This is a genomic window from Laspinema olomoucense D3b (assembly GCF_025370785.1).
GTDB lineage: Bacteria > Cyanobacteriota > Cyanobacteriia > Cyanobacteriales > Laspinemataceae > Laspinema > Laspinema olomoucense.
This window is the reverse complement of sequence record NZ_JAMXFA010000006.1, coordinates 94,924-152,594: the sequence shown is the minus strand read 5'-3', so window position 1 is coordinate 152,594 and position 57,671 is coordinate 94,924. Positions and strand designations below refer to the sequence as shown.

Sequence of the window (57,671 nt, the reverse complement as noted above, 5' to 3'; positions counted from 1 at the left end):
TCCACTTCCGTAAAATCTCCCCAAACAACAGAATTACCGGGCAAACAAAAGGCTATTAGCGAGGAATGGCAAGGCTTCGTGACCGGCAAATGGGGTAAAGAAATTGACGTTCGGGATTTCATTCAAAAGAATTACAAACCCTATTCGGGAGATGAGACATTCTTAGCGGAGGCGACAGAACGCACCACTACCCTCTGGAAGAAAGTCACCGAACTGATGCAAGAAGAACGGCGCAAGGGTGTGTTAGATGCGGAGACCAAGATTCCGGCATCGATCACAGCTTACGGTCCGGGCTACATCGATCGCGACTTAGAACGGATTGTCGGCCTGCAAACCGATAAACCCCTCAAACGCGCAATCATGCCTTATGGAGGGATTCGCATCGTCAAAGCGGGGTTAGAAGCCTACGGGTATAAACTCGACCCGGAAACCGAAAAAATCTTCACCCAGTATCGTAAAACCCATAATGACGGTGTATTCGATGGCTATACCCGGGAAATGCGGGCTGCGCGACATTCGGGGATCATCACCGGATTGCCCGATGCTTATGGACGGGGACGAATTATTGGGGACTATCGGCGCGTCGCACTTTATGGCGTCAATCGCCTGATTGCTGACAAGAAACATCAGCTAGAATCCTTAGAGTTTGATGCGATCACGGAACCCGTGATCCAACTGCGCGAAGAAGTCAACGAACAAATTCGCGCCTTGCAAGAACTCAAAGAAATGGGTGCAGGGTATGGATTTGACGTGGGACGACCCGCGAACACTGCTTTAGAAGCAGTCCAATGGACTTATTTAGCCTATCTTGCCGCAGTTAAAGAGCAGAATGGTGCTGCCATGTCCCTGGGACGGGTGTCTACCTTCTTGGATATCTACTTTGAGCGTGACCTGAAAAACGGTACTCTCACCGAAACAGACGCCCAAGAAATCATCGATGATTTCGTCATGAAGCTGCGGATGGTGCGCTTCCTGCGGACCCCGGATTACAACCAACTGTTTTCGGGCGATCCCACTTGGGTGACGGAATGTATCGGGGGGATGAGTGAAGATGGACGTCCTCTGGTCACCCGCACTAGCTTCCGCTTCCTCCATACCTTATATAACCTAGGTGCGGCCCCGGAACCTAACTTAACTATTCTGTGGTCCGAACGGTTACCGGAAAACTTCAAACGCTATTGTGCGAAAGTTTCCATCGACACCTGTTCCACCCAGTATGAGAACGATGACTTAATGCGGCCCAATTATGGCGACGATTACGGCATTGCCTGCTGCGTCAGCGCCATGCGAATTGGCAAACAAATGCAGTTCTTCGGGGCACGGGCCAACCTTGCGAAAGCCTTGCTGTACGCCATTAATGGGGGTAAAGATGAAAGTTCAGGGGAACAAATAGGACCGGAATTTGCCCCAGTGATGGGAGACGATTTGGATTACGAGGATGTGGTGGCGAAATTCGATCGCTTCCTAGATTGGTTGGCAAAACTCTATGTCAACACCTTGAATGTGATCCATTATATGCATGATAAATATTGCTATGAGCGGATTGAAGCCGCTTTGCACGATCGCGATATTTATCGAACCCTAGCTTGTGGCGTTGCCGGACTTTCCGTGGTGGCAGACTCGCTCTCGGCGATTAAATATGCCAAAGTCAAAGCCCTTCGCAATGATCAAGGTTTAATCGTGGATTACCAGATTGAAGGCGAGTATCCCAAGTATGGGAACAACGACGATCGCGTCGATGAAATTGCCGCTGCTCTGGTGGAAAACTTCATGAACAAGATCCGCAAGCATAAAACCTATCGGAATGCGGTTCCCACCCAGTCTGTCCTCACCATTACCTCGAACGTGGTTTATGGTAAAAAAACTGGGAATACCCCCGATGGACGGAAAGCTGGGGAACCCTTTGCACCAGGTGCGAACCCGATGCATGGACGGGATACCAAAGGGGCGATCGCAGCCTTATCTTCCGTGGCTAAACTGCCCTATCAACACGCTCAAGATGGGATTTCCTACACCTTCTCCATCGTTCCGAAAGCATTAGGAAAAACCGAAGGCGATCGGCTTACCAACCTCGTAGGAATTTTAGATGGATTCTTCCACGATCAAGGGCATCACATTAACATCAACGTCCTCGATCGCGAAACCCTGATTGATGCGATGGATCACCCGGAAAAATATCCCCAACTCACCATTCGGGTCTCAGGTTATGCGGTCAACTTCATTAAGTTAACCCGCGAACAACAGTTAGACGTGATTAACCGCACCTTCCACGAACGCATCTAATCCTTTCAACAACTACAAAGGTGGGCCTTTAGCTCACCTTTGTAGTTTGTATGATGTCCAAATGAATATTCAGCCTTCCCTTTATTTTCCCTCTTTAAAATGCTAGATAAAACAGCCAATCCCACCGCTACCTCTCCCGCCGTTCGAGCCTTTCAAGCCGTCGGTGCCATCCATTCCGTCGAAAGCTGTGGAACCGTGGATGGTCCAGGCATTCGGTTTGTAATTTTCACCCAAGGCTGTCCTCTACGCTGTCTGTACTGCCATAATCCTGATTGCCGACATATCGAAGAAGGGAAAGTCGTCAGTGTGGATGAACTCATCGAAGAAGTGCAAAAATATCGCTCCTATATGCGCTTTTCCGGAGGAGGAGTGACAGTGACTGGGGGCGAACCCTTGATGCAGCCCGAATTCGTGCGGGAAATCTTCCGGCGTTGCAAAGAATTAGACATTCATACGGTTTTGGATACCTCGGGTTATGTCCAATTAAATGCCGCTAAACCCGTCTTGGACTATGTAGATTTAGTTTTACTGGATATTAAATCTTATAATCGGGCGCTGTATGAAAAAGTGACCAAGGTTTCTCTGGAACCCACCCTAAAATTTGCTGAATATCTCAAGGAGATTAATAAACCGGCTTGGATTCGGTTTGTTTTAGTTCCCCACCTCACGGATAACCGGGAGAATGTGGAAGGACTCGCCCAATTTGTGTCCACTTTAACTAATGTGGAAAAAGTGGAAGTGTTGCCCTTTCATCAAATGGGAGAATATAAGTGGGAACAGTTGGGGTATGAGTATGAATTAAAAAATACTCAACCCCCCACACCGGAAGAAATTGAAGCGGTGATGGAAATTTTTAGAAGTTATGGGTTGCCGGTGCAGTAAAGGGGGAGGAGGTTGGGACCGCAGAAGTTGAGGCACCGGGGTTCAAGATAAAAGTTAGGGCAATCAGCAGCAAGGTAGAAGTAGAAACCCGGCTTCGGGTTATCGAATGCTGTCCTGATGCCCTAGGACGCCGGTGCAGTCTAGAAAAGACCAACTGAGTTTTTTACAACCTATTACCCTACCCCAGAAACGGGCAAAAACGGGGTTTCGGGTGGGAAATAGAAAACAGGACCGATGCCCTAGGTGGGAGAAAGTTAAGGTAGATAACAGGCGATCGCCTGAATATTCAAGGTTTTCTGACAAAACGGGTCCGTCTCACTTGCGCGCCTCCCCAGGTTGCCGACAGCGGGCGAATTGAAGAGGTGATCGCCCCCTAAAGTATCCCAACCCACTGACAAACATCAGCCTATTTCGTTAAGGTGGAAAGGATAAAACTCTATGCCTGACGCCATTGACAACGAAGTAACTGCACAATTCTAAAAGGATTGTTACTTTTTCCCGAAATAGCGAACAGGAGTGGGTAGGCTAGGCTTAAGTAACTCTAAGCTTTTTTACTCAAAAAGATAGGGTCGCATCTGGAATAATGTCCATTTAGAAGATTATATTTAAGGAACATCAAGCGATGCAAAAGCCAATCGCAACCAACCCAGACCAAAACCAGGGCAGCGTCTCTAAACAAGACGTCTTGCGTTATGAACGTCAACCCCTGGATGCCATTTTTAAACCCAAAAATGTTGCCGTAATCGGTGCAACCGATCGCCTCGGTAGTGTGGGACGAACCATTTTATCTAATTTAATTGCCAGTCCCTTTGGTGGGGCAGTCTTTCCCGTCAATCCCAAGCGGGACAACGTGCTGGGGATCAAAGCCTATCCCAGCATTTCCGCTGTACCCGACCCCGTAGACTTGGCAATCATCGTCACCCCCGCCCCCACAGTCCCGGGGATCATTCGCGAATGCGTCGCGGTAGGCATTCCTGGGGCGATTATCATCTCCGCCGGATTCAAAGAAATTGGCCCTGCCGGAATCGAACTCGAACAGCAAATTCTCGCCGAAGCCCGTCGCGGTAAAATGCAGATTATCGGACCCAACTGCCTTGGGGTGATGAGTCCCCTCACCGGACTCAATGCCACCTTTGCCACCAAAATGGCTAAACCGGGGAATGTGGGCTTTATCAGCCAAAGTGGGGCATTGTGTACTGCCATTCTCGATTGGAGTTTGCGGGAAAATGTCGGCTTTAGTGCTTTTATGTCCATTGGTTCCATGCTGGATGTGGGTTGGGGGGATTTAATCTATTACCTCGGGGACGACCCCAACACCCAAAGCATCGTCATCTACATGGAATCCATAGGAAATGCGCGATCGTTCCTCTCTGCCGCCCGAGAAGTAGCCCTCAGCAAACCGATCATTGTCATCAAAGTTGGACATACCGAAGCTGCTGCCAAAGCTGCCGCCTCTCATACTGGCACCTTAACCGGCAGTGACGAAGTGCTTGACGCCGCCTTCCGACGCACTGGCGTCTTGCGCGTCAACAATATCTCCTACGTTTTCTATATGTCCGAGGTACTCGCCAAACAACCGCGCCCCAAAGGACCCCATTTAACCATCCTCACTAATGCCGGAGGTCCCGGGGTGATTGCCACAGACGCCTTGATTACCGAAGGGGGACAACTCACCGAACTCGCCCCAGAAACCATTTCAGAACTGGATGAATTTTTACCCACCCACTGGAGTCGCAGCAACCCGATCGACATTTTAGGGGATGCCGAACCGAATCGCTATGCTCAAACTTTAGAGAAGGCGGCAAAAGACCCAAATAGTGATGGATTGTTGGTCATTTTGACCCCGCAAGCGATGACGGACCCCACGGAAACCGCCAAACAACTGGCACCCTACGCCAAAATCAAAGATAAACCGATTTTGGCAAGCTGGATGGGCGGAGAAGATGTCCTAGAAGGGGCGAATTTTCTTAATCAAGCCAATATCCCTACCTTTCCCTATCCGGATACAGCGGCGCGGTTGTTTAATTATATGTGGCGCTATAGCTACAACCTCCGGGGGTTGTACGAAACGCCGGTACTTCCCAAGGATGATGACCACAACACGCCCGATCGCGCCTTAGTCGAGAAAATCATTACCCAGGCGCGGAAAGAGGGACGCAACCTGTTGACGGAGTTTGAATCGAAACAGGTATTCGCCGCCTATGGTATTCCCACAGTGGAAACTCACATTGCCACCAGTGAAGCCGAAGCAGTCGCTTATGCCAATCAAATCGGCTATCCCATCGTCCTCAAACTGTATTCTGAAACAATTACCCATAAAACCGATGTCGGCGGTGTGAAGCTCAATTTAGGCAGTCCTGAAGCCGTGGGAAATGCTTATCGGGCGATCGAAACTTCGGTGAGTGAAAAAGCTGGGGCGGAATATTTCCAAGGGGTAACCGTCCAGCCGATGATTAAGTTAGACGGGTATGAGTTAATCGTTGGTAGCAGTATCGACCCGCAATTTGGTCCGGTTTTACTCTTTGGAACCGGGGGACAGTTGGTGGAAGTGTTTAAAGATCGAGCCCTGGGTTTACCGCCCTTGAATACCACCCTGGCAAGGCGGATGATGGAACAGACCAAAATATACAAAGCCTTGCAAGGGATTCGGGGACGGGACCCGGTGGATATCGGGGCGATCGAGCAATTGATGGTGAGATTTAGTCAGCTAATCGTCGAACAACCTTGGATTAAAGAGACGGATATTAATCCTTTGCTGGTATCTCCCGAACAGATTATCGCCTTGGATGCCCGGGTGGTCCTACACGACCCCGATAGCAATCCCGATGAGTTACCTCGTCCAGCGATTCGGCCTTATCCGACCCAGTATATTACAATGTGGTCGATGAAGAATGGCACGCCGGTGAGAATTCGTCCGATTCGTCCGGAAGATGAACCGTTGGTGGTTAAGTTCCATGAGTCTTTGAGCGATCGCTCAGTCTATTTCCGGTACTTCCACCTCCTGAAACTCAGTCGCCGGATCTCTCACGAACGGTTAGCGCGGATTTGCTTTATCGATTACGATCGCGAAATGGCACTGGTGGCTGATTACCGAGATCCTGCAACAGGAGAACATCAAATCCTCGGATTCGGTCGTCTCAGCAAGTTGCACGGTTCCAATGAAGGGGAATTTGGATTACTGATTGCCGACCCCTATCAAGGGTTAGGGTTAGGAACAAAACTGCTGCAACAGTTGATTGAAGTGGGACGAAGTGAGAAGCTGGTCCGGATTACCGCTGATATTCTGCCGGATAATGGTGCGATGCAGCACTTATCTCAGAAAGTGGGTTTCCGCTTGAAACGGCAGGAAGATGTCATTCGGGCGGAGATGGAGTTGTAATCGAGTAGAGTGGGTGCGATCGGGAAACTGAGCGCACCCGTTCTCACCCTTCTGGGGGCTTTTCCTGAAAAAAGCCCCGACGATACCGCTTAAAACGGGTCTTAACTCTGACTCTGAGGAGGCTTATCAGGATTCGATAAGTCTTGGATGACTTGTCGAACTTGCTCAATGTCTAATTGTAAGGCCAACGCAATTTGTTGTACAGTCAAACCCATTTCCAATAGATTAGGGACCGATTCGAGCTTACCTTCCACCTTACCTTTGAGCTTGCCTTTTTCCTCCGCTTTCGCGGCGACTTCTTGGAAATACCGCGTCTGTTTCAACTCGTCTAATCCAAACATGGCTTCAATCTCCTGAGTTGTCAAATCCGTGAGCTTATAGACCATGATGGTCTCTATTAATCCTACTACTTTTTGCTTGAGTCCTTCATCCACAAGCTGCTGCTTTGCCTGCTGGATTAATTGGTGTGCTTTGTCGATCGCCGTTTGACGTTCTTCAACCACTAAGGTTACCATTCCCAATCCCAAGGAGGGAGTCGGAGGGTCTTCTAGTTCATCCAGATAAACTTGAACTAATAGTGGGGTCTCTTCCGGACAGTCGCCTTTCAGAAATCGTTGATATTGGCGAGGGACTCCGGGGTCGCAACTGCGGGATGCAAAGATTGCCACTGCTTGAAAATCTTGCAGCGGTTGATATTGACCCAAATACACGAAAATTTCCCCCAGAAACCGCCAGTAAAAATCATCTTTCTTTTGAAACTGCACCTCTAGAAAATAAATCAATCGCTCATTGTCTCCCTCGGGCGGTAACAACACCCCATCGAATCGACGGGATAATTCTTTGATTTCCCGCGATGTAAACTCATATCCTTGACCTTTTTCGCCCGCTTCCCCCATCAGTTCAAAGACTAGACTGGGAAAAGTTTGAAAAAGTTGATAAAAAATTGTATCTGTTCTCACAGGCAGATATTTTAGCTAAAACTATTTTCCATCCTATTATATTGTTTTTAACGAGATATTTAACATACTAAAACTAAATAGGCGCAAGAAAATATTGCTACTTACACTAGAAGAATCGGTTATTGTGTAATATCCTACACAGACAGTTAATGGTGTTTTTGTTTGTTGGATAAAACCCCGAGGGAAACCCAATTTATGCAAAAGAAACCCAAATTTAACGACCAGTTGTCAAATTCCGCGACCCAAATTATCCAAAAGTTAGAGGCAACTCGGCGGAAATCATCGGGAATTGTCATCAATTGTCAATCGTCTTGGAGAAAGAGTAGCGATCGCCAGGGCGTGAATCTGGTACTGTTTTAGGACAAGCAATGAGGTAATAGTGCTGGGGTGTCAATCCCTCAGACAACAACCCCAAGCCAAACCCTATAGAGAACGAAACAACCAGGAGAACTATGGCGGCATTAACAGGACGAGATCTACTCAGCGTTGCTGATCTGAGCATTGAAGAACTGCATCACCTGCTGGATCTCGCGACGCAGATGAAAGCCGGAACCCTCACCCCCCGATGCGAAAAAGTGCTGGGGTTGCTGTTTTCCAAAGCCTCAACCCGGACTCGGGTCAGCTTTACCGTGGCAATGTACCAACTTGGGGGTCAAGTCATTGACTTAAATCCCAATGTCACCCAGGTAAGTCGGGGGGAACCCTTACCGGACACTGCCCGGGTATTAGACCGATATTTGGATGTTGTTGCAATTCGGACCTTTGATCAGGCGGACCTAGAAACCTTTGCCCACTATGCCGAAATGCCGGTGATTAATGCCTTGAGCGATCGCGAACATCCCTGTCAAGCCTTAGCCGATATTATGACCGTTGGGGAATGTTTCGGACAACTCGAAGATGTCACCCTCACCTATCTAGGGGATGGCAATAATGTCGCCCACTCCCTCCTCCTCGCTGGCGCAATGGTAGGGATGAACATCCGCATCGCCACCCCGGCACAATTTGAACCGGCTACCGAAATTGTCGAACAAGCCCAGAAAATCGCCAAAGGGAAAAGTGAAATCTTAATCACCCATGACCCCATCCAGGCGGTGAAAGGTGCACAAGTGCTCTATACCGACGTTTGGGCGAGTATGGGACAAGAGGAAGAAGCCAGAACCCGGATTCCGCTATTTCAGCCTTACCAGGTGAATGAAGACTTGTTTAATCATGCCGATGGAAGTGCGATTATTTTACACTGCTTACCGGCTCATCGTGGGGAAGAAATTACCGATGGGGCGATCGAAGGGGCGGCATCCAGAGTTTGGGATCAAGCCGAAAATCGAATGCACGCCCAAAAAGCGCTACTGGCAAGCGTACTCGGGGCAATTTAGGAGGGAAAAGCCCGACACCCATGCAGGGTGCGGCGTTTGCGGACAAAGCCCGCCTGCGCGGGCTAAGAAACAAGCATGATCGCCAGTTTCATCATGGGTTCTGTCACCAGTTTGGTCCCGGCGTTAACGATGGAAGACTTGGGGTTACGCCTAATGTTCATTACTGCCAGCGTTAGCAGCTTGTGGGTGATTGCCTTATTTGTAACCCAACCAGAAACAGAAGCAACCCTCAATGAATTCTATCGCCAGGTTCGTCCCGGTGGACCCGCTTGGACAAAGCAACGCGCCCGTAACGGATTAAAACCCGCCCAGAATTTGAGTCTCGATTTGCAGCGAGTGGCAGCAGGGATTTTACAGCGGTTTGGGTTTTTGTTAACCACGGAAGGGTTTTTACTCGGGCAACCTGCGATCGGGTGGATTTCCCTAATTGTTGGGGTTGGGGGATGGATGTGGTTACGGCAACTGAATAAGTCTAATGCATTACTGATGGCTAGACCCGGAAGCGATCGCGATTAGTCCCCCACAAAAGGTGAGGATTCCTCCCCCGCCACTTGTCTGGCAATCCGCTAACAAATCGTGAGATAATAATCAAAGTCACCCCTGAGTCCAAAAGGGTGCAGCCTGCTCAACCCTCATGCCCCCAGTTCCACCGTCCTACCTTCTACCCCAATGATGTCACTAATCCGATCGCAAATTCTTCCGTTCTTCATTTTCCTCGTCTTTTTAGTCGCATTAGTTGCCGTGAGTGCGCGGATTTTCTTACCTGCCGATATGATGGCCCCCGCACCCATCGAAGAACAAGTGCAACCCGCCGATCGCCTCTCCAGTATCTCCTTCCCAAAGGTTGCTGAACTGCCTCCTTCCCTGTCCCATTTGATTAAAGGGTTACCTGAAGATACGCTGTTTTTCAATCAAGAGAGTTAGAGGAATTTGCACATTAAACCTGCAACTCGGGAACTGATTCCGGGATATTACCTGCGCGTGGGTTTATCCCGCGATCGCTACTTATTGGTAAAGTTCTTGAGGTTAACTTATCAGGAACTTTACCCAGACCATGACTTTTCCCATTTAGCCAAAACTGTTAACCAATATTTTGCCGAGGAAACGCCATTATGGTGGGTGGAATATCCCGGTAATTCTGAACCCGTGGGTTGTTTGTGGTTAGGAAATGCAGTGGATCAAGTCAAAGGCGATCGGCACGCTCATATTTTTGTCCTCTATGTAGCACCAGAACACCGCCGCCGAGGAGTGGGTTCCGCATTAATGGAATATGCCGAAAATTGGGCCCGAGAACGAGGCGATCGCCAGATGGGTTTACAAGTCTTCCTCAATAATCCCCCCGCTTTAAATCTCTATCAAAAATTAGGCTATCAAAGTCATTCCGTCTGGATGCTTAAATCTTTAGAATAATGAAACCGCTCAAATTATCATCCAAAATCAGTCCAGGTTTAATCCTGGCTCATTCAGGTTTATTCCCAGCCGATTCAATCCGATTTCTACATACTCATATTCTCGTTCAATACTAATTGATTTTCTTTCTAATCGCTGAGAAACCGCTGCTGTGGTAAAGGTTCCAGCAAATAAATCTAATACAACATCCCCTGGATTGCTACTCGCTTTAATAATTCGTTCGAGTAGGGCTTCCGGCTTTTGCGTCGGATGTTTTCGATATTCCGGCATTTTATATCTCACTCGTGGAATATACCAGACATTTCCAGGAACTTTCGTTGTACAATAAAGAGCTGGTTTGCTTTTTCGATAATCTATCAGTTTTCGGACTGCACCCGTTTTCGCTTCCACCCGAATTTCATCGCCATTAAATGTATAATTGTGAGGATTTTTAACAGCAAATAGAATCGGTTCATACAATGAGCCAAAGTATTTTTTGGCTTGCATTCCCGAACTATCATAATGCCAAACAATTCGAGATAAAATAGTTAATCTGTTTTGAAGATAAATATCCAAATAAGGCATATACTGGGTAGCAGACATCAAATATAATGTCCCGGTGGTTGTGAGCTTGCGAAAACATAATTCTAACCATTGATAGCACCAGTCTAAATAAACCTCATCGCAATTCCACTGCTCTTTTTTGCCATTAAAAATTTTGCCGATATTATAGGGAGGGTCGGCAAAAATTAAATTAATGCTGTTATCTTCAATCCCGGTTTCTAAGGCTTCGGTCACATCTCCCCAAATCACCTGATGTCCGGGGATTTCAAATACTTTCATTCAAGTTTTACCCCCTGATTTGAAGGCTTGAAGCATGGGAAAACGGCACTGCATTATCCTCCCCAGTTAATCCTATTTCCCATACCATGCCTGCAATCCCTGGCGATGAACTTCTTGCCAGGGGATATCCTGCGATCGCGCAATGGTGGCACAATCCTCATACTCCGGTTGCACATTAGTAATGGTTCCTTGACTATCCGTGGCAACCTTCACCCGCACTTCCCCAAATGGGGTGGAAACAGTATGGAGTTCCCGATGCAAAATCGATCGCTGTTGGGTCGAAATCCGAATCCCCAGGGTAGGTGTCTCCCGAAATATTACCGCTTCACAGGCTTTTTGTTGTTCGGGATGACAAATCACCGTCAGCAAGATGCCGGTTCGGGATTTTTTCATGGCGATCGCCTCCGTAAAGGCATCCAACGCACCTGCCCCAAATAATCGCTCTAAGGTATAGGCGATCGCCTGGGGATTGGCATCATCAATTTGAGTTTCTAAGACTGTAATGGTTTCCGTAACCGTAGAGTCTGGCGGATTAGTCGTTAACTCCCCCACCCACAGGCGCAGAATATTGGGAATCGGCAAATCCCGAGAACCTGCACCTAATCCGATTTGGTGAATCGTCATCGGAGGCGGATTCCCAAAGGCAGTGGCGAGGGTAACCGCGATCGCTGCACCAGTTGGGGTGACTAACTCTTGGGCAATCCCATTACTATAAACCGGCACCTGGCGCGATTGGAATAACGACAGGACCGCAGGCACTGGCACTGGCAATCTACCATGTGCTGCCCATACTGTACCCCCTCCCGTGGGTAAGGGTGAACAATACAATTCCTCAATTCCTAACCAATCTAATCCCAAGCAAGTCCCGACAATATCCACGATCGCATCGGTTGCACCCACTTCATGAAAATGCACCTGTTCCGGCGCAATCCCATGAACCGCCCCCTCGGCAACGGCTAAAGTCCGAAATACTTGCAAACTCCAGGTTTCAGCCCGTTTGGGTAACTGTGCCCCTTTAATCAGGGCCTCGATTTCCGGTAAGTGGCGCGTCGGGTGATGACTGTGATGATGTTTGTGTTCATGCTCATGCTCATGTTCGTGATGATGATGCTCATGCTCATGTTCGTGATGATGATGAGGGGGGCGATCGCCCGAATCTGGATTAGACTGAGCAACAGTCTCAACCAAATCAACATGAATTTTCATCGCCTGCTGGGTGTTGCGCTGTACCCATTCTTGCCTGAGTTGGTATTCCGGACCAATACCGAGGCAGTCGAGTTGCTCCCTGAGATAGTCAAACGGAACCCCAGCGCTCACCAGTGCGCCAAGGAACATATCACCAGCAATGCCGGTGGGACATTGAAGATAGGCAATTTTTTTCATCAATCCGCACAATAAAGAGTCAGGAGCCTAGATTGTTCGCGAAATTGTCCTTTGTCATTGGTCACTGGTCCTTGGTCACTGGTCACTGGTCATTGGTCACTGGTCATTGGTCACTGGTCCCTTGACAAATGACAAATGACAAATGACAAACGACAAATGACAAACGACAAATGACTAATTCATAGGCAATCCAGTTCAAGTTAATTTTCACATTTCAATTCACCGATTATGGCCACTCTATACGAAATTCATCCAGAAACCCCCCAAGTTCGCAAAATTGAAGAAGTGGTGGATGCACTGCACAAGGGTGCAGTGATGCTCTACCCCACGGATACGGTTTATGCGATCGGCTGTGATATTACCGTTAAAGGCGCGATCGAACGAGTTAGGCAGATCAAGCGACTCTCGAATGATAAGCCGTTAACCTTTCTGTGTCCTTCATTATCCAATATTGCGGCCTACGCCACCGTCACCGATTCAGCCTATCGCATTATCAAGCGCCTGATTCCGGGACCTTACACCTTTTTGCTTCCGGCAACGAAACTGGTACCGAAGCTGGTGATGGACCCCAAACGGAAAACCACGGGTATCCGGGTTCCAGATAATCGGGTGTGCTTAGATTTACTCGATGCACTGGGAAACCCGATTATTTCGACTTCCGCGCCTCTACCGAGTGATTTTAAACACCTGGGTTTCATCGGTAAGGCGGAGTTATTTGACGAAGTGGAAAAGCTGGTAGATGTGATTATTGATACTGGAGAAGAGCCGGGGTATCAAGTCTCGACCATTCTGGATTTAACGGACAACGAACCGGCGATCATTCGGGAGGGTTTAGGGGCTGAACTGGTTGCTAATGCGATTTGAACGTCTGCCTCGCACCCTGTAAGGGTGGAAGATCATCGGACAAAGCCCGCCTGCGCTGGCTAAAAGCCTCCTCGCACCCTGAAGGGTGGAGCTATACGGACAAAGCCCGCCTGCGCGGGCTAAAAGCCGCCTCGCACCCTGAAGGGTGGAGCTATACGGACAAAGCCCGCCTGCGCGGGCTAAGAAAACTTGAATTCTTAACCTGTCTGCGATCGCAGACAGGTTTGTTTTAGCACCCCACCACGGACGCCCTCATACCCAATCCGATTGTAAAAAACTTATTTTACTCTTCAGCCTGCGGAGGCAGGCTTCGTCCGTAGAGCCAGACCCTTCAGGGTGCAGGTTTTTTAGCACCTTACCCTTAACCATCCCAACGGGTGATCTTTTGAACATTGCTAACCATTGGCTCCGGATGAGCCCCGTTCCCAAACGAAGAGGATCACTGAGATTTTATATCCAAGTTTTAAATGATACCCATGTGCCAGTTGTCAATGCGGAGTAGGTGGAGTCAACCACTTTCTGCACTGTCCACTCCCAAATCCTCAGCCATTGGCCGATCGCAACCGGAAAAGAACAGACAGTCGTGCATCCTGTCCCGTTGCAGCAGTATGCCGGTTTAGAAAGAGGGATCTTCTCCCCACCAAAGTCCGCTGAATCTTGGGACAGTCTAAATGTAGACAGCGCAGGGAGCAAAGCAAGAGGCTCAACCGACAAGCGACCCTCTCCTCCTCTCCCCTAATGTCTGCGGTTCTTTAGTCCGGTGCGTTACCCGAGGCAAAACTCATGAACGTTAAACTAGCCAACTCGTCCAATTCCCGGAAAAACGATGCTCAAGTTCCTGCTACTCCTCAAATGACCGCAGGCACTCCTTCCGTGGAGAGCCAATCAGGAGACACCCCCGAAGAACCCATCCTGATACTGGGAATGGACACGGAACAGTTGAGTGAGCAAATCCTCGATGAACTCAGCCAAAAGCTGAAAAGCGGCTCGAAAAGCGCCCAAGAAGTGGCCCGACGGATTGCCAAAGAAGTAGAACGGATTTGCCGCAAAAGCAATCGGATTCAAAATTCTGGTGAGGTGCGCTCCTGGCAGATTACTCTAGCTCGCCATCGCTTACAAAAGTCTCTCCATTACTACAAGCTTGGTTCTCGTCAAGGTCGGGTGGACCTCCATGCTCAACTTAGCTCGATGGTTTACCGTCACGTTGCTCACCTGCACTCTCGCCTGAGTTTCCAAGCGCGATACACCTTAATCGAAGATTTCTTGCAAGGGTTCTATATCGAGGTGCTGCGTGCCTTCCGTCGCGAACATGAAATGCCCCTAACCTACACCCCTCGGACTCAGTTAGAACTGGCAGAGTATATGGCCTTTACGGAACATTACGCCAAGCGTCGGATTACTCTCCCGGGTCGCTACAATCAACAACTGATTGTACTGCGTGCTCAAGGGTTCGCCCAAGGTCAACCTCCTGAAACTCTGGTGGATATCGAACAGGCGATCGAGTTTCCCAAGGGTGAAGATGCTGAGGTTCAAAGTCGCTCTTATGCAGCGCAGCAGGTTCGGGAAAAAATGATTGCCGAGATGGTGGACCCAGCCGAGGCAGTGTTGCGCGATCGCGTGATTGCTGAGTTGATTCAATATCTGGAGTCTCAAGGTCAATCGGACTGTATCGATTACTTAGTTCTGAAGCTGCAAGATTTAGCCGCTCCGGAAATCGACGAAATCCTCGGTCTGAGTGCACGTCAGCGGGATTACCTGCAACAACGCTTCAAGTATCATGTCGAAAAGTTCGCTCGCTCTGGACATTGGAAACTGGTCCATCAATGGCTCGGTGCAGACTTGGATCAAAATCTGGGAATGCCGTTGCAGCAGTGGGATAATTTCCTGGGGGAACTCTCCGAAGAACAGCAGCAGCTTTTAACCCTGAAGCGCTCTGGAGCCAGTGACACGGAAATCGCCCAAGAGATTAAATGCACTCCCAAACAGGTCCAAAAGCGTTGGTCAGCACTTCTGGAAAAGGCTTGGCAATCTCGTAATACTGAATCTCAGGAGAAGTAATTCCCTGTGCTAATCACTACTAGGTTCCCGGGTCATCGGTCTGTGTTCACGAGCGATCGCTCAATCCACAGGTGGGGGACCGGCAGACACCCTCCGACTGCCGCCTCTGTTTTCCCCCCCTTCCAGATTTCTGGATCCCGTTGTTGGTTCGATTGGGATCCGGTCCCTCGACTCCGAGGGCATATTCCCTGGATAACCAAGCCCCTGGCTTGGTTATTTTTGTGCCGTTCTCCAGGTCTGTGTAAGCTCTAGTGCCGATGTGTAAAAATAAGTAGCCAGTCTAATCAAGCTCCTTGAACCCTTGAAATTTCCATACAAATGGTTTGGCGCTCGTTCGGTTGAAGTAATCGATAAACTTAAGGATTTGTTCAGATAGGTCATAGGTCGACGTGAATTCACCGCGTTTTAAAAGGCGACGGGCCAAGATACTGAACCAACATTCAATCTGGTTTAACCAGGAGGTGTGTTTGGGCAAATACACAAAACGAATTCCATGGGTTGGGTCGCTTAAAAAAGCTGAACGAGTTTTCATCGATTTCAAAATTCCTTTTTTCCCTTTAACACCTAAGTCGATATCTATCTGACAACGAGAGGCTACTAACTTAACCAGAGATTCACTCATATGCGTATTGAGTTGGTCAACAATAAAAATCCACCCGGCTTCGGGATCCGTATCAATTGTCTTAGTAATATGGTTGACAAAATCTATTTCAGTACGAGTCGGACCAATAGAGGGTTCTATAACTTGTCCCTTAAAGATATCCCAATTGGCTATTAAACTTAGAGTTCCATGTCGGATGTACTCGAACTCTATCCGTTTTACTTCTCCAGGAATCATCGATTGAGTCGGGTAAGCTCTTTCTAATGCTTGAATTCCCGTCATTTCATCGGTACTAATCAAATGCACACCGTTTTCGGCTAATTCTGATGCGTTATTGTGTAATTCACAAATATTTTTTACCTGGTTTTGAAATGCTTCCCTATCTTTAGGGGCTGTATTTAGCCAGTATCGAGAGCGGTGAGGTTGAAGATCAGCCTCCTTTTAAAAACCGACCCACACTATAGCGGGAAATTTCTTTGACTATTCCTCTTTTAACGACTTCTTCTGCCAATTCTTGGTGAGTCCATTCATTGATTGGCCGCTGACTTTGTGAGGGATGTTCACAGGCCACTGCCACAATTTGGACAATATTATCTACCGTAAATGTGGCGGGCTTACCGGAACGAGGTTGATCACTTAAAATATCTACAATCAGTTGAATTAATTTTTTATCGCTAGTTGCGGAGGTTTCGGCTTCCGCTAGAGTAGCTGAGGCATCAGCCCATCGGGAGCGCCACATCCGCACTTGATTCCGGTTCATTTCCAACCGATTGGAGATTTCGGTATTATTGACTCCATCAGCGGCCAACAAGACTAACTTGGCCCTTTCTACTAACCGATGGGGATTAGTTGCCTTGCGCGATATTTGTTCTAGTAACTGATGCTGCCTGTCCGATACTGTACAGACTTTAGCTTTTGGAGTAGGCATGATTGATTACGTCCAGATAGAAGCGTGAGGCGAGGGCCCTGATAGGGGTCCCTCTGCCTCTTCATCTCATTATAGCTGATTATCTTCTTTTGCACACCTGCACTAGGTACAGCGGGAAGACAACCGGGTTTCTTGCGTAAAGTTATGCCCATTCGCCACAAATTAGGGCCAGAAACCCACTTTCTTCTCCCGTGAATTTATACTGATGGGAAATCTCTAAGGGTTTTCCAACAAATAAATTCTTCAAATGGGATGCGATCACACTTAACAAGGCTCTTTTAGCCCGCCTTCGCGGGCTACCCTTCGGGAAGCCGCTAGCGCGTCTACGTTCGTGTAGCCTCCGGGCTGGACGCTGCGGGTTTTTTGGGTATTTTATTTTTTGGAGTTCCCTAAGCGGGCTGCTGCGGGTTGAATATTTCCCCTTTCATCAATCACCCCTTGTTAATTATGGATTGTTCATAGCCCTGATTCAATTTAGATTTAATCATTTTTTAACTTTTGTCGTGATGACTGGATTGAGACTGTTAAAATATGTAAAGAAAATTCTCGCACTCGTCAAGATCGACTTCTAAATTCCAAACGTTCGATGCGAGTGCTACGGGTTGAGGACTCTATCGCCCTTCCCTTCCGATCGCGGACCCTTGATGCCGACGTCGAGATGAACGACCGAAGGTGACGTTTTGCCGTCAACCCTGGCCTTTTCAGGGTGTGTTGATCTTCAACCCGAACACTCGCAAATTTATGAGGTAGTTATGACGCTCTCTGTCTCTGAACAGTCTATTTCAACTCAGCCCGCTGCACAGAACAAAGCGGCGCTAGGTCGTGTGTTTCAGTCGATCAACCCTGATAGTTGCCCGACTGCTTATAATTTTCATCTCCATACCGTCTGTTCTGATGGCAAGTTACGCCCAGAAGAAGTTATGGAACAAGCTATCCGCATTGGTCTCAAAGGGCTGGCGATTACGGATCATCACAGTGTGGGAGGTTACTACGCTGCCCAACGCTGGTTGGATGAATGGTGGCTCGACCACTCCAATTTATATCAAAGCGACAGAACCGTTGCTGAACTGCCTCAACCCCCCCAACTCTGGACCGGGGTCGAAATTAATGCCTGTCTCCTGGATGCGGAGGTTCATATTTTGGCCTATGCCTTTAATCCAGAACATCCTCGGATGCAACCCTATCTGGAAGGTCACACGGTCAAAGGTCCTGCTTATCAAGCCTCTGAAGTGATTCATGCCATTCAAGCTGCGGGAGGATTGGCGGTTTTGGCTCACCCGGCGCGGTATGCCAAGCGATCGCCCGAGGACCTGATTCCGGAGGCCGCTTATTTGGGCATTGATGGTATCGAAACCTATTATGCCTACAACAACCCTAACCCCTGGAAACCCAGTCCCAAGCAAACCGCCAAAGTTCATGAGTTAGGTGCCACTTATGGCTTATTCCATACCTGTGGCACCGACACCCACGGCTCTAATTTACTGTTACGTCTGTGATCCAAACATGGCAGGACCCAGGCAGAGGAACCTCATTTTCTCTGCCTCAGAACCCACCGGCTAGGACGACAACGGTCATTGTCCCCAAACTCATCAAAATCATTAACGCGGCCATCATTAAGACTTGCCCGAGAGGTGAGGAAATTTTTGCAACTTTCATAAGTTTTAGGTCTTTTTTCTTATTGTTTGTTGAAGTAGTGGGTCAAACCTTAGCAAAAATTTTCTGCAAAATGAGAAATTATGACCAATTTTTAAACAAATGTAACTTTTCTTAATCATTTGCCGATCGCGGATGGTGATTCCCTGGGTTGAAGTCAATCACCCGCAACGAGCCTTATCCCCTTATTCTGTAAGACCATGTTCAAGGGCATAACGCACTAACTCAGTCCGGCTGTTGGTGCCGGTTTTGCTAAATAAGCGGCTGACATATTTTTCAACGTTGCGAACGCTGGTATCGAGATTTCGGGCGATTTCCTTGTTCATCAGTCCCTTAGCCACTAAATCCAAAACACTTTGTTCGCGAGGGGTGAGGTCAATTTTGATGGGGGGTGGGGTTTGGGCAATGGAATGACGACCCGATAACATGGACTTAATTTCCCCAATTTCTCGGGCTAAGGAAGCTAAATCCGGGGCTTCTCCCTCTCCACTGGCAGCGGCGCGACGATCTAACAAGTTGCGGACGATCGCCACTAATTCATCGGGGTCAAACGGTTTGGAGAGGTAGGCATCACAACCGGCTTGATAGCCTTGGATGCGATCGCCCGTCATCCCTCTAGCGGTTAAAAAAACCACTGGCATCACTTTAAACCGAGGGTCTTCTCTCATCCGTTTGAGAAATTCAAATCCATCGACTTGAGGCATCATCAAGTCCGTAATCACTAAATCTGGATGTTGCTGTTGCAGCAAATCCCATCCATCATTGGCATTACTCGCCACCTGAACGGAAAACCCTTCATCTTCCAGATAGGCTTGCACTGCTTCCCGTAATCCGGGTTCATCATCGACAAGGAGGAGTTGAGCTGACATCCTGAAATCTCCTAAAGGGGTTACTGCTTTTAACTTTAGCGAAATTTGGGGTCACATTGGCGGTGAGGGTTATGATTGTGGGGTTTTAGTCGGGTGAGGATAGGGTTTGGGAGGGAATAACCGCAGCAAGTCGGGAGGTTGAACTGATGGGGAAGAACCACACCCAGTCGTGAGGTTGAATTTAGGAATTGTCTTCGAGTTCTATGCCTCCGGATGGAGGGCATTAGCAAAGGTATAGGGAATAATCTCTGTCGGGTTAGTACCGGCGTTTACCAATCTTTGCGATCGAGAGCGTACATTATGAATAGAGAAGAACGGTCTTACGATATCATCGGATTTGGAGATGAAGTACCCGGGGTTTTAGCGATGGTAGCAGCAGCCAGAGAGTATCGCCGTCAGACCCAAAAATATCCTAAGATGCTGTTAATGTCTAAGGCAAATGCCGGGGAAGGGATTGGCGGACATTTAATCCGAGGGAAATTATCTTATCTCGATCGCTCACAAGTGGATCGCCCCCTTCAAACTTCCCTGAATCTCGATACATTTGGTGCCCCTTCTGCCCTGTATCAGGAGTTTTTAAAACGGGCGGGGGTGGTGCAAATTGCTCTTGACCCTCAAAAGGGCGATCGCGCTTTGAAAGAGATGCTCCGGGAAGCCGGGGTGGCAATTCTCAGTGAGGTCAAAATCGCATCCGTGGTTAAATCCGGTCAAAATTTGACCAGTATTCTCACCAGTCGCGGTGAAACTTATACAGCCCAACAATTTATTGATTCTACCGTAAATGCGGAACTCGCACAAGCGGCAGGAGCGAAAAAGTCTCAAGGATTCGGGACCTTTGGATTACCAGATTCTGAACTGCCGGTGACGTTGGTGTTTGAAACGGAAGGTTTGAGCATTCAGCGCCTGAAAGAGATAGAATTAGCCTATCTGAAACGATTCAGAAATTTAGCGGATACGGAAGCCCAAAATTTCCTCAAGTCTGCCGCAGGATTTGACCCGGGTAAAGCGGAGGAACTTCGGCAGGAGTTGGTGGATTCCCACGGGAATTTAAAAACCTTGTGGGCAGGGAAAGATTATATTGATATTCGCTGTAATGCGTTATCGATCGCCTATCATTCCTTCCGAGGTAAAAAGTTATCCCTGTATGACAGTGGAGCAATTTTAGACCGAGGAAATGTGGCGATTTTATCCGGCGATCGCCTTTCCTGGAATGCGTTAATGATTGCGGTTACCGGCAGCGAAGCGGAAACCCTAGCCAACAATGGCGGGAAACCCACTCCGGCAATGCTGGCGGAAATGAAATTTGTCGAACAATGGTTTAAGAGTATTGGGGCAAAAAAGGTAACCCCTGCCTCGGAATTGTACATTCGACACGCGGGAAATATCACCGAGGCGATCGAGCCTTTAAGTGGTGCGAAAATGTTAGCCGGTGGTGTTCCTAAACAGGAAGCATTGGCAACCTTTGCCTATCATTTTGATGTACGCGGTGGAATTCCTGGCATTGGCGATAAAGCCCGAGCAAATGGGTTCCTCAGCACGATGTTTAGTAAGCCTATTTTTAATGTCGGCATCCGTCACGCGCAACTGAAATCGGTGCGGAATTTAGCCGTTGTCAGTCCCGCCTCCGGATTTGAAGGATTTGCTTCAGCAGCGGGAAGAATTGTGGAATACAATGCAGCAGTGGGTCATGGGTTAGGCATTGCGGCAACCCTGGCCCTGTTAACTAATCGAACCTTAGCGGATATTTCTAATCAAGAGGTGCGGGCAGTTCTGGTTAAGGTAGGGGAATTACCACCCATTTTTGGAAAAAGTTCGGCCCCGGATATTGCTCAATTGCAACAATTTGAATCAGCGATCGCCTAATCAAATTAACTCTTATCAAAAACAGTAAGAACATGGCAGCGCCCTGTCCTTACTGTTTTTGATTGAAACGCACATTCCGCACGATAAAATAGAGTATAGAAATAACCCGAGAGGGGTAACGTTAGCACTTTTTTTGAAAACCCTGCATAATCTGAACATCACTGCCATCCCCTCCCGATGTAGGTGAGAAAAAGGCCGATTAAGGTAAGGGAAAATTCAAACCGCAGATGCTGAGCCCAAAATAGATATTATACATATTTATTTGTAGCTGCTACCCTCCTTAAATTGGCAACGGCTAAAGGGGGACCGACGCCTAACCGGAATCAATGTTACCCTAAATTGCTCCAATCTATCCTTTTTAATAGATTGGAGCAATGTTGTCTATAAATCCCTGACTAATCAGGACGTTGGATGATAGTTTCCATCACTCGGCGCTTATTTCCATCAATTCCAAATAGGCGAACATATTCCCCGGCATAGTTCCCTAAACAGGATTTTAAGGCGGCGATCGCCTCGGATTCATTTCCGGTTTGAATGCATCCGCAACTTTGCCAGGACCCGGTTCGGAACCGACGGCGATCGACGTGTTCGATGCCAATGGGATAACCTTGTGACAGTAACTGTCGGATTTGTTGCACCGCATCCGAGTCTAAGGTGGCAGTAGCAGATGAAGGTTTGTTTTGGGGACGAGACACCTCCCCAGAGGGAGAAGCAGTGGATCCCGTCGTTGGAGCATTAGAACCCGGATTTTCCTGCCGGATTCCATTCCCCGAGGCAGGCGGTTGTCCCGGCATAAATCCAAAGCGTTGTGCCGTGTTACTTTCCGCCAAAGAACGGTTATAAGCAGCCACCAATCGCAACTCTTGAATATGTTGCTGTTCCTTCACCATTTGTTCCCCTTTTTCCATCAAGTGTTCCAGACGGAAGTCGGGTTTAATAAAGCTATGCTTTTCGCTGCTGTTAGCAACTTTTAGGCCAATTTTGTCAAATCCAGTTTGTTCAATAAAAGCCAAAATTTGCTCATCGTAAATACTGGCTCGTAAAGCACTAAAAAAGTCAATCGATTGCCCTTCAAATTTAGATACCAGTTGTTCAATTTGCGCTCGGCTTAGTCCATCGGGGGTAAAAATTCCATTGACAATTTCTAGTCGGTCCTCTCGACTCGGTTCCCAATAGAATTTGTCCATGCGTCCATCGCGAACCAAGGGGGCATACAGCGTCCCAAAGTCATTCCCCGTCACAATAATGGGCACCCGAGGCAAGGGTTCACTATCGTAGCTACCAGGAAGTTGAACATTAGTAGGATTATCGGCAATATTCATCAATGTAGCATTGACTAATTGCGTATTAACGGTGTACTGGGTTCCGCTATCCACTCGTCCCGCCCCGGCATCAATATCATTAATCATTAACACGGCTAATTTGCCATGTTTGCTAATAATATCCGCTGCTTCTCGATACCGAAAGCGCACCAACCTAGAGGGGTCTCCCGCATCCGGGCTTTCTAATTCCCCAGCGGATAGATGAATCGCTTGGACTTTCATCCGTTTAAAAACCAATTCACATTGGAAGGATTTTCCTTCTCCCTTGTGACCATGAATCCCTAAAATTAGCGGGGCGTTAATGCCCGGTAAATCCAGAAAATTTTTGGTAATATGAACCGCAAGTTTATTCAGAAATTTCGGGGCGATGTAGTAAGTCATGAAGTTCTATTAATCAGTACAAAAACACAGGAGTAAAGTGCGTCAGCGCCAAGCCATGCCTTGATGAGTTGACGCACTATTTAAAATTTTACAACCCCGGGAAATAATTAGGAAGGAGGAAGGGCGATCGGGCTGACTTTGAGTTCGGGATGATCCGCCAAGTTTTGGTCCAAATTCCACTGATTATTAAACAATAAAACCGGACGGTCCCATCGGTCTTTTGCTATAAAAGTATTGAAGAGGCGACCGACTTTCTCCAAGGTTTCCCAACCCCCAACCACCCATCGTGCGACGGAATAGGGTAAGATTTCGAGGCGAGTTTCTACGCCATACTCATTACTTAACCGGAATTGCACGACTTCAAATTGGAGTTGTCCAACGGCAGCTAAAATAGGGTCCCGTTTACTTTCATCGGTGGAGTTAAGGATTTGTACAGCCCCTTCTTCTTGCAATTCCAAGACGCCTTTATTGAAGTTTTTATACTTCGTCGGGTCAGCATTTTTGAGGAAAGCAAACAGTTCGGGGGAGAAGGAGGGAATTTCCGGATAGCGAATCGGTTTGCCCATACAAACTGTGTCCCCGATCGCAAAGCTGCCCGGGTTATTTAATCCTACTACATCTCCGGCATAAGCCACTTCTACGGTTTCCCGGTCCTGGGCAAATAATTTCTGCGGACGGGAGAGGCGAATCGTCTTACCCGTGCGCGTATGGGTCACCACCATGTCTTTTTCAAACTGACCGGAACAGACCCGCAAAAAGGCGACGCGATCGCGATGTTTAGGGTCCATGTTCGCCTGCAATTTGAAGACAAATCCGGAAAATTCGGGATAGGTTGGTGCAATTTCTCCCTGGTCACTGTCATGGGGGGCCGGGGCGATCGCATAGTCTAAAAACGCTTCCAAAAATAACTCTACCCCGAAGTTATTCATTGCGCTACCAAAGAACACCGGCGTTAATTGTCCGTGATGAATTGCCTCTAAATCCAGTTCGGGACTGACTCCTTCGAGCAATTCTAAATCGTCTTGAAGCTGTTGATATAAATCTGCTTCCAGCAAGGATTCTAGGCGAGGGTCCCCCAGGGAAATGACTGTATCTGTCGCTTTCTTGCTACCGTGGGAGGCACTTTTTTCAAACAGATGAATTTTATTTTGACGGCGATCCACCACTCCCCCGAAGCGATCGCCGGTCCCGATCGGCCAGTTCACTACATAGGTACTTAACCCTAATTCCTGTTCAATTTCATCAATCAACTCCAGAGGTGATAAACTCGGGCGATCGAGTTTATTAATGAAGGTGAAAATCGGCAGTTGCCGCATCCGGCAGACTTCAAACAATTTCCGCGTTTGAGTCTCTAACCCTTTAGCCGCATCAATCAACATCACCGCATTATCTGCTGCTGCCAGGGTGCGATAAGTATCCTCACTGAAATCTTGGTGTCCGGGAGTATCTAACAGGTTCAGCAAGTGTTTTTGATACTGGAATTGCAGAACCGTGGACGTAATCGAAATACCCCGCTGTTGTTCCATTGCCATCCAGTCCGAGGTGGCGCTACGTTGTGCCCGTTTTGCTTTAACTGCCCCCGCTTCTTGGATTGCCCCTCCATACAGCAAAAGCTTCTCTGTAAGGGTGGTTTTCCCGGCGTCAGGGTGAGAAATGATGGCAAAATTCCGGCGACGATTCACTTCCCAATTGAGGCGATCGTCCGGTGAATTACTCTCTATTTGTTCAGGTTGCATCTCTAGTTGCATGACATTCGTTACTCAAATGGCGTTCACGGTCAGGAGTCAAAAATGGGGAAAAGGTTTGCTGAAGTTCATTATAGCTAACGCTTTGTTCCTCCCCAACCCTGGATCACCCTTAAAGGAAGGGAGTGAGGCGATCGCCCATCCAAGGGTTACCGGGAATTAACCCAGTAATTCCCAATTTCTCTAAGCGTCGCTTCACTTTACCCATTCCACCCCCCTGATCACATCCCATCCCGCATCCATCGCCTCGTCAATCGTATTTTTATCTAATAAATTTTAGGCTCAAACTTAGTTAATCCATCTCTCACCGTGCCTTAACCATCCAGGTTTAAGCATCCATTGCAGAGCATTTCCACCGCTTAGGGTGGACAAGTTAGCTGAAACCTAGACAGAGAAACGCTTACAAACAGGGACATGATTAGCTCTTGAGAATGGGTAGGTCGTTTAGACTGGGTACGCTGATTTTGCTGATCCAAACCATACCATGAAACTTACCCGCAAAAACCCTCCCGATGGCGATTTGGGGAAAAATGCCCAAAAACCTTGTTCCGCAAGGGCTAGGCCCTTTTAGAAGCTTCTGCGGTCCCCGTCCCAGGGCCGATGGCACAAGTTCGGGGGGCTGGGTTCATCCAGTCCCGGGCAATGGGGAATGAGGAAAGGAATATGCCTCGGGTATAAGAGGCGATCGGTTGAAGTCTTCTAACCAACTGATACCAATTCCATTAATATTAACTACAGATACGGCGCTGGCTCCCTGCTAAATTCGGGAGCATCGGACATGATGTGTAAATTTATTTTAGAGAATTGGTATGACTTGCAAACTTGAGCTGTGCGGAACTTCATCAATGGGAATGAAATACTTCCTTGCTAACCATATTCTGCTTACGAGGTGGGTTGTCAGTATTCAGACTCGATGGGAGTTAGGCCGGGAGGCGCGCAGTAGGAGAAAGCGGTGGATACAATCATCCGGTTCTATGACTGTGAAATTTAGAAAAATAGCATTATACTAGACAACACTGGGAAAGTTAACAAAGATGAAACTATGTCGCCGAAAACCTTTGATATTACTAGCTTACCGGAGAACTTAATCGAATTATTGACAGCTCTTCAGAATCAGACAGAGATCCTATTAACTTCTGAAGGAGTACCTTTGGCCAAAGTGCTGCCCTTGCCCAGTCAGCAACCTATGATACCGAAAGTCGGCTTAAATTATGGGGCAATGGTGATGAGTGATGATTTTGATGAGCCTTTACCTGATGATTTTTGGGGGGTATGAAAGTTTTATTAGATACTTATACTTTTATTTGGTGGGATAGTCAGCCCGAACAGTTGTCATCGGACATGGTGGAGTTTTTAACAAAACCCGATACCGATAAATTGGTCAGTGTTATAAGTTTATGGGAAATTCAGATTAAAAGTCAGTTATGAAAGTTAACCCTCAATCACCCCTTAGAAAATATTTATCAGAGTCAAAGTCAAAATTGTATTTCATTTTTAGGGGTGACTCCTTCTCATATTTTTAAGGTTGGGGTGTTACCGTTTCATCATAAAGATCCATTTGACCGGCTGTTAATTGCTCAGGCTATGGCAGAAGGTTTAACGATTTTAACGCGGGATAAAATATTTGACGTATATGGAGTTCCGTTGTTATGGATTTAAGCGATCGCCTTCTGGAGTATGAGGCGATCGCATTTTTAAACATCACTAACTAATTTTGATTAAGAAACAGGGATACCTAACGATAGAGCTTAACCAGTCCTCTCTTTATTCTTGAGTCCGTGCGATAAAGTTTATGATAGGGATTGGCTAGTCATTGGGTATGGGGCGCGAGAGATGGCCTATCAGAAGCTCTATTGCCGCTTCAGTCAGCTTTTTAAAGACCCAAATAGCAGTTTCTTTTAGCCATTCTTTTAAGCTTTCCTTGCTGGCTAGAATTGCTTTTTGCTTTTGAGCGCTCTCTTGTAATAATAATTGTCTAACTTGTTCTTCCTCTGTTGCGGTTAAAGCCATAGATATCTACCTCAGTAACTACTTGAATTTAACCAGAAAAATCATTGAAAATTTTCTCCTTGGAACAGAATTTGTTTTTAAGATTGAAGTTGGCGATGGGGGTTGGCTATATCCGGGAGATACACTTTCTACGGTCTATGGTTATAAGCTCTATTGCCCTCTGGGTAATCGGTTTAATTATCCAATCCCAAACTTGATTTTTAGATATATTATTAAACCATCTATTGCAGCTTCAGTAAGCTTTTTGAGAATATAAAACGCCGTTTCTTTTAGCCATTCTTTTAAACTTTCCTTACTGGCTAGGATCGCTTTTTGCTTTTGAGCGTTCTCTCGTAATAGTAATTGTCTGACTTGATCTTCTTCTTCTGGGGTTAAAGCCATAGATATCTACCTCCTTCATGACCTAAATTTAACAAGCAAAATTATTGAAAGTTTTCGCTCCTCCTCGGAATAGGATTGTTTTTTAAGAGTGTTGTAATTTGTTGGAGCATTTCAATATCATCTGAAAAATCTCGGGTATTTGCTTGCAAAATAAGCAAAACTATATCGCATTCAGGAATTATTGTTTCATAGATTTTATTATACTCTCGATCTTCGGCTTCACTACGGCCATATCCAGGTAAATCGACCACAGTTAAGGTTCCGCCTGTTGATAAGGTAAATTCCTTCGTCTGTGCCTTGGTCGTACCAACAGTTGTGGGGCTTGTTTTGAGTTGAGCATTAAATAAATTATTAATGGTCGTTGTTTTTCCAACACCCGATTTACCAATCACAGCTACTTTTGGTGGATATTTATTTTCTTTTTGTAATTCCTCTGAAATTAAATTGAAGTCTTCAGGAGACATAACTTTTTTCAGAGCATCTAGGTTTATTTTGTTAGAATCATGTTTTTCCGTATCAGGAGTTACCATTTCTCTCCGCTTTTTATCGACAGCCGCTTTAACGTCTGAATCAGCTAATTCAAATGGATCGGCAGGATCTACACTATTAATCTTAAATCCGGCATAACTATTTTGAATAATCTTCGTCAGTAAAGGTATTAATCTGTAACGCTTTAATGCCGAGTAATATTCTATATTTAATTCAGATATTTCAATTTGGCTAGTGAGGACCCGTATAATATCTTCACAACGATTCTGTATCTGTTCCTCCGCCTCGTTGGTAGGATTATTTAAACGCTCATTCCACCCATTAGGAATCATTTGATCAACTTGATTTAGACCTACAACGATTCTAAATCTTGTGGGTGTATTACTTTTTTTAGAAAAGTTGCTAAATAGCTGATCGGATGGATTTAAAATTACAGCACTATTAGATTTGGGGGGTATATTACTTTTTGGGGAAAAGCTGGAAAATACCTTATCTGATATTTTTTTCAGTTCTTGACGGCCTTTTTCAAATAATTCTTTCAACATGATGCATTAACTCCTTGTTAATATTTTTGTTTTTAATTTTTCCAGGCCCCACCCATAAAAAGATGTGTAGGGTACAATGTTATTTTTATTGAATATTATTGACCCATTGATTGTCTCCTTGAAAATGTTATAAATATCATCAACTTTTTCTGGAATTAGCTTGACTTGATCTTCTGAAGGCTCTGTTGTTTCAATGTGAAATGGCTTTTCACCTTCATACACCCCAAGACAATCTATTTTGTTAAGGGCGACTATTAAAAATAAAGACTTTTTAAACAAAGGTTTGAACTGCTTCAAAAAAATTTCATCCCGTTTGTAGGCCCTCGTATTAGCTTGAGTCACCCAGACTAAAGAATCGGCTTGAGGAATCCATTTTTTGTAGTAAGCCATGTATTTTTTATCCCCAGCTAGACTCTCGCCAATTCCCGGTAGATCCACCACTCGTACTTGCTTATAGGGAAAACCCGAGTAACGAGAGGCATCTATATGGGCAACATGAGGCTTTTTAGTACAAGCTACAGCATGATCAGTGGCCCAGTTCAAGCCAAATAGGGCGTTGAGGGTGCTACTTTTGCCCACTCCAGTTTTGCCAAAAAATAAAACTGTTAGGGTGTTGTTTTTAACCCCGACTAAGGTTTTTATCCACTGGATTAAAGATCTGACGAGGTGGGCTAACGATCTGAGGATTTGTTTAAGCATAAAACAATGGGAGAATTAGGACGCCCTTACTTTATCCCAGAATTTAGAGGGTTGCTGTCCAGCTTATAAAATTGCTGTTCACTTAACTATAGTGCCACCCCATTGGTCTCCTGTCACCCCCTACGAGGTAGCATTTGGTGGCTAATTTATGAAGGTTTTCACTTTTTATCCGGTGAAAAAAAGTGATGTTTGGTGGCTACAGGTTGCAAAAAGATAAAAAAAGTAGTAGAATTACTAAAAACTACTTTCTATGTCACTGATGGATGTCCAAGAAGTCCTGCAATGGGCCGATGAGTTACTGCTAACCAAAACTGGGTCCCACTTGAATAGTTTGCAACAGGCAGTATTAGCAGGGGTCTGGAATAGTCAAAAATACAGGGAAATTGCGGATGAATATCACTGTACTGAAGCGAATGTTAAGAGAGTAGCTGGCACTTTATGGCAACTATTTTCAGAAGAATTAGAGGAAAAAGTTAATAAATCTAACTTCCGCGCTACGATGGAACGTTATTATATTTCTAATAATAATGTCGGAAATAATTTTGCCCAGAGTAAATTTTATGGAAGTAGCATCAATCTTTGTGGAGACAATTGGCACTCTGGGGAAACAACTCAAAACCGATCGCCCTCCACAACCTCCAAGCAAAAAGCCGAAAAACGCTACGACTTTACCGAAGCGCCGGAATTCGCTCATATTTACAACCGTAACAATGAGATAACAAGGCTCAAAGGTTGGATACTTGACGAAAAAATCCGCATTGTCAATCTCTGTGCGTTGCCGGGAATGGGCAAAACTGCCCTTGCTAGAGAACTCGTGGAACAGATTAAAGATAACTTTGACTGTATTCTCTGGCGCAACTGTACCAATACTCTGACGGTGCAATGCCTAAAAACTCAATTAATGGAGTTTTTATCGGCAAATGGAGAAATCCAACTGTCTTCTGTGGTTGATTATCTGCGATCGCACTCTTGCTTGATTATCCTCGATGAGCTTCAAGAACTCTTTGCCACTGGGGAATTAGCCGGAACCTATCTGCCGGATTGTCAAGACTATGGCAAATTTTGGGAACAAATTGCCCGATCGCCTCATAATAGTTGCTTCCTTCTCCTGAGTTGGGAAACCCCTACAGAAATCGTCAGCTTAGAAAGAGAAAATCGTCACTGTCGGAGTTTAAATTTGGGGGGATTAGGAGAATCTGCTGTAGAGATTTTGAACTCTAAAGGATTAACTGATGCCGATAAATGGGGGGAACTGATCCGGATTTATGGCGGTAATCCTTCCTGGTTAAATATCATTGCCTCTACCATTCAAGATTTATTTGATGGCAGTGTCGATCGCTTCTTATCCTATCCCAGTCTCTTTCTTGGAGACTTAGAATCCAGATTGCAAGAGTATTATCAAAGGTTGTCGGCGTCGGAGAAACTGGTGATTCAGTGGTTGGCGAACCAGGAAGCAGCGGATATTTTTCAAAAACCGGCTGATGTTGCGTTGTCTGATGCTGAGTTTTTGAAGGCCGTCCAGTCTTTGAAGAAGCGGGGGTTAATTGAAAAAGTTACTGGTAATGGATTGTCTCTGTTTGCTGTTCATGTTTTATTTAAAGCGTATTTGATAGGGGGAAATAACCACTAAAGTCGTGACGTTGAAGAGGGTGATAGAAAATCTAGCTTTTAAATCAACCTGGATTTTGAATGAGTTCGCGCAGGAGAGGCTTTATCCCTTGCCCCCCTGCTGATCTGCGGTGCGCTTAAAAATCAAAGTAGATATAGGGTAAGCCGCCTTCTGGGGCAAAAATCCAAACTGCATATAAACAAAGGGGAACCAACGCCACTTTAATTGGCCAGTTTAGCTGCAATTTCAAGCCCCGATTCATGGCGTAACTTAGAGTCATGATTAGCCAAATTAAGACTAACAATAAAGTGACTTCAATGCGCTGTAACCCTAGGGTTTCCAGATAGACTTTCTGAGTGAATTGGATATCCCCGGTATGTCCCCAGAAGTGCTGCATCACCCATCCTGCTTCTGTGAGGTTGGGCAGGCGGAACGGAATCCAGGCTAAAAAGACTAGGGTTTGAGTGAGAAACCAACCCAATAGAATCCCAGGGATGCTTTTCCACCAAAGTTTCAACCAGTCAACTCGTTTCGAGAGGATGTCTGTGAGGCGATGTACGGCTAGGGCGATGCCGTGGACCGCACCCCAGAGGATGAATCCCCAGGCGGCACCATGCCAAATTCCCGCGATTAACATCACAATGATTAAGTTGAGGCAGGTACGGGCTAATCCGACCCGGGACCCGCCTAGGGGGAAATACAGATAGTTTCTTAACCAATCTCCCAAGGTGATATGCCAGCGTCGCCAAAAGTCGGCGATGCTAGTGCTGAAGTAGGGGAAGTTGAAGTTTTTGGGGAGGTTGAATCCGAGTAGGATGGCGCTGCCTCGGGCGATATCGACGTAACCGCTAAAGTCGAGAAACAGTTGTAAGCCATAGGCTATGGTAGCAAGCCAAAGGTCACCGCTGCCAGCGCGTTGGACGTTTTCAAAGCTGAGGGTGACGAAGATTCCCAGGCGATCGGCAACGACGCCTTTTTTGAATGCGCCACAGGCAATCAACCAGAGTCCCTCTACCCAGTCATGGGAGGAGGGAAAAATCAGGGTTTTGAGTTGTCGTTGAAAGTGATGATACCGGGTGATGGGTCCGGAGATGAGTTTAGGAAAAAAGAGTTTATAGGAGGCAAAGCGCAGGAATTGGGCGGAGGCGGGGGAACCGCGATAAACGTCGATGAGGTAGGCAATACATTCAAAGACGAAAAAACTGAGTCCCAATGGGGGGAGAATGTTTTGTTGGAACCAAGTTGCGGTTTCTTGGGCGGCGGGTAAGCCAAACCAGGTCCCTAGGGTTTTGAAGATGAAGGGAATGTATTTGAACCCGGCGAGGACCAGGATGTTGAAGAGGATACCGCCCCATAATCCAATGAGGCGGCGGCGTTCCCAAGCGGCAAATTGGGTTTGCCAATCGTCGCTGACGAGTTGCCAGGTTTGGGGGTTGGGTTGACGTTCGGAGGTTTTGGCGATCGCCCGTCCAATGCGGTAGTTAATCCAAGTTCCTGCCAGCAACAGGGGAATGTACTCCACCTGGAGGGAGGTGTAAAAGACTAAGCTGGCGATTAACAAAATCCACAGGCGCGATCGCTGTTTATTAACGGTCCAGTAGATACCCAGGATGCTTAGGAGAAAGAGGGCGTAGACAATCGAGATAAATGTCATGTGCCAGTCTATTACAAGAAAGGGGTTAGGAGGAGTTCAGGGAAAGGAGAATTCACCAAAAGCACAGGAATTCCCCATGCTTTTAGAGAATTGTACTTCATTGGCTCTCCTGCGGAAGGGGAACGACAGCAAGTCGTTACTACAAACAGGAAGAATCAACTTCCCTCCCCATCTCCCCCATCTCCCCCATCTCCCCCATCCTCCCCATCTCCCCCATCCTCCCCATCTCCCCCATCCTCCCCATCTCCCTTATCTCCCCCACCCTCCCTATCTCCTCAACCTCAACCCGACTGGAACTGCGCCTCTAGGGTTTTATCAATGCGATCGCGGGTTTCCTCTAGGTGGGCTTTACTGGCGGTATCCAGATGTCGTCCTCGCCGTTTTAGGGTATTGTCCACGGACTCTCGGAGTTGCCCTAAGTTATAACGGGCGAGGGTTCGGGCTTCATCTGGAACAATAGAGTTCCTTAAAACCATTGCCATTAACATCTCTAAATGTTCCCGTTGGAGACTGCGGCGAACACTGGAAATCACTTTTAGGTCATCGGGGCGATTAACGACCTCCGTCCAAATTCCTCCTTCTAGGGTGTCAAACAGTTCCTGCATAGTCAAGGCTTGACCCGGGTCAGTTTTTAATTCTAAATCCTGTAAGCGCGTCAGCCTTGGATAGGACAGCAACTCGCTCAAAACGACCCGTTGCAGTAAATTAATCCGTTGGTGAATGGGATAATCCAAGGGATAAACCACGGGAACGGCACCCCAGTGATACCAGCGATCGGGGGCTAATTTATTCAGCAGTTGTGGCGGAAATCGTAATGCCGTTTCATCGAAAATGTACTTTTGCAGCAATGCCAAACTCTGACGCTGTTTCTCCACCGACACAGGTTCAAAGGGCAAGCGTCCATTGCCATCAGCATGATTGCGATTAAACCATTGACCCCCGATATAAAGAGTCGCATTCATTGCCTGTCGGAAATAATAGGAAAACACGGTATCAAACATCCGACGGACATCCGTGAAACTTTCCCCACTAACGGGATAGCGTGTATCCAGGCGTTCCCACATTTCCCGGGCATTTTCCAACTGCCACTCGGAATATTGCAGCATATCCCCACTGAGATCAAACATATTCGCCGCTGGGTTGAGAATATCCATCGAATCCTCATCGGGCGCATAAGCTAAATCAGGGTTAGTGCTACTTTGAGCAGCAATTCGTTCCAATTCCCGTTGTTCTTGTTGCGGCAACATCCCCGGCAGGGGTTTATACCCGTATTCGATCGCCCATTCATCATAAGGGCCGACTAACATCGGGAAAAAGTCTCCCTGTTTCTGGTCACTGGGTGCCAAGTTCACAGGTACATAGTCCATAACCGAGGCAACCATACCTTCTGTGCGAGTCAGGGCTGTATTATGCAACTCCTCCGGTGATAACATCGTACTGCCGTGGAAGTTATGGCGCAGTCCCAAGGTGTGACCCACTTCATGGGCAGTGAGGAATGTTAGATATTGATTGATATATTGTGTCATTTCCTCCCCACTGGGAAAGGCATTATGAAGCATGGACAAACCCATTGCCCCGATCGCCAACTGTTGGGGCGCTTCCATCCCATAGCACAGATCGTATCTTTCCATCATCTTGCGGACAAAGCTTTGCACCTGGGGCGGTTGCGGTACCGGGGCACCGGAATTCCCCGTCATCGCTTCCGTGGTACCCATGTTCGCGTTTCCACTCATCCCGGGGAAGCAGGGAGTCCCTTGTAGCATTTTGCCCAAAAAGGTCATTTCTGTCGCATTGGGTCCTTGTTCGACGAGGGTACGATATTCATTGGTGATAATTCGCGCGATATTCCCATCAATGAGAATATCGGCATCTAAAATTTCCCCAGTCAGGGGATTGACGCGCGAGGGACCGACTCCGGCAAACCAAGATTCAAAGGAACTGGACCAGCGAATGGTGTTGTAGCGCACATCGGACGGATCCCAAACTGCATTATCCGGCATCTGTCGAGCTTCGATCGCATTAATAAATCCGGCTTTCTCAAATGCCTGATTCCAGACTTCTATCCCTTCGCGAAGGGCCTCCCGATATTCCACGGGAACGTTGTTTTCGATCCAGAAAACAATTGGCTGTTTTGGGGGAGAAAGTGGGGCATCGGGGTTTTCTTTTTCCAAATGCCAGCGGTTAATATAACGCTGGAAGGGTTCTTTACTGCGAGTGTCGGACAAATCTTGATAGGCTGTAATAAAATAGCCCACTCGGTTATCTGCTAATCGCGGACGAAAGCCATTATTAACCGGCAGTGCGGAGAGGCTATAATTCACGTTTAGGGAAAACCCTCGACTATCGGGCAAACTTTGAACAGTAGAGAATAAATCCTCCCCACCCGTGAACCCATAGACGGACTCAATTTCGACATTGGAGGGGAAAGTTTGAACTCGCCCAAAATAGGATTTCTCCGTATCTCGAAGGTAGGCGGTTCCTAATAACGAGGGTAAAATTGATGTTAACCCAGTAATATCTTGCCGCTCAATCAGGAGTTTATTGAGGTCAATCAGCAGGCTTTCCCGGTCGGGATGAATGCTTTCAATGGGTAAAGAAGCCAGAACGGAATCACTAAAGGATCGGTTTAGCGATCGCTCAATCGGATCTCCAGGATTGGCCCGGAAATAAACATTCCTTACGCCAAAATGGATGTTTTTGTTCACCCGCTTAAAGAAAAAGAGAAAATCCTGCAGAGGCATCCCCCGGAACAATCCCCCTTCTCCAATACCGGATGCTAACGTCATCACGCATAAGAAATTTGTGTCGAGTTGTTCCGGCTGAATTTCTAGGTAAACTTGGCCCGTTTTCTTATTGTGGTAAAGGGTAAAAAGTCCGGCGAGTTTTTCCGCATCTTTCACCACTTCATCAAACGGTTGCAGGGAATCACTGTCGTCTACCTCACTCTCCTCGCTGTTGCCGGTGTCCTCGTTATTACCGTTTTCATCTCCCCACTCATTGGGTATGGGTATGTTTTGGCTGTAATATCTCGGTTCCCGCATTTGGCTATTAGCCTGACCCGAAAACAGTCCGAAGGTTACCGGCAAAATGAAAAATGCCAAAAACAAAATCAATAACCGCTTGGCTTTTGACATTTTCTGCTTCCCTTTTGACTGGAAATACAGGGAAATAAATGTCTTGAGACTCGGGCTAATTTTCAGGAATAACCGCTTTATGAAATTCCTTTCGGATGCGAATTTTCTCATCAGACGATGCATTACTATTTAGGGTGTATGTTGAGTGGCGACTACATTCACAGCGGTAAAGGTTTACTATGGGAATGGTACTCAGGACGATTGTGCATAAACGGTTATCTTGGCTAACATGAACTCCCCTATCTCGGATTGAAAAAAGCACCAACAGCGCCGCGCAAGACTGATCGAGGTCGATGGGCAAGAAGGGTCTAAAGCGGTGCTTCCTTATTCTAGAGTAGCGGTTGCGCCTGAAAATGGCGAGATATTTAGGCCGACTGCACTCTTCTCCAACCCGATGGCGATCGCGCTTCAGGTTGCCCTCCGCCACCCCTGAGATTCCGGGGAGAGGACTGCGATCGCCACCCCAGATCCAAACTGCTGCATCCGCTGTCCTTCTTCCCTCTAAATCTGTTTTTCTATCCGCCACGAGTTTCATTCGCGCACACAACCCAGGGGCAATCTCCCGTGGAAAAGCCCCCCTCCGTAATTATCCAACTGCTGCAACATCAGCTATATCCCCCTGAGCTGGACTAGATTTCTCTTTCTGGATCACCTCCAGAAGCACCCCTAATTTTTATATCGCAAAACTCGCAGGCTTTCTAACTCATTCAACCTGCTGAATTATGATTTTGAGGTGAGATTTTAGCCAGAAATTTGCTGCCTATAATCTTATAATTATACCCTACTTTACAGATTTTATTCTCGGGTTTATTGTTAAGAATTTTTAAAGGTCGGGAAGGTACAGCCTCATCTTCAGGGTAAAAAGAGTCAGGAATTTAGGATGACTATCCGGGTTTAGATCACCCCTTTCCACTTAAAATTGAAGAGAACACCCCAGAACGCTTGCAAGTTTAGGTTTTGTACCAATCACGGGATTTAATCCACCCCGGAAAGACTTTCGGCCCTCTCCCCTGGATGTTCGGGAGAGGACCGGAAGTGGCCCCCGCTTGCGGGATTAATGACTCAATCGGTTCAATTAGGGTCGGACTGAGAATCTCTCCCCATGCCCTCACGGGCCTCGATGGGCATAGTCGGCGCAGAAGTGGTCGGCATCTCAGCCGGGTTTGGTGCGGATACCGAAGGGGAGACGGCAGGATTTGTCCAGTCCGTAGAAGTTTCTTGGGGGAGGGGAGGAGTGCGGGGACTGGAGTTGCTCACCCCTGGACTGGTTTCCTGGGCGCGCACTGGAGGCGGATTCAGAATGGTTTCCCATGCCTCAACTTCTTGCCGTGCCTGGTTATACAGATTGGAATAAAATGGAATCATCCGAGCCAGTTCGATCGCTTGCGGAAGATTCTCCAGAGAACGTTGTTGGGCCAGTGCCAAAATCCGTTGACTCCAGTCTTGAATCGCCGCATCGGCGCTAAAGCGTAAATTAGATTTAGAAGAGACTTGATTCGCCAAATCCATTGCCTGCATCAACCGTTCGGGGCTTTGAGAAGAATCTCCAAGCTGATAGGCGCGGTCTAGGAGTTGGCGATCGCTACCTTCCTGCTGCCAGGTTTGAATTGCCGACTGGGCCTCGTTGTAGAGCAATCGACCGGGACGAATAGCTTGGGCCGTGGCGATCGCCCCATTGAGATTTCCCCATTGAGCCAAATTCCAGGCTCGGTCTAAGATGGGTTGGTCTTCCAGTCGTTGAATTTGCTGATTCCACCCCTGAATTTTTTCCTGGGCCTCATCAGACAATGCCCGTCCTGAACCCACATTTCTGGCGGTATCAATTGCCGCTTGCAACGAAGCGCGATCGCCGTAACTGGCAAGTTGTTCAGCTTGTCGCAGATAGGGTCCGTCTTCGGTCTCCTCAATCTGACTTTGCCACGTATTAATTTCCTCCTGCGCTCGATCCCAGACCAGATTGCTGCGACTGACCAGTTGAGCTTGAGCGATCGCCGAGCGCAAATTGTTAACATTCCCCGACGTGGCCAGATTCCGTGCTTGTTCTAGGTAGGCCACATCTTTGATGCTATCCTGCCACTGAGAGATTAAACGTTTGGCTTCCAGGTACAAGGGGCGATCGGGTCCAATCACTTGAGCCTTGGCGATCGCATCTTCCAAAGAGCGGACCGTTACCCGAGTGGCAATGGATCTAGCCCGAGTCAGTTCGATGAAATCCTCCGCCTCTTTTTTTACCGAACTGTTATTGGGAACTTGGCGAGCAATGTAAATGGCATCTTCCCACTTCTGGTCCTCACCATTTTTGCGGGCTAATGCGAGGATTTGCTTAGCCAGGTCAGTAGCTAAAGACCGAGATTTTTTATATAACTTGCTCTGGGGTTCAATTTTATCTACCAGGGCGATCGCTTCCTGGATATTTTTGAGTTCACCTTGTTCCGCTAAACTGCGGGCTTTGTCCAAAGTTTGACCTTCTCGCTGAGTGACCCGGATCAGTTCATTCAGGCTATCATAGCGCACCGTTTCCCAGTAAGTATTTTCCACGGAAAGTAGTTGTCGCATATAGCCCAGAGCTTGGTTCCAGTTCTCCTTTTCCAACTCGGACTCAGCATTTTTATAAAGCTTTTCCGCCTCATTCCAGATAGACTGCCAGCGAGTAATTCGTTCTTCGACTAAACCAGCAGCGGTCGTATTGCTAGGAATCTGACGGGCAGAGGCGATCGCTTCCGTCAGTTTCCCTTCATTAAATATTTTCTCAGCTAAATCCAGTAACTGTCCTGCCCATTTTTCAATCTGACGATTGATTTCCGGACGTAGGGGGTGGTCTTCCGGAAGTTGATGCACCTCAGCGATCGCCCGCAACAACCCATCTACCGTTTGCTCGCTCGCCGATTGTTGAGCACAGTACAAATGTTCCGAACCCGAAGTCCAGGCACTGTCTCCACAATTGGGCATTGCCGGAAGGCGCAATAACATCAGTAGCGCTGTTCCCCCCAGTCCTGCGGTCAACAGAAAGGTCAGCAGCGCCCAGATCTGCCAATTTGTTAGCCATTTGAGCCACCCATGCAGACTGCGATCGAAGGATGCAGGGTCTCGATCGCCTTGACTAGACACTTGTTCTGCCCTCGTACTCTGTCCCCAGCGCTTCTGCTTGCCAGACCCCGCGCGATCGATTGCTTCTCGTCCGGAGGATACCTCCGAAGTCGAAGGCGGCAGGTGCAGATAGGAACCCGGGCGAGAACCCGCCCCAGCAGCACTCCCTTGGAACCTAGACAGGGACGATGCAGGCATTTTCGCCGACGAGTTCGGTTGTCCGGACTCCGACGGCTGGGCTTTAGGCCACTGCTCTGGAAATTTGCGATCTTTAGTCATAGCCCACCCGAAAACACTCTTGCGTCAGTCTTGCTTGGCTGTTTTAGAAAGACAGGTTTTACGATTCGGCCACAGTTCCAAAACCTAAGTATTAGGTTCCATAAAAGCCGGTTATATTTTCCTCAATCTAGCACCAAGAATTGTTTAGGTTAAGAGTGCTAGAGCTTTTTTGGCAACGCCGTTCGCTGATCTCCCGTTTCCTTCTAGGCGGATCTACATCTGCACCCCCCGCCTTTCCGGTTTTGTCTATCCTTCTTGTCCTTGATAATCTGTAGATGCCCAGTACCCAGAGACCTTAACCCAGTAGCTCGAATCCTGAAAAACAGCTTATTCCCGATTAGCCGAGTTACCGCATCTGACAAGAAAGGACAAACCGTTCTCCCTTGGAGTGGTCAAACCGATTGATTCATTGCTTCTTATCTTCTCATGTTATTTTCAGTTGCGATCCCCACTTTCAAAAAAACTTCCCCCTAGGACTGCACTCCCTAGAGGTTAGAAACCCTGTTTCTGTACAAAATTTATACCTCTTAGCCGCCAATCTGGACTAGAAATCTGGTTTCTAACCCTTACTGGACCCCCATACTCGGCATGAATTGGAGAGATGGGGGTTCAGTAACAGTTAGGCGATCGCCCCCATCACGACTCTACTTGCAAAGTCCCAATCAGTTCCGTAAGTTGATCTCGACTGGCGGTGTAAACTTCCCCACAGAAGTGACAAATCGCCTCAGCACCATCATCTTTCTCGATCATGTCCTGAAGCTCTTCTTCCCCCAGCAACTTCAACGCCCCTAACATCCGTTGATGAGAGCATCCGCAGTGGAAGCGCACCAGTTGTCTCTCGGGTAAAATATTTAACCCCATATCTCCAAGCAGTTGCTCGAAAATATCAGGCAGGGATTTACCCGCTTGTAATAAAGGAGTAAATCCCGATAGACTAGCAACCCGGGATTCCAACAGCGCCACGAGTTCCTCATCCGTTGCCGCTTTCGGCATCACCTGCAACAAAATGCCTCCCGAAGCTTGGACCCCTGCCGCCTCTACAAACACCCCCACCACCAGGGCCGAAGGCGTCTGTTCTGAAGTCACTAGATAATGAGCAATATCATCCCCGATTTCCCCAGAAACCAGTTCCACCGTACTCGAATAGGGGTAACCATATCCCACATCTCGGACGATGTAGAGATATCCATCATTTCCGACTGCACCCCCCACATCCAGCTTGCCGATCGCATTCGGCGGCAATTCTATCTCGGGATTATCCACATACCCGCGCACTGTTCCATCTAATCCCGCATCCACTAAAATCCCGCCTAATGGTCCATTGCCTTTAATCCGAATATTCACTCGCGATCCCGGTCGCTTCATACTAGAGGCGAGGAGTAATCCCGAGGATAGAGTACGTCCTAGGGCCGCCGTGGCCACGTAGGAGAGACCATGCCGCTGCCGCGCCTCTTCCGTCAACCGCGTGGTAATCACCCCAACTGCTCTAATCCCTCCATCCGCTGCCGTTGCTCTAATCAGTTGATCTACCATGCCAAAACCTTACAATTCTTCACAAGTCATCTCAACTTTATTGTAAAAGGGGAGATGGGGAGACCGCCATCGAGATGGGGAGGATGGGGGAGATAGGGGAGACCGCCATCGAGATGGGGAAGCAGGGGAAGCAGGGGAAGGAAGAAGTTGCCTTATCTCCCCCATCTCCCCCATCCACCCCATCTCCCCCATCCACCCCATCTCCCCCATCCACCCCATCTCCCCCATCCACCCCATCTCCCCTCGCCTCGTCTGCCATACTAAAAGGGAAAACCACCACAGGCAGTCAACCTCAACTATGTTAGGCAGTTTTCAACAAGCTCATCTGAGAATCGAAGTAGACGCACCAGAAACAGTGATTCGCGACAGTCTCCTACGCCGCGATCGCCTCCAAGAATGGTTATGGACCCAACGCTTCTCTACACCCCTGCCGGAAGAGTTGCATTCCGGTGTCACCTTTACCATTTCTCTGGGTCCCTTGGCGGTTCGACATTTCGTAGAACGTGCTGACCCCAATTGTCTGCGACTCTTATTGAGTGGCGGCATTGATGGATTCCACGAATGGTACTGGGGGGAGGGTTGGGTACAGTCCCGCCTAGAAGGGGTCTCCTTACTCCCGCTGAATTTAAGCCATACGATGAATTTACTGCGTCTGCGAGAGTTTGTCGCTCAGACTAAGGCTGTTTCCCGGTAACGTAACTCCAAAAAATAAAATCTTCTATCAGAGATCCCCCCAACCCCCCTTCATAACCCCAATCGGCTTTTTGAGTTCTGCGAAACCTCTAATGCAGAACTTTTTTTATGGAAATTCCTAAAGCCTCGTTTCAGTCATCCCAGAAACCGGGTTTCTGGGCAAGAAATCCAGTTTCTTATTTTCCCTGGGCAGGTAAGACTGGCTTAACAACAAGAACCGAACAAGAGGCATCAGTTACCACTTGAGAGCTCACAGAACCCTGTAAAATTCGCTTCATTCCGGTTAAGCCTCGGCTGCCAATTAAAATTAAATCAGCCTGATAAATATTAGCCAAGCGGACAATTTCTTCCGATGGATCTCCGGTGACAATTTCCAGTTCAGTTTTACAAGGAATTTTTTCTTGATAGGATTGAAGTTTTTTTTCAATAGCCCGATACGGGATATCTTCCGTTTCGACTTGGGGTCTATCCGCCAGGACATCCAAATCCGATGTCGGCTTGGACATCACATGAGCCAGAATGACTTGAGTCATGGTTTCGAGCTTCAGGTTATGCAAGGTCGCAATGACTTGCTCTGATAAATCCGAACCATCAAGTGCTACAAGAATGGTACTAATCATAATGCCGATCTCCTAATTCGCGATTTGCAACCTTCAAGTTTGGGCAACCGGCTTCAATCCTAGGGGAAAAAATATTTCCGCCGTGAAAATCGCCTCAACGCTTAGTTTAGCGGCATTATAGTGTTAATGCTTAGGGACAAACAATTTGAATTGTTTTTAAATAGTGCAGGTGATCTGGGGAGGGTTGCGCTATGAGCCGAACACCAGGGGCGATCGCCTGGGGTTTGGGCAGTTCATCCCATAAAAAAGCCGACCTGTCACTGTCGGCAGAAAATTATCTAACGGATCTAAAGGATATAGAGTCGATGGCCCTCGCTGTCCCGAGGCGATCGCCCCTGGGGTTCGGGTGAAAACCATCGACCACAACAGCTAGGGGCCATCTTTAATGCGCTTCCGGACCGAATCCCCATGAGAGGGTAAACCTTCGGCTTTCGTGAGCACATCAATCGCACTGGCGACCTTCTGGAGTGCCTTGGGAGAATATTGAATCAAACTGGAGTGTTTCATAAAGGTTTCCACCCCCAAAGCTGAGGCATAACGAGCCGATCCCGAGGTGGGAAGGGTATGGTTAGGGCCTGCGAGGTAATCGCCGACAGCTTCAGGGGTGGAGTTCCCGAGGAAGATGGCACCAGCATGACGAATCGACTCCAGTAAATCCCAAGGGTCGCTGACTTCGAGTTCCAGGTGTTCTGGGGCAAATTCATTGGAGAGTTCGGCGGCAATTTGCAGGGAATCAACCACAATGACGACACCGTAATGGGCGATCGCCTTTTCGGTGAGGGTCCGGCGTGGGTGATCAATCAGTTGGTCCTCGACTTCAGCGACGACCTTGCGAGCGATCTGAGCATCGGTGGTAATCAGAATCGCGGCGGCGAGGGGGTCATGTTCAGCTTGTGCCAGTAAATCCGTGGCGATATGAGCAGGATTGCCTTGGGAATCGGCAATAATCAGGACTTCCGAGGGACCGGCTAAGGAGTCAATACCCACGGTTCCAAAGACCTGCTTTTTCGCCAAGGTGACATAAATGTTACCCGGGCCGGTAATCACATCCACTTTAGGGATGGTTTCCGTACCATAGGCTAAGGCGGCGATCGCCTGAGCGCCCCCCACCCGATAAATTTCCTGGATTCCCGCTTCCTGAGCCGCCACCAGGACCGCTGGGTTGACGGTTTTTTCCGGTCCCGGAGGGGTGCAGATCACAATCCGGGGGACCCCAGCGACCTGAGCCGGAATTGCATTCATCAGCACGGTACTGGGGTAGGCGGCCCGCCCCCCCGGAACGTAAAGCCCCGCTCGATCTACGGGGGTATAACGTTTACCCAGCACCACCTCATCTTCCCCAAATTGCACCCAAGATTTGGGGACGCGCTGACGATGGAACGCTTCAATGTTCTGCTTTGCCAAGCAAATGGCGTCTAGGAGTTCTTTTGACACCTGCTGATAGGCGGCATCCAATTCGGATCCGCTCACGCGCAGGTCTTCGGGCTTTAAGGATTGCCCGTCGAACTCAGCCGTATAATGCAAGAGTGAGCGATCGCCTTGGCGTTTGACCGCTTGGAGCACTTCCCGAACCGTTGCCTCTTTATGGACAACTTGGTCGTCGTGGGTGCGATCGCAGATGCGCCGCAGTTCAGCTTGTGCCTCAGCCCGCTGTGTAATGATTCGCAGCATGGAGTTAGGAGATAATCGACAGGTATTGCCCTTGAGGAGAACGGGTCGCTCGCCACATCAACCGCGACTACCGATGCTTTTGCTTTGGCTTACCCGTCCCCGTCTTCTCTAGCTTAACCTGGATTTTCTTCAACGGAAATGCATTTTCCCGTTGATTCGATGGTATAGTGTTTTCTCAAAAACATGACGCTGGAAACCCTCATTCTTCTAGGATGAGCATCATTCTTGCGCCTTAACTTCCTTTATGTGTTAAAATTCCTTTCTGTGTTAAAATCTATTGGGTCGCTGACCAGCCAAGGTGCGAGGAAACAGGGTTAACGTCCTATTCCGCAACTTGGAAAGCCGAACCGTCACTATCCGTAAAAAACTTGGAGACCCTGCGGTCAGCACGGAAAAAATCCACTAGCGTGGGGCGCACGCGAAGTCAAGCTTGGGGAGTAGCCTTTAAAGGGACGATGTGAAAGCATCGGTTCTGGCTAGACCTGAACGGATAAGACCGAAACTGGATCTCTCAGTGGAGGCCCCATTCAGCCCAAGAATCTCTGCTGCTTTAGGGTGGAGAATCGTCCAAATTGTTCCCGTATTGAGTTCTGGGCTAATCGACTGTGGCTAACATTAAGTCTGCTATCAAGCGCGTCCAAATCGCCGAACGCAATCGCTTGCGTAACAAATCTTACAAATCAGCGGTTAAAACCCTGATCAAGAAATGTGTAATCTCTGCCGAGCAATACGGCAGCAATCCAACACCGGAGTTGAAGGAAGAGATCCATAATCGGCTCAATGCCGCTTACAGCAAGATCGACAAAGCAGTAAAATGCGGCGTTCTTCATCCCAACAACGGCGCTCGCAAAAAATCCAATTTAGCCAGAGTTGTTAAACAACAAGTATTGGCTCAATCGGCTGCCTCCTAGGGATGACCCACAACGCAGGGTTGAGGTCATGGACGACATCGGAATACCGAGGGCGTCCTTGTTGGTTGGACTAAAAGCCCTAAAAGCCGTAGTCCAACCCCATTCCCCCTGCTGATTTTTCACTCATTCACTCCCTTGTTTAAAGACGCGAAACCTCGCGGCTTTCATCGGGTAAATCATTCCATCCCAAGAGCGCGTCGATTCCGATGCAATTGATAGATACCCACGTTCACATTAATTTTGAGCGGTTTGACCGCGATTTAGAGGCGGTCCGCGAACGTTGGCATGAAGCTGGGGTCGTGCATCTTGTGCATTCCTGCGTCACCCCTGAAGAATTTGGCACCATTCAAGGACTCGCCAATCGGTTTGGGGAAATTTCCTTCGCCGTGGGCTTACATCCTCTGGAGGCCCATCAATGGTCTGACCAGATGGCCGCTCGAATTGAAGAATTAGCCGCATCCGATGCGCGAGTTGTCGCCATTGGAGAAACTGGGCTAGACTTTTATAAGGCCGAAAATCAACAGCAGCAAGAAGAAGCCTTTATCGCCCAGCTAGAAATAGCCCAGCGGCTGAATAAGGCGGTGATTATCCATTGTCGGGATGCGTCCGAGGCGATGGCTGAACTATTGCAGAGTTTCTGGGGCGATCGCGGTCCCGTTCCCGGGGTCATGCATTGTTGGGGCGGAACTCCCGAAGAGACCATAAGGTTTCTAGACCTAGGCTTTTATATTAGCTTTAGCGGGATTGTCACCTTCAAGAATGCTCAAAGCATTCAAGAGTCCGCTCGTCTCGTGCCCAGCGATCGCCTCCTGGTCGAAACTGACTGCCCGTTTTTGGCCCCGGTTCCCAAACGCGGGAAACGCAATGAACCCGCCTACGTTCGTTATGTGGCGGAACAAGTGGCGACCCTGCGCGGGGTTTCTTTAGAAACCTTAGCCGCCCAAACCACAGAAAATGCCTGTCGCCTCTTTCAACTCACCCTGGGATGAGTTGACCCTTAAAATAGAACACCCCCACAAAGCAAGGGCGGGGCTGTTCTCATCCACTCTGCGATCGCACCCTAAACCTAGACCATTCCTTGACGCTAAAAACGAACGAAGCTATAATAATGGGTTACCTGAAAAAAATGCAAAAATTGCCTAAATCTGAATTTCACCGCAGTAGCTATCCCTTAATGGATAGCTTAAATCGTTGATTGGGAGCCGAATAACGTTGCTAGAAAAAAACCTATCTTTAACCCGAGAACTGTGCCAAGCCAAAACGGGAGTTTAAACCAAACTGCGTCACCCAAAAGCACTCTTTGAAACAAAAGACAAGGACAAAGGATGAACGCTCAATAAGCATCCCTTCCTTCTTCCGTCACAGGTCTTTATTATCTCCTTCCCTAACTTGCGTAGAATTCACAGCGTAGAGGCGATCGACACAAATGAATAATCCGACCTACCCAGCAGCAACGGCATTCACCCTCCCCGATCTCGTCGAGATTCAAAGGGCAAGTTTCCGTTGGTTTCTTGAATTAGGACTGATTGAAGAACTCGACAGCTTTTCCCCCATCACTGACTATACGGGAAAACTAGAATTACATTTTATAGGGAAGGACTACAAACTTAAGCGTCCGAAATATGATGTCGATGACGCGAAACGCCGGGACAGTACCTACGCCGTGCAAATGTATGTCCCCACCCGACTCATCAACAAAGAAACCGGCGAAATCAAAGAGCAAGAAGTCTTCATCGGCGACTTACCCTTAATGACCGAACGGGGAACCTTCATCATTAACGGGGCCGAACGAGTCATCGTTAACCAAATTGTTCGTTCTCCCGGAGTTTACTACAAATCCGAGACCGACAAAAATGGTCGCCGGACCTACAATGCCAGCCTGATCCCCAACCGGGGGGCATGGCTGAAATTTGAGACGGACAAAAATGATTTAGTCTGGGTCCGCATTGACAAAACCCGCAAATTGAGCGCCCAAGTCTTGCTTAAAGCCCTGGGACTGAGCAATAACGAGATTTTCGATGCCCTGCGCCACCCCGAATATTTTCAAAAAACCATTGAAAAAGAAGGGGAATTTACGGAAGAAGAAGCCCTGATGGAGCTTTACAAGAAGCTGCGTCCCGGGGAACCTCCTACGGTATCGGGAGGCAGTCAGCTTCTGGATTCACGCTTCTTTGACCCGAAACGATACGACTTGGGACGGGTGGGCCGCTACAAGCTGAATAAAAAATTGCGGCTGTCGGTACCGGATAACGTCCGGGTATTAACGCCCCAGGATATTCTTACGGCGATCGATTACCTGATTAACCTGGAATTCGACGTGGGACAAAGCGACGATATTGACCACTTAGGCAATCGTCGGGTGCGATCGGTTGGCGAACTCTTGCAAAACCAAGTCCGAGTAGGACTCAACCGCTTAGAACGGATCATCCGGGAACGGATGACTGTTTCTGATGCCGATTCCCTGACCCCCGCCTCCTTGGTCAACCCCAAACCTCTCGTCGCTGCTATCAAGGAATTCTTTGGGTCCTCTCAGCTTTCCCAGTTTATGGATCAGACCAACCCCTTAGCGGAACTGACCCACAAACGCCGCTTGAGCGCCTTGGGCCCAGGCGGATTAACCCGGGAACGGGCGGGATTTGCTGTTCGGGATATTCACCCCTCCCACTACGGACGGATCTGCCCGATCGAGACGCCAGAAGGTCCCAACGCCGGATTAATTGGTTCCTTAGCCACTCACGCCCGCGTCAACCCCTACGGATTTATCGAGACCCCATTTTATCCTGTAGAAAATGGTCGCGTCTTGCGGGAACGGGGAGCACTGTTTATGACCGCCGATGAGGAAGATGACCTGCGGGTTGCTCCTGGGGACATTACCGTAGATGAAGGCGGCTATATCCAGGGTGAAACTGTACCCGTGCGCTATCGCCAAGATTTCACCACCACGACACCGGATCAGGTGGACTATGTGGCGGTATCTCCGGTGCAGATTATCTCTGTGGCAACGTCCCTGATTCCCTTCCTGGAACATGATGACGCTAACCGCGCCTTGATGGGTTCTAATATGCAGCGGCAAGCCGTGCCGCTGTTACTGCCAGAGCGCCCCTTAGTCGGTACCGGCCTGGAAGCCCAAGCTGCCCGGGACTCCGGCATGGTGGTTGTTTCCCGGACGGATGGGATCGTCACCTTTGTGGATGCCACTAAGATTCGCGTCCAGGACCCCACGGGTCGGGAAATGGAATATCAGTTACAGAAATATCAGCGGTCTAACCAAGACACCTGCTTGAACCAGCGTCCCCTGGTGTTTGAAGGGGATGATGTGGTGGCCGGACAGGTCTTGGCTGATGGATCCTCCACCGAAGGGGGCGAGTTGGCCCTGGGCCAGAATATTCTCGTGGCCTATATGCCTTGGGAAGGCTATAACTACGAAGACGCCATCTTAATTAGTGAGCGTCTAGTTTATGACGACCTTTACACCTCAATTCACATTGAAAAATATGAAATTGAGGCCCGCCAAACCAAACTAGGACCGGAAGAAATTACCCGCGAAATTCCCAACGTTGGGGAAGATTCCTTGCGTCAGTTAGATGAAGGAGGAATTATCCGTATTGGGGCCTGGGTGGAATCCGGGGATATCCTGGTGGGTAAAGTTACGCCCAAAGGGGAGTCGGACCAACCCCCAGAAGAGAAACTCCTGCGGGCGATTTTCGGAGAAAAAGCCCGGGACGTGCGGGATAACTCTCTGCGAGTCCCGAACGGTGAAAAAGGCCGGGTTGTGGATGTGCGGGTGTTTACCCGCGAACAAGGGGACGAACTGCCCCCCGGTGCGAACATGGTCGTGCGGGTTTATGTGGCCCAGAAGCGGAAAATCCAGGTCGGAGACAAAATGGCCGGTCGTCACGGGAATAAGGGAATTATTTCCCGGATTCTGCCCTTAGAGGATATGCCCTACCTGCCCGATGGGACACCGTTGGATATCGTGTTGAATCCCTTGGGTGTGCCTTCTCGGATGAATGTGGGCCAGGTGTTTGAGTGCCTCCTGGGGTGGGCCGGACAAAATCTGGGTTCCCGCTTCAAAGTCGTGCCGTTTGATGAAATGCACGGGCCAGAAAAGTCGCGCGAAAGCGTGCATGGCAAGTTACAAGAGGCTCGGCAGAAGACGGGTAAGGATTGGATATTTAACGAAGATCACCCCGGGAAAACCCTCGTTTATGATGGCCGGACCGGAGAGTCATTTGACCGTCCCATTACGGTGGGTAAGGCGTATATGCTCAAGCTGGTGCATTTGGTGGATGACAAGATTCACGCCCGTTCTACGGGGCCCTATTCTTTGGTCACCCAGCAACCCCTCGGCGGTAAAGCGCAACAAGGGGGCCAGCGGTTTGGAGAAATGGAAGTGTGGGCATTGGAGGCATTTGGGGCCGCTTATACCTTGCAGGAATTGCTCACGGTGAAGTCGGATGATATGCAGGGACGTAATGAAGCGTTGAATGCGATCGTCAAAGGAAAAGCGATTCCTCGTCCGGGAACTCCCGAGTCTTTCAAAGTGCTGATGCGAGAGTTGCAGTCGCTGTGTTTGGATATTGCGGTGCATAAAGTGCAGACCCAGGAGGATGGCACTTCTCGGGATGTAGAAGTGGACTTAATGGCGGATGTGGCAAATCGTCGCACCCCCTCGCGGCCAACTTATGAGTCTGTCTCTCGGGAAGCTTTAGAGGAGGAAGAGGAAGAGTAAGTTTTTAGGGAAGATGGGGGAGATGGGGGAGATGGGGGAGATGGGGGAGATGGGGGAGATGGGGGAGATAGGGGAGATGGGGGAGATAGGGGAGATAGGGAAGAATAATCCTCCCCATCCTCCCCACCTTCCCCACCCTCCCCTCCCCACCTCCGATTCCAAATGACCAATGACCAAGGACAAAGTTTACAAGGGGATATCATCGAATGCCAAAGATTGAGCAACGCTTTGATTATGTAAAGATTGCGATCGCCTCCCCAGACCGAATTCGGCAATGGGGTGAAAGAACTCTGCCGAATGGTCAAATTGTCGGCGAGGTCACCAAACCAGAAACCATTAATTACCGCACCTTAAAACCGGAAATGGACGGTTTATTTTGTGAGCGGATTTTTGGTCCTGCCAAAGATTGGGAATGTCATTGCGGTAAATATAAGCGAGTTCGACATCGCGGTATTGTTTGTGAGAGATGTGGCGTAGAAGTTACCGAGTCTCGCGTGCGTCGGCATCGCATGGGCTTTATTCGGTTAGCCGCGCCGGTGGCTCACGTTTGGTATCTCAAGGGGATTCCTAGCTATATCGCCATTCTCCTCGATATGCCTTTGCGCGATGTAGAACAAATTGTCTACTTCAATGCCTATTGTGTTCTCAGTCCGGGAAATGCAGATAATCTGCAATACAAGCAACTGCTGAGTGAAGATGCTTGGATGGAAATTGAGGACCAACTCTACAGTGAGGATACGGAACTCATCGGCATTGAAGTTGGGATTGGTGCCGAAGCGTTGCAACGGTTATTGCAAGACCTCGATTTAGAAGCTGAAGCGGAACAGTTGCGTGAAGAAATCGCTAACTCCAAAGGGCAAAAGCGGGCCAAACTGATTAAGCGCTTGCGCGTCATTGATAACTTTATCGCCACGGGATCTCAACCGGATTGGATGGTCCTGGAATACATTCCTGTGATTCCCCCGGACTTGCGCCCGATGGTGCAGTTGGATGGGGGACGGTTTGCTACCAGTGACCTCAATGATTTGTACCGACGGGTGATTAACCGGAATAATCGATTAGCCCGCCTCCAGGAGATTTTGGCCCCGGAAATCATCATTCGGAATGAAAAACGGATGTTGCAGGAGGCGGTGGATGCCTTAATTGATAATGGTCGTCGGGGACGGACCGTGGTGGGTGCAAATAACCGCCCGCTGAAATCTTTGTCCGACATTATCGAAGGGAAACAAGGTCGTTTCCGGCAAAACTTGCTCGGAAAACGGGTGGACTATTCCGGACGTTCCGTGATTGTCGTCGGTCCAAAACTGAAGATTCACCAGTGCGGATTGCCTCGGGAAATGGCGATCGAGCTATTCCAACCCTTCGTGATTCACCGCCTGATTCGTCAGGGTTTGGTGAACAATATTAAGGCGGCGAAAAAGCTGATTCAACGAGCAGATCCGAGTGTTTGGGATGTATTGGAAGAGGTGATTGAATCCCATCCCGTCCTGTTAAACCGCGCACCGACCCTCCACCGTTTAGGGATTCAAGCGTTTGAGCCAATTTTGGTGGATGGACGAGCGATTCAATTGCACCCGTTAGTTTGTCCAGCATTTAATGCTGACTTTGATGGAGACCAAATGGCGGTGCACGTTCCTCTGGGTTTAGAGGCACAAGCAGAAGCACGGTTGTTGATGTTGGCTTCTAACAATATTATGTCTCCGGCAACGGGACGGCCTATTGTTACTCCCTCTCAGGATATGGTGTTGGGTTGTTATTATTTGACGGCCCATAATCCCAAAGCTCATAAGGGTGCAGGAGGTTATTTTGCCTCATTGCAGGATGCGATTATTGCTTATGAACAAGGGTTGATTGAGTTACACGCCTTGATTTGGGTGCGCATCGATTTGAACTGGGATATTGATTCAGATACCAAAGAAACCGAACCAGAAATCACACGGCATTCTGATGGAACGGTGACCAAACTCTATGCCGATCGCCGCATCCGAGAAGATGCCAATGGCAATATCTTGTCCCAATATATTCACACCACCGCAGGCCGAATTATCTTCAATAAAACCATCGCGGATGTGTTGAGTTAAGGCGGTCAGGAGATAGGGAAGCAGGGGAGGATAGGGAGGATAGGGAGGCAGGGGAAGATAGGGAGGCAGGGGAAGCAGGGGAAGCTCAAGACAAATAATCCCCCCATTCCCCCAATCTCGATCGCGGTCCCCCCCATCCCCCAATCTTCTCTCATCAGTCAAAGGACAAAGCACAAAGCACAAAGCACAAAGCACAAAGGACAAAGCACAAAGCACAAAGGACACAGCACAAAGGACACAGCACAAAGGACAAAGGACAAAGGACTAATGACTAAAAATAAGTTCACTTTCTACAACCGAGTTATTAATAAAGGCCAAATTAAAAGCCTAATTTCCCGCACTTTTGTGCAGCATGGGACGGCCCGAAGTGCACAAATTGCCGATCGCCTGAAAGACTTGGGATTTCGCTATGCAACCAAGGCCGGGGTCTCCATTAGTGTGGATGACTTGATGATTCCGCCTTCAAAGCGAGACTTGTTAATGGGGGCGGAACGGGAAATCACCTTAACAGAAAGCCGCTATGCCCGAGGGGAAATCACTGAAGTAGAGCGTTTCCAGAAAGTTATTGATACTTGGAATAGTACCAGTGAATCCCTCAAAGATGAAGTGGTGCGTCACTTCAAAGAGACCGACCCCCTGAACTCAGTGTATATGATGGCCTTCTCTGGGGCGCGGGGGAACGTCTCTCAGGTGCGGCAGTTGGTGGGGATGCGCGGGTTGATGGCAAACCCCCAGGGGGAAATTATTGACTTACCCATTAAAACCAATTTCCGCGAAGGGCTGACCGTTACCGAATATATCATCTCCTCCTACGGTGCGCGGAAGGGATTAGTCGATACCGCGCTACGGACGGCAGATTCAGGCTATCTGACTCGGCGTCTGGTGGATGTCTCCCAAGATGTGATTGTCCGGGAAGTGGACTGCGGGACGACTCGCGGAATTCCGATGGAGTCGATGAAGGATGAGGACCGGATTCTGATTCCTTTGAGCGATCGCCTCTTTGGTCGGGTCACTGCCGAGGATATCATTTCCCCCCAAACTGGGGAGTTGATTGCCGCGCGCAATCAGCCAATGGATGATGACCTCTCGGAAAAAATCATGAAACATGGGGTAGAACGGGTCATGGTGCGATCGCCCCTGACCTGTGAAGCCTCGCGATCGGTCTGTCAGCTTTGCTATGGCTGGAGTCTGGCCCACGGCAAACTCGTAGACATGGGAGAAGCGGTCGGAATTATCGCCGCCCAATCCATTGGCGAACCTGGCACCCAGCTTACCATGCGGACCTTCCACACCGGAGGGGTGTTCACCGCCGAAGTCGCGCGGACCGTAACCGCTACCTTCTCAGGGACCGTCCATTATTCTCCCACCATGCGGGCGCGGGCATTCCGGACCCGTCATGGGGAAGATGCTTTCGTGGTAGAAAATGCCAAATCAGAAATTACCCTGCAAGCCGAGGGCCGCAAGGAAGTCTTTGATGTGTTCCAAGGCACCGTCCTCTTGGTTCACGATGGGGCTAAAGTGGAACGGTTGACCCTACTGGCCGAAGTCCCTCTACCCGGGCGCACTCGCCGAACCACGGAGAAAGCCACGAAGGATGTGGCATCGGACTTGGCAGGAGAAGTGGTCTTTGCCGACTTGATGCCAGAGGAGAAGAAGGACCGCCAGGGAAATGCCACGCGCACCGCAAGCCGGGGGGGTCTGGTCTGGATTTTGTCCGGCGAAGTCTATAACTTGCCGCCTGGGGCTGAACCTGTGGTCAAGAATGGCGATCGCATTCAACCGGGTGGAGTCCTCGCCGAAACCAAGCTGGTGACCGATAATGGCGGGATTGTCCGTCTGCCGGAAGATATGGAAAACCGACCTTCTTCCATGCCTCGGGAGGTCGAGATTATCACCGCATCCGTCACTCTGGACCGGGCGACGGTTTATGCCACCTCCACCGGCGGTCGGGACCATTACACTATTGAGACCATTGGCAAACAGTTGTTCTCCCTGAAGGCAACACCGGGAACGAAGGTGTTGAATCATCAGGTGGTGGCCGAGTTGATTGATGAGACTTACCGCACTCACAGCGGGGGGATTATCAAGTATGCCGGGGTGGAAGTGCTCAAGCGCGGCAAAGCCAAACAAGGCTATGAAGTTGTTAAAGGCGGTACTTTGCTCTGGATTCCCGAGGAGTGCCACGAAATCAACAAGGATATTTCCTTATTGCTGGTGGAAGACGGCCAGTTTGTCGAAGCTGCCACAGAAATCGTTAAAGACATCAAATGCGCCAGCAGCGGTGTTGTCGAAGTCACCCAGAAAAATGACATTCTCCGGGAGGTGACCATCAAGCCTGGGGAGTTGATTATGATTGAGGACCCCGAGGAAGTGGCGATCGCCAATGGCAGTCTCGTCAATCCGGGTCAAGAGATTATCCCCGGACTCATCGCCCAGGAATTGCGCTATGTCGAAATCCTGGAAACCCCCGAAGGTCCGGCCTTGTTGCTGCGTCCCGCCGTAGAATATCCCGTATTAGATGAACCCGCCATTCCCTCTCAGGAATCCCTGAACAATGGGGAAGAGGCCATGATTCAACTGCGCGCCGTCCAGCGCTTGCCCTATAAAGATGGGGAACGGGTCAAATCTGTAGAAGGGTTGGAATTACTGCGGACCCAGTTAGTCCTGGAAATTGATAAAGATGCACCGGGGTTAGCCGCAGACATTGAATTAGTGCCCGTGGAGGAAGAAGAACTGCTCTCGTCAGAGGAGTTAGACCCCTCTAAAGGTGCGCCCATGCGCTTACAGTTGGTGATTCTGGAATCCTTAGTCATTCGCCGCGATGTGGTGGCAGATACCACTCAAGGCAGTACCCAAACTCGCCTGTTGGTAAAAGATGGGGACCGGATTCCCCCTGGGGCCGTCGTCGCCCGTACCGAGATTCTCGGCAAAGAAGCCGGTGAAATTCGCGGGATTCGCGAAGGCGCAGAAGCCATTCGCCGGATCCTCGTGGTCCGGGATAATGATGTGATTACCGTGGAATCCAAGGAAGAACCCACCGTCAAAGTGGGGGATTTTGTGGTGGAGAATACGGAAGTGGCCCCCGGGGTGCGGATACCGGATTCAGGCCAAGTGGTGGAAGTGACTGCCTTGGAGCCTTCCGAGACCTCTGCTTTGGCTCAGGTGAATTATCATCTAAAAATGCGGCTGGCTCGTCCTTACCGGGTGTCCCCTGGGGCCGTGCTTCATGTGGATGATGGCTCCTTAGTGCAACGGGGGGATAACCTCGTGCTGCTGGTGTTTGAGCGTGCCAAGACTGGGGATATTATTCAAGGGTTGCCCCGGATTGAGGAATTACTGGAGGCCCGTAAACCCAAGGAGGGTGGCATTTTGGCAGCGTTGCCCGGGGTGGCCCAGGTGGTCTATGGGGATGATGATACGGTCATTTTGAAGGTAGTAGAAGAAGACGGGGCCGTTACAGATTATGAGATTGGCCCCGGTCAGACCCTGCTGGTGAGTGATGGTCAACGGGTGAAAGCCGGGGAACCGCTCACTGATGGGCCGTCAAATCCTCATGAGATTTTGGAGATTTTCTTCAATCTGCCCGGGGAACGGAATTATGAGCATACGCTGTTGAGTTTCCAGCAGGTGCAGACGTTCTTGGTAAGTGAGGTGCAGTCGGTATATCTGTCCCAAGGGATTGATATTAGTGATAAGCACATTGAAGTGATTGTGCGTCAGATGACGAACAAAGTGCGAATCGATGATGGCGGGGATACGACCATGCTGCCTGGGGAGTTGATTGAACTGCAACAGGTGGAACGGGTGAATGAGGCCATGTCGATTACCGGCGGTGCGCCTGCGAAGTACACTCCGCTGTTGTTGGGGATTACTAAGGCGTCGTTGAATACGGATAGCTTTATCTCGGCGGCTTCCTTCCAGGAGACGACTCGGGTGCTAACTGAAGCGGCGATCGAGGGCAAATCCGACTGGCTGCGTGGCTTGAAAGAGAACGTGATTATCGGACGCCTGATTCCTGCGGGGACTGGGTTTAATGCCTACGAGGATATGATGCTTCTTCCCGATGATAGTGCTTATGATGGGGTGCTGGATGAGGAAGAGGAGGAGTTTCCCGATGTGGTTCTCGATGACCATACGGCGCGGGCTTACCGGAGTACCGGGATGGAGTTAGAGGAGGAGATTTTGCCCGAGGATGATGAAGAGGCGGACGATGAGTTTGCTCTACCCGATTTGGGGGTAAAAGCGGGCAAAGATGTACGCTCAATCTCCATCCTAGAGGAAGACTTCGAGGACGATGATGATTTTGATGATGATGATGACATCGAGGATGATTTTGAGTAAGGACTTCTCCCCCTTAGACCCGCTCTTTTAAGAGGCGAACGGGGGATAGGAAGGAGTGACAATAGGCGGGGGTTTAAACCCCCGCCTCACAGGTGGGAGTCGGTTAAAACTGAGTGCAAGGAGGGTAGTCCTAAATATGTAATGATAAACTTTGGGGTTTGATAGAAAACCCTCACTGTTATAACCAATTTTTGTCAAAATATTTTAAATGTTATAAAAGCCACATTCCCCGGGGTTAAGTGTTGATTTGTTCGGTTTTTAAACTTTTTCCGTCTAATAATAAACCTCTGGCAAAATTGTCTCTTGGCTTCTTGCGAAATCTGGGACTTTTTTAGTACATTGATTGAAGTGAATATACTTTAAAAAAATGTTTAGCTGAAAGAGAACGCCTGTCTTTTTCTGACTCCCCCGTTAGCATCAAACAGATCTACCTTAAAAAAGGGAGTTCTCCGAGGGGAGTTGCTGTAAACTAGGGAGGTAGTCTCTCCTCCTGTCATAATGGTTTGGCAACCGGGTACGAAAATTTTTGGAAACCGCTACACTATTCAAAAGAAGCTCAAACCGGGCGGTTTTGGCATCACCTACTTGGTCAAAGACAATAAGGGTCAACAGTGGGTGCTGAAAACCCTGAACGATAAGGTGATGACCGAGGCGGAGTACATCCCCTATCGGGATAAGTTTATGCGGGACTTTGACCGGGAAACGGCTAAAATCGCCATTTGTCGCCATCGCCATATTGTCAAGGTGGAGAATCACTTCTCCCATGAAGGGCAGCCTTGTATGGTCATGGAATATATTCAGGGGCAGGACTTAAAAGACCTGGTGGTGCACCGGGGGGCCTTGTCTGAGGCGGTGGCGTTACGCTATATCCGGCAGGTGGGTGAAGCGTTGAGCATCCTGCATGATAAGGGTTTGCTCCATCGGGATATCAAGCCTGATAACATTATGGTTCGGTTGCCTGCGGATGAAGCGGTGCTGATTGATTTTGGCATTGCGCGGGAGTTTATCCCCGATTTGACCCAAACCCACACCTCTACCCTTACGCACCATTATGCGCCGGTTGAGCAGTACGACGAACGTGAACACCGGGGGGAATTTACCGATGTGTATGCCTTGGCGGCCACCCTGTACTATCTGCTCACGGGGACTGCACCGCCGATTTCCTGGATGCGGGTGTTGCGCGAGAGCCTGAATATTCCCAGCCATTGGTCCCCAGACCTACAAAACGCGATTAAGCAGGGGATGGCAGTGAAGCCAGAAGACCGCCCCCAAACTGTGGCGGATTGGTTGGCCCTGTTGCCTAACGGTGGAGGGGGTTTACCATCCTTTAGTTTTGAAACCGTGCGGGTCAACCGTCAGGGGAAAATTATTGAGAAAATACCGGGTCAGGCGCGGTTTTATCCCCAGGACTTGGGTCAGGGGGTGCGGTTGGACATGGTGCAAATCCCCGGCGGAACATTTTGGATGGGGACAGAAGAGGAGGAAATTGAGCGCCTGTGTAAAAAGTATGAGGTGGAATGGTTTAGGCGGGAAAGTCCTCAGCATTGTGTGCAAGTTTCTCCCTTTTTCCTGGGCAAAACCCCCGTCTCCCAAGACCAATGGCGCACTGTGGTGACGCAAGTGGGGACAATCGTCCGGGATTTGGACCCGGACCCTTCTAACTTCAAAGGCGGGAATCGTCCCGTTGAACGGGTATCTTGGTATGATGCAGTGGAGTGGTGTGCTCGATTGAGCAAGCTGACGGGCAAAGAATATCGCCTTCCCAGCGAAGCTGAATGGGAATATGCTTGCCGTTGCGGGACGATGACTCCCTTTGCCTTTGGGGAAGCTATTACGACCGACCTGGCAAATTATGATGGCAACTACACCGTTGCTGAGGAAGCTAAGGGGGAGTATCGAAAAGAAACCACCCCAGTGGCGAGCTTTCCCCCCAATGGCTTTGGGTTGTATGATTTACATGGTAATGTTTGGGAATTGTGTTTCGACCCCTTCCATGACAATTATCAGGGTGCGCCTAGGGATGGTAGCGTATGGGATGAGACGATCAAAGAGAATGAGAATCATTATCAAAATCCTTCGGCAAATCTGAAGGTTTTGTTAGAAAAAAGCAATAAAACATACGTGCTGCGTGGCGGTTCTTGGGGCGACGACCCGATTGGCTGCCGTTCAGCCAACCGCAGCGTCGGCACGCGCGACTTCTTCGACGACTTCCTGGGGTTTCGTGTCTGTCTCGTTGGCGCAGGACTCTTGTAGCCCTTTACCCTTTAGCACTCTTGCACTCTGCTCTTTTTTCCCCTTTACCCTCTTAAAAGCGACCTGGAGGGCGTATGCAATACGCCCCTACAATGTAATTCGGGTATTTGGTTCGCAATGCTTGCGCCCTCCATCCAGGGCGTATGCAATACGCCCCTACAATGTGATTCGGGT

At 48.7% G+C, this 57,671-nt stretch carries 43 protein-coding genes (1 of these 43 running past the window's edge); 23 read left to right on the top strand and 20 right to left on the bottom strand.

The genetic code is table 11. From position 1 onward, the window contains the following. From pflB to NG792_RS06265, 3 genes are all read left to right on the top strand, one after another. Nucleotides 1-2,283 carry the 3' portion of a formate C-acetyltransferase gene (pflB, locus tag NG792_RS06275; protein WP_261199858.1) on the top strand. It extends 6 nt beyond the left edge of the window, so the window shows 2,283 of its 2,289 coding nt (coding positions 7-2,289); the start codon falls outside the window, past its left edge; it ends in the stop codon at nt 2,281-2,283. A 99-nt stretch (nt 2,284-2,382) separates the two neighbouring features. Beyond that, nucleotides 2,383-3,165, top strand: coding sequence for a pyruvate formate-lyase-activating protein (gene pflA, locus NG792_RS06270; RefSeq protein ID WP_261199857.1), 783 nt, complete (start codon nt 2,383-2,385; stop codon nt 3,163-3,165). Nucleotides 3,166-3,787: 622 nt separating this feature from the next. Then, the gene (locus NG792_RS06265) at nt 3,788-6,544 is read left to right on the top strand and encodes a bifunctional acetate--CoA ligase family protein/GNAT family N-acetyltransferase (protein ID WP_261234873.1); all 2,757 of its coding nucleotides are present in this window, start codon (nt 3,788-3,790) and stop codon (nt 6,542-6,544) included. Between the two features lie 101 nt (nt 6,545-6,645). Here the strand turns inward: NG792_RS06265 and NG792_RS06260 are convergent, their stop codons facing one another. Continuing rightward, nucleotides 6,646-7,503, bottom strand: coding sequence for an Rpn family recombination-promoting nuclease/putative transposase (locus NG792_RS06260; protein WP_261234872.1), 858 nt, complete (start codon nt 7,501-7,503; stop codon nt 6,646-6,648). A 195-nt stretch (nt 7,504-7,698) separates the two neighbouring features. Between NG792_RS06260 and NG792_RS06255 the strand changes: the two genes are divergently transcribed. The 5 genes from NG792_RS06255 (at nt 7,699) to NG792_RS06235 (ending at nt 10,286) form a co-directional block, all read left to right on the top strand. Beyond that, nucleotides 7,699-7,863 (top strand): hypothetical protein, encoded by a 165-nt coding sequence (locus tag NG792_RS06255; RefSeq protein ID WP_261199853.1) that lies wholly within the window; start codon nt 7,699-7,701, stop codon nt 7,861-7,863. Between the two features lie 92 nt (nt 7,864-7,955). After that, nucleotides 7,956-8,876, top strand: coding sequence for an ornithine carbamoyltransferase (gene argF / locus NG792_RS06250; RefSeq protein WP_261199852.1), 921 nt, complete (start codon nt 7,956-7,958; stop codon nt 8,874-8,876). 75 nt (nt 8,877-8,951) lie between these two features. Then, nucleotides 8,952-9,392, top strand: coding sequence for a hypothetical protein (locus NG792_RS06245; protein WP_261234871.1), 441 nt, complete (start codon nt 8,952-8,954; stop codon nt 9,390-9,392). Nucleotides 9,393-9,548: 156 nt separating this feature from the next. Then, nucleotides 9,549-9,800: a DUF8624 family small hydrophobic protein gene (locus tag NG792_RS06240; RefSeq protein WP_261234901.1), complete on the top strand. Its 252-nt coding sequence runs from the start codon at nt 9,549-9,551 to the stop codon at nt 9,798-9,800. Between the two features lie 6 nt (nt 9,801-9,806). Next, the gene (locus NG792_RS06235; RefSeq protein WP_261234870.1) at nt 9,807-10,286 is read left to right on the top strand and encodes a GNAT family N-acetyltransferase; all 480 of its coding nucleotides are present in this window, start codon (nt 9,807-9,809) and stop codon (nt 10,284-10,286) included. 27 nt (nt 10,287-10,313) lie between these two features. On the opposite strand, the gene yhdJ is transcribed toward NG792_RS06235, so the two are convergent. Both yhdJ and larC read right to left on the bottom strand, forming a co-directional pair. Further along, on the bottom strand, nt 10,314-11,108 hold the full coding sequence (gene yhdJ, locus NG792_RS06230) for an adenine-specific DNA-methyltransferase (RefSeq protein ID WP_261234869.1): 795 nt from the start codon (nt 11,106-11,108) through the stop codon (nt 10,314-10,316). Between the two features lie 72 nt (nt 11,109-11,180). After that, entirely contained in the window at nt 11,181-12,491 is a 1,311-nt protein-coding gene (gene larC / locus NG792_RS06225; RefSeq protein ID WP_261234868.1) for a nickel pincer cofactor biosynthesis protein LarC, read from the bottom strand. Between the two features lie 228 nt (nt 12,492-12,719). On the opposite strand from larC, the gene NG792_RS06220 reads away from it, so the two are divergent. Continuing rightward, on the top strand, nt 12,720-13,355 hold the full coding sequence (locus NG792_RS06220) for an L-threonylcarbamoyladenylate synthase (protein WP_261234867.1): 636 nt from the start codon (nt 12,720-12,722) through the stop codon (nt 13,353-13,355). Between the two features lie 783 nt (nt 13,356-14,138). Continuing rightward, nucleotides 14,139-15,413 (top strand): HetZ-related protein, encoded by a 1,275-nt coding sequence (locus NG792_RS06215; RefSeq protein ID WP_261199846.1) that lies wholly within the window; start codon nt 14,139-14,141, stop codon nt 15,411-15,413. A gap of 280 nt (nt 15,414-15,693) precedes the next feature. Here NG792_RS06215 and NG792_RS06210 read toward each other — a convergent pair whose 3' ends face one another. Then, nucleotides 15,694-16,320, bottom strand: a complete 627-nt coding sequence (locus NG792_RS06210; protein ID WP_261234866.1) for a transposase — start codon at nt 16,318-16,320, stop codon at nt 15,694-15,696. Nucleotides 16,321-16,444: 124 nt separating this feature from the next. Further along, the gene (locus NG792_RS06205) at nt 16,445-16,942 is read right to left on the bottom strand and encodes a helix-turn-helix domain-containing protein (protein ID WP_261234865.1); all 498 of its coding nucleotides are present in this window, start codon (nt 16,940-16,942) and stop codon (nt 16,445-16,447) included. 752 nt (nt 16,943-17,694) lie between these two features. Here NG792_RS06205 and NG792_RS06200 point away from each other — a divergent pair. Beyond that, the gene (locus NG792_RS06200) at nt 17,695-18,438 is read left to right on the top strand and encodes a PHP domain-containing protein (protein WP_261199845.1); all 744 of its coding nucleotides are present in this window, start codon (nt 17,695-17,697) and stop codon (nt 18,436-18,438) included. A 342-nt stretch (nt 18,439-18,780) separates the two neighbouring features. Here the strand turns inward: NG792_RS06200 and NG792_RS06195 are convergent, their stop codons facing one another. Continuing rightward, the gene (locus NG792_RS06195) at nt 18,781-19,464 is read right to left on the bottom strand and encodes a response regulator transcription factor (protein ID WP_015151455.1); all 684 of its coding nucleotides are present in this window, start codon (nt 19,462-19,464) and stop codon (nt 18,781-18,783) included. Nucleotides 19,465-19,764: 300 nt separating this feature from the next. On the opposite strand from NG792_RS06195, the gene NG792_RS06190 reads away from it, so the two are divergent. Beyond that, entirely contained in the window at nt 19,765-21,327 is a 1,563-nt protein-coding gene (locus NG792_RS06190; protein ID WP_261199844.1) for an FAD-dependent oxidoreductase, read from the top strand. 395 nt (nt 21,328-21,722) lie between these two features. Here NG792_RS06190 and NG792_RS06185 read toward each other — a convergent pair whose 3' ends face one another. Both NG792_RS06185 and prfC read right to left on the bottom strand, forming a co-directional pair. Further along, nucleotides 21,723-23,030, bottom strand: coding sequence for a RuBisCO small subunit-like domain-containing protein (locus NG792_RS06185; RefSeq protein ID WP_261234864.1), 1,308 nt, complete (start codon nt 23,028-23,030; stop codon nt 21,723-21,725). 107 nt (nt 23,031-23,137) lie between these two features. Continuing rightward, nucleotides 23,138-24,766, bottom strand: a complete 1,629-nt coding sequence (gene prfC, locus NG792_RS06180) for a peptide chain release factor 3 (RefSeq protein WP_261234900.1) — start codon at nt 24,764-24,766, stop codon at nt 23,138-23,140. 1,051 nt (nt 24,767-25,817) lie between these two features. On the opposite strand from prfC, the gene NG792_RS06175 reads away from it, so the two are divergent. After that, the gene (locus NG792_RS06175; RefSeq protein WP_261234863.1) at nt 25,818-26,051 is read left to right on the top strand and encodes a type II toxin-antitoxin system Phd/YefM family antitoxin; all 234 of its coding nucleotides are present in this window, start codon (nt 25,818-25,820) and stop codon (nt 26,049-26,051) included. Continuing rightward, nucleotides 26,048-26,203, top strand: coding sequence for a type II toxin-antitoxin system VapC family toxin (locus tag NG792_RS06170; protein ID WP_261234862.1), 156 nt, complete (start codon nt 26,048-26,050; stop codon nt 26,201-26,203). The genes NG792_RS06175 and NG792_RS06170 overlap by 4 nt, the downstream gene beginning before the upstream one ends. Before the next feature lie 378 nt (nt 26,204-26,581). Here NG792_RS06170 and NG792_RS06165 read toward each other — a convergent pair whose 3' ends face one another. The 4 genes from NG792_RS06165 to NG792_RS06150 all read right to left on the bottom strand — a co-directional run bounded on the left by NG792_RS06165 (nt 26,582) and on the right by NG792_RS06150 (nt 28,899). After that, nucleotides 26,582-26,785 carry a hypothetical protein gene (locus tag NG792_RS06165; protein ID WP_261234861.1) on the bottom strand — a complete coding sequence of 68 codons (204 nt, stop codon included), beginning with the start codon at nt 26,783-26,785 and terminating at the stop codon, nt 26,582-26,584. A gap of 177 nt (nt 26,786-26,962) precedes the next feature. Next, nucleotides 26,963-27,166 carry a hypothetical protein gene (locus NG792_RS06160; protein WP_261234860.1) on the bottom strand — a complete coding sequence of 68 codons (204 nt, stop codon included), beginning with the start codon at nt 27,164-27,166 and terminating at the stop codon, nt 26,963-26,965. A gap of 41 nt (nt 27,167-27,207) precedes the next feature. Then, complete coding sequence (locus NG792_RS06155; protein ID WP_261234859.1) at nt 27,208-28,200, bottom strand: GTPase family protein; 993 nt, start codon at nt 28,198-28,200, stop codon at nt 27,208-27,210. A gap of 6 nt (nt 28,201-28,206) precedes the next feature. Beyond that, nucleotides 28,207-28,899 (bottom strand): GTPase family protein, encoded by a 693-nt coding sequence (locus tag NG792_RS06150; protein WP_261234858.1) that lies wholly within the window; start codon nt 28,897-28,899, stop codon nt 28,207-28,209. 250 nt (nt 28,900-29,149) lie between these two features. Between NG792_RS06150 and NG792_RS06145 the strand changes: the two genes are divergently transcribed. Next, nucleotides 29,150-30,529 carry a helix-turn-helix domain-containing protein gene (locus NG792_RS06145; RefSeq protein ID WP_261234857.1) on the top strand — a complete coding sequence of 460 codons (1,380 nt, stop codon included), beginning with the start codon at nt 29,150-29,152 and terminating at the stop codon, nt 30,527-30,529. A gap of 115 nt (nt 30,530-30,644) precedes the next feature. On the opposite strand, the gene NG792_RS06140 is transcribed toward NG792_RS06145, so the two are convergent. From NG792_RS06140 to NG792_RS06115, 6 genes are all read right to left on the bottom strand, one after another. Then, nucleotides 30,645-32,162, bottom strand: a complete 1,518-nt coding sequence (locus NG792_RS06140; protein ID WP_261234856.1) for an MBOAT family O-acyltransferase — start codon at nt 32,160-32,162, stop codon at nt 30,645-30,647. A 281-nt stretch (nt 32,163-32,443) separates the two neighbouring features. Further along, a complete protein-coding gene (locus NG792_RS06135) occupies nt 32,444-35,296 on the bottom strand; it encodes a zinc-dependent metalloprotease (protein ID WP_261199834.1) in 2,853 nt (950 codons plus the stop codon). A gap of 55 nt (nt 35,297-35,351) precedes the next feature. Beyond that, nucleotides 35,352-35,831: a hypothetical protein gene (locus tag NG792_RS06130; RefSeq protein WP_261234855.1), complete on the bottom strand. Its 480-nt coding sequence runs from the start codon at nt 35,829-35,831 to the stop codon at nt 35,352-35,354. Nucleotides 35,832-36,367: 536 nt separating this feature from the next. Then, nucleotides 36,368-38,662, bottom strand: coding sequence for a hypothetical protein (locus NG792_RS06125; protein ID WP_261234854.1), 2,295 nt, complete (start codon nt 38,660-38,662; stop codon nt 36,368-36,370). A gap of 636 nt (nt 38,663-39,298) precedes the next feature. After that, nucleotides 39,299-40,195, bottom strand: coding sequence for an Hsp33 family molecular chaperone HslO (hslO, locus tag NG792_RS06120; protein WP_261199831.1), 897 nt, complete (start codon nt 40,193-40,195; stop codon nt 39,299-39,301). Between the two features lie 37 nt (nt 40,196-40,232). Further along, nucleotides 40,233-40,475, bottom strand: a complete 243-nt coding sequence (locus NG792_RS06115) for a hypothetical protein (protein ID WP_261234853.1) — start codon at nt 40,473-40,475, stop codon at nt 40,233-40,235. An 18-nt stretch (nt 40,476-40,493) separates the two neighbouring features. Here NG792_RS06115 and NG792_RS06110 point away from each other — a divergent pair, with 18 nt between their 5' ends. Then, on the top strand, nt 40,494-40,889 hold the full coding sequence (locus NG792_RS06110; protein ID WP_261199830.1) for a hypothetical protein: 396 nt from the start codon (nt 40,494-40,496) through the stop codon (nt 40,887-40,889). Nucleotides 40,890-41,064: 175 nt separating this feature from the next. Here NG792_RS06110 and NG792_RS06105 read toward each other — a convergent pair whose 3' ends face one another. Next, nucleotides 41,065-41,508, bottom strand: a complete 444-nt coding sequence (locus NG792_RS06105; protein ID WP_261199829.1) for a universal stress protein — start codon at nt 41,506-41,508, stop codon at nt 41,065-41,067. A 191-nt stretch (nt 41,509-41,699) separates the two neighbouring features. On the opposite strand from NG792_RS06105, the gene NG792_RS06100 reads away from it, so the two are divergent. Continuing rightward, complete coding sequence (locus tag NG792_RS06100; protein WP_261199828.1) at nt 41,700-41,858, top strand: hypothetical protein; 159 nt, start codon at nt 41,700-41,702, stop codon at nt 41,856-41,858. A gap of 19 nt (nt 41,859-41,877) precedes the next feature. Here the strand turns inward: NG792_RS06100 and hisD are convergent, their stop codons facing one another. Continuing rightward, nucleotides 41,878-43,179, bottom strand: coding sequence for a histidinol dehydrogenase (gene hisD / locus NG792_RS06095; protein ID WP_261199827.1), 1,302 nt, complete (start codon nt 43,177-43,179; stop codon nt 41,878-41,880). 605 nt (nt 43,180-43,784) lie between these two features. On the opposite strand from hisD, the gene rpsT reads away from it, so the two are divergent. The 6 genes from rpsT to NG792_RS06065 all read left to right on the top strand — a co-directional run bounded on the left by rpsT (nt 43,785) and on the right by NG792_RS06065 (nt 57,497). Continuing rightward, nucleotides 43,785-44,090 (top strand): 30S ribosomal protein S20, encoded by a 306-nt coding sequence (gene rpsT, locus NG792_RS06090; RefSeq protein ID WP_261199826.1) that lies wholly within the window; start codon nt 43,785-43,787, stop codon nt 44,088-44,090. Between the two features lie 206 nt (nt 44,091-44,296). Continuing rightward, the gene (locus NG792_RS06085) at nt 44,297-45,079 is read left to right on the top strand and encodes a TatD family hydrolase (protein ID WP_261234852.1); all 783 of its coding nucleotides are present in this window, start codon (nt 44,297-44,299) and stop codon (nt 45,077-45,079) included. A 437-nt stretch (nt 45,080-45,516) separates the two neighbouring features. Beyond that, complete coding sequence (rpoB, locus tag NG792_RS06080) at nt 45,517-48,822, top strand: DNA-directed RNA polymerase subunit beta (RefSeq protein ID WP_261199824.1); 3,306 nt, start codon at nt 45,517-45,519, stop codon at nt 48,820-48,822. A 206-nt stretch (nt 48,823-49,028) separates the two neighbouring features. After that, nucleotides 49,029-50,903, top strand: a complete 1,875-nt coding sequence (locus NG792_RS06075) for a DNA-directed RNA polymerase subunit gamma (RefSeq protein ID WP_261199823.1) — start codon at nt 49,029-49,031, stop codon at nt 50,901-50,903. Between the two features lie 12 nt (nt 50,904-50,915). Then, nucleotides 50,916-55,244: a DNA-directed RNA polymerase subunit beta' gene (locus NG792_RS06070; protein ID WP_353961703.1), complete on the top strand. Its 4,329-nt coding sequence runs from the start codon at nt 50,916-50,918 to the stop codon at nt 55,242-55,244. A gap of 498 nt (nt 55,245-55,742) precedes the next feature. Further along, on the top strand, nt 55,743-57,497 hold the full coding sequence (locus tag NG792_RS06065; RefSeq protein WP_261234850.1) for a bifunctional serine/threonine-protein kinase/formylglycine-generating enzyme family protein: 1,755 nt from the start codon (nt 55,743-55,745) through the stop codon (nt 57,495-57,497). Nucleotides 57,498-57,671: the final 174 nt, after the last annotated feature.

Coding starts and splice junctions, on each gene's coding strand:
- NG792_RS06185 (WP_261234864.1), bottom strand. CDS start 23,030: ATGACTTACTACATCGCCCCGAAATTTCTGAATAAACTTGCGGTTCAT.
- prfC (WP_261234900.1), bottom strand. CDS start 24,766: ATGCAACCTGAACAAATAGAGAGTAATTCACCGGACGATCGCCTCAAT.
- NG792_RS06200 (WP_261199845.1), top strand. CDS start 17,695: ATGACGCTCTCTGTCTCTGAACAGTCTATTTCAACTCAGCCCGCTGCA.
- NG792_RS06140 (WP_261234856.1), bottom strand. CDS start 32,162: ATGACATTTATCTCGATTGTCTACGCCCTCTTTCTCCTAAGCATCCTG.
- yhdJ (WP_261234869.1), bottom strand. CDS start 11,108: ATGAAAGTATTTGAAATCCCCGGACATCAGGTGATTTGGGGAGATGTG.
- hisD (WP_261199827.1), bottom strand. CDS start 43,179: ATGCTGCGAATCATTACACAGCGGGCTGAGGCACAAGCTGAACTGCGG.
- rpoB (WP_261199824.1), top strand. CDS start 45,517: ATGAATAATCCGACCTACCCAGCAGCAACGGCATTCACCCTCCCCGAT.
- NG792_RS06195 (WP_015151455.1), bottom strand. CDS start 19,464: ATGTCAGCTCAACTCCTCCTTGTCGATGATGAACCCGGATTACGGGAA.
- NG792_RS06145 (WP_261234857.1), top strand. CDS start 29,150: ATGTCACTGATGGATGTCCAAGAAGTCCTGCAATGGGCCGATGAGTTA.
- NG792_RS06165 (WP_261234861.1), bottom strand. CDS start 26,785: ATGGCTTTAACCGCAACAGAGGAAGAACAAGTTAGACAATTATTATTA.
- NG792_RS06190 (WP_261199844.1), top strand. CDS start 19,765: ATGAATAGAGAAGAACGGTCTTACGATATCATCGGATTTGGAGATGAA.
- NG792_RS06135 (WP_261199834.1), bottom strand. CDS start 35,296: ATGTCAAAAGCCAAGCGGTTATTGATTTTGTTTTTGGCATTTTTCATT.
- NG792_RS06245 (WP_261234871.1), top strand. CDS start 8,952: ATGATCGCCAGTTTCATCATGGGTTCTGTCACCAGTTTGGTCCCGGCG.
- NG792_RS06205 (WP_261234865.1), bottom strand. CDS start 16,942: ATGCCTACTCCAAAAGCTAAAGTCTGTACAGTATCGGACAGGCAGCAT.
- NG792_RS06085 (WP_261234852.1), top strand. CDS start 44,297: ATGCAATTGATAGATACCCACGTTCACATTAATTTTGAGCGGTTTGAC.
- NG792_RS06065 (WP_261234850.1), top strand. CDS start 55,743: ATGGTTTGGCAACCGGGTACGAAAATTTTTGGAAACCGCTACACTATT.
- pflA (WP_261199857.1), top strand. CDS start 2,383: ATGCTAGATAAAACAGCCAATCCCACCGCTACCTCTCCCGCCGTTCGA.
- NG792_RS06220 (WP_261234867.1), top strand. CDS start 12,720: ATGGCCACTCTATACGAAATTCATCCAGAAACCCCCCAAGTTCGCAAA.
- NG792_RS06075 (WP_261199823.1), top strand. CDS start 49,029: ATGCCAAAGATTGAGCAACGCTTTGATTATGTAAAGATTGCGATCGCC.
- NG792_RS06175 (WP_261234863.1), top strand. CDS start 25,818: ATGTCGCCGAAAACCTTTGATATTACTAGCTTACCGGAGAACTTAATC.
- NG792_RS06155 (WP_261234859.1), bottom strand. CDS start 28,200: ATGTTGAAAGAATTATTTGAAAAAGGCCGTCAAGAACTGAAAAAAATA.
- NG792_RS06130 (WP_261234855.1), bottom strand. CDS start 35,831: ATGAAACTCGTGGCGGATAGAAAAACAGATTTAGAGGGAAGAAGGACA.
- larC (WP_261234868.1), bottom strand. CDS start 12,491: ATGAAAAAAATTGCCTATCTTCAATGTCCCACCGGCATTGCTGGTGAT.
- argF (WP_261199852.1), top strand. CDS start 7,956: ATGGCGGCATTAACAGGACGAGATCTACTCAGCGTTGCTGATCTGAGC.
- NG792_RS06100 (WP_261199828.1), top strand. CDS start 41,700: ATGAGCCGAACACCAGGGGCGATCGCCTGGGGTTTGGGCAGTTCATCC.
- NG792_RS06150 (WP_261234858.1), bottom strand. CDS start 28,899: ATGCTTAAACAAATCCTCAGATCGTTAGCCCACCTCGTCAGATCTTTA.
- NG792_RS06160 (WP_261234860.1), bottom strand. CDS start 27,166: ATGGCTTTAACCCCAGAAGAAGAAGATCAAGTCAGACAATTACTATTA.
- NG792_RS06170 (WP_261234862.1), top strand. CDS start 26,048: ATGAAAGTTTTATTAGATACTTATACTTTTATTTGGTGGGATAGTCAG.
- NG792_RS06265 (WP_261234873.1), top strand. CDS start 3,788: ATGCAAAAGCCAATCGCAACCAACCCAGACCAAAACCAGGGCAGCGTC.
- NG792_RS06255 (WP_261199853.1), top strand. CDS start 7,699: ATGCAAAAGAAACCCAAATTTAACGACCAGTTGTCAAATTCCGCGACC.
- NG792_RS06240 (WP_261234901.1), top strand. CDS start 9,549: ATGTCACTAATCCGATCGCAAATTCTTCCGTTCTTCATTTTCCTCGTC.
- NG792_RS06215 (WP_261199846.1), top strand. CDS start 14,139: ATGAACGTTAAACTAGCCAACTCGTCCAATTCCCGGAAAAACGATGCT.
- NG792_RS06110 (WP_261199830.1), top strand. CDS start 40,494: ATGTTAGGCAGTTTTCAACAAGCTCATCTGAGAATCGAAGTAGACGCA.
- NG792_RS06125 (WP_261234854.1), bottom strand. CDS start 38,662: ATGACTAAAGATCGCAAATTTCCAGAGCAGTGGCCTAAAGCCCAGCCG.
- hslO (WP_261199831.1), bottom strand. CDS start 40,195: ATGGTAGATCAACTGATTAGAGCAACGGCAGCGGATGGAGGGATTAGA.
- NG792_RS06105 (WP_261199829.1), bottom strand. CDS start 41,508: ATGATTAGTACCATTCTTGTAGCACTTGATGGTTCGGATTTATCAGAG.